This window comes from Massilia genomosp. 1, from assembly GCF_011682185.1.
Classification (GTDB): Bacteria; Pseudomonadota; Gammaproteobacteria; order Burkholderiales; family Burkholderiaceae_D; genus Telluria_A; species Telluria_A rubra.
The window spans coordinates 56,263-113,933 of record NZ_WHJF01000006.1 but is presented as its reverse complement, the minus strand read 5'-3'; the positions used below and the strand labels follow the sequence as shown (position 1 = coordinate 113,933).

Annotated in this window: 50 protein-coding genes (2 of these 50 only partly in view); 28 read left to right on the top strand and 22 right to left on the bottom strand. The window is 65.4% G+C overall.

Features of this window, described 5'->3' with window-relative positions; all coding sequences use genetic code 11:
* Positions 1-3,072, top strand: partial view of a DUF2339 domain-containing protein gene (locus tag F1735_RS03925; protein WP_229505619.1) — the 3' portion only. The gene continues 255 nt to the left of window position 1, outside the view; only the last 3,072 of its 3,327 coding nucleotides appear in the window; the start codon falls outside the window, past its left edge; it ends in the stop codon at positions 3,070-3,072.
* A gap of 17 nt (positions 3,073-3,089) precedes the next feature.
* The gene (locus F1735_RS03920; RefSeq protein ID WP_167235703.1) at positions 3,090-4,514 is read left to right on the top strand and encodes a DUF3999 family protein; all 1,425 of its coding nucleotides are present in this window, start codon (positions 3,090-3,092) and stop codon (positions 4,512-4,514) included.
* An 18-nt stretch (positions 4,515-4,532) separates the two neighbouring features.
* On the opposite strand, the gene F1735_RS03915 is transcribed toward F1735_RS03920, so the two are convergent.
* Together F1735_RS03915 and F1735_RS03910 are read right to left on the bottom strand one after the other, a co-directional pair.
* Positions 4,533-5,732 carry a DUF445 domain-containing protein gene (locus F1735_RS03915; RefSeq protein WP_167235718.1) on the bottom strand — a complete coding sequence of 400 codons (1,200 nt, stop codon included), beginning with the start codon at positions 5,730-5,732 and terminating at the stop codon, positions 4,533-4,535.
* Between the two features lie 50 nt (positions 5,733-5,782).
* On the bottom strand, positions 5,783-6,286 hold the full coding sequence (locus F1735_RS03910; RefSeq protein WP_167235702.1) for a pyridoxamine 5'-phosphate oxidase family protein: 504 nt from the start codon (positions 6,284-6,286) through the stop codon (positions 5,783-5,785).
* A 260-nt stretch (positions 6,287-6,546) separates the two neighbouring features.
* Between F1735_RS03910 and F1735_RS03905 the strand changes: the two genes are divergently transcribed.
* From F1735_RS03905 to F1735_RS03895, 3 genes are read left to right on the top strand one after another with little or no spacing between them, the layout of a single operon-like run.
* Entirely contained in the window at positions 6,547-8,511 is a 1,965-nt protein-coding gene (locus tag F1735_RS03905) for a serine protein kinase (protein ID WP_373888468.1), read from the top strand.
* A gap of 14 nt (positions 8,512-8,525) precedes the next feature.
* A complete protein-coding gene (locus F1735_RS03900; protein WP_373888467.1) occupies positions 8,526-9,692 on the top strand; it encodes a DUF444 family protein in 1,167 nt (388 codons plus the stop codon).
* Positions 9,689-11,068: a SpoVR family protein gene (locus F1735_RS03895; protein ID WP_167235700.1), complete on the top strand. Its 1,380-nt coding sequence runs from the start codon at positions 9,689-9,691 to the stop codon at positions 11,066-11,068. The genes F1735_RS03900 and F1735_RS03895 overlap by 4 nt, the downstream gene beginning before the upstream one ends.
* Positions 11,069-11,107: 39 nt before the next feature.
* On the opposite strand, the gene F1735_RS03890 is transcribed toward F1735_RS03895, so the two are convergent.
* A complete protein-coding gene (locus tag F1735_RS03890; RefSeq protein ID WP_167235699.1) occupies positions 11,108-12,166 on the bottom strand; it encodes an SDR family oxidoreductase in 1,059 nt (352 codons plus the stop codon).
* Positions 12,167-12,515: 349 nt separating this feature from the next.
* Here F1735_RS03890 and prsT point away from each other — a divergent pair, with 349 nt between their 5' ends.
* The gene (gene prsT / locus F1735_RS03885; protein ID WP_167235698.1) at positions 12,516-15,299 is read left to right on the top strand and encodes an XrtA/PEP-CTERM system TPR-repeat protein PrsT; all 2,784 of its coding nucleotides are present in this window, start codon (positions 12,516-12,518) and stop codon (positions 15,297-15,299) included.
* Between the two features lie 56 nt (positions 15,300-15,355).
* Here the strand turns inward: prsT and F1735_RS03880 are convergent, their stop codons facing one another.
* Positions 15,356-17,026, bottom strand: a complete 1,671-nt coding sequence (locus F1735_RS03880) for an FAD-binding oxidoreductase (protein WP_167235697.1) — start codon at positions 17,024-17,026, stop codon at positions 15,356-15,358.
* Positions 17,027-17,038: 12 nt separating this feature from the next.
* Entirely contained in the window at positions 17,039-17,779 is a 741-nt protein-coding gene (locus F1735_RS03875) for an N-acyl amino acid synthase FeeM domain-containing protein (RefSeq protein ID WP_167235696.1), read from the bottom strand.
* A 304-nt stretch (positions 17,780-18,083) separates the two neighbouring features.
* On the opposite strand from F1735_RS03875, the gene F1735_RS03870 reads away from it, so the two are divergent.
* From F1735_RS03870 to F1735_RS03855, 4 genes are all read left to right on the top strand, one after another.
* On the top strand, positions 18,084-19,004 hold the full coding sequence (locus F1735_RS03870) for an EDSAP-1 family PEP-CTERM protein (protein ID WP_167235695.1): 921 nt from the start codon (positions 18,084-18,086) through the stop codon (positions 19,002-19,004).
* A 354-nt stretch (positions 19,005-19,358) separates the two neighbouring features.
* Positions 19,359-20,888: an XrtA system polysaccharide chain length determinant gene (locus F1735_RS03865; protein ID WP_167235694.1), complete on the top strand. Its 1,530-nt coding sequence runs from the start codon at positions 19,359-19,361 to the stop codon at positions 20,886-20,888.
* A 17-nt stretch (positions 20,889-20,905) separates the two neighbouring features.
* Positions 20,906-21,700, top strand: coding sequence for an XrtA-associated tyrosine autokinase (locus F1735_RS03860; protein WP_373888466.1), 795 nt, complete (start codon positions 20,906-20,908; stop codon positions 21,698-21,700).
* A gap of 172 nt (positions 21,701-21,872) precedes the next feature.
* The gene (locus tag F1735_RS03855; RefSeq protein ID WP_167235693.1) at positions 21,873-23,057 is read left to right on the top strand and encodes a TIGR03088 family PEP-CTERM/XrtA system glycosyltransferase; all 1,185 of its coding nucleotides are present in this window, start codon (positions 21,873-21,875) and stop codon (positions 23,055-23,057) included.
* Here F1735_RS03855 and F1735_RS03850 read toward each other — a convergent pair.
* Positions 23,054-24,124 carry a glycosyltransferase gene (locus F1735_RS03850; RefSeq protein ID WP_229505618.1) on the bottom strand — a complete coding sequence of 357 codons (1,071 nt, stop codon included), beginning with the start codon at positions 24,122-24,124 and terminating at the stop codon, positions 23,054-23,056. The two genes, F1735_RS03855 and F1735_RS03850, sit on opposite strands and share 4 nt — an antisense overlap.
* Positions 24,125-24,305: 181 nt before the next feature.
* On the opposite strand from F1735_RS03850, the gene F1735_RS03845 reads away from it, so the two are divergent.
* Positions 24,306-25,199 carry a polysaccharide deacetylase family protein gene (locus F1735_RS03845; protein WP_167235692.1) on the top strand — a complete coding sequence of 298 codons (894 nt, stop codon included), beginning with the start codon at positions 24,306-24,308 and terminating at the stop codon, positions 25,197-25,199.
* A gap of 24 nt (positions 25,200-25,223) precedes the next feature.
* Here the strand turns inward: F1735_RS03845 and F1735_RS03840 are convergent, their stop codons facing one another.
* Complete coding sequence (locus tag F1735_RS03840; protein ID WP_167235691.1) at positions 25,224-26,795, bottom strand: acyl-CoA ligase (AMP-forming), exosortase A system-associated; 1,572 nt, start codon at positions 26,793-26,795, stop codon at positions 25,224-25,226.
* Positions 26,796-27,052: 257 nt separating this feature from the next.
* Here F1735_RS03840 and F1735_RS03835 point away from each other — a divergent pair, with 257 nt between their 5' ends.
* Together F1735_RS03835 and F1735_RS03830 are read left to right on the top strand one after the other, a co-directional pair.
* On the top strand, positions 27,053-27,910 hold the full coding sequence (locus F1735_RS03835; RefSeq protein WP_167235690.1) for a hydrolase 2, exosortase A system-associated: 858 nt from the start codon (positions 27,053-27,055) through the stop codon (positions 27,908-27,910).
* The gene (locus F1735_RS03830; protein ID WP_167235689.1) at positions 27,910-28,581 is read left to right on the top strand and encodes a hydrolase 1, exosortase A system-associated; all 672 of its coding nucleotides are present in this window, start codon (positions 27,910-27,912) and stop codon (positions 28,579-28,581) included. The genes F1735_RS03835 and F1735_RS03830 overlap by 1 nt, the downstream gene beginning before the upstream one ends.
* Before the next feature lie 15 nt (positions 28,582-28,596).
* Here F1735_RS03830 and prsR read toward each other — a convergent pair whose 3' ends face one another.
* Together prsR and F1735_RS03820 are read right to left on the bottom strand one after the other, a co-directional pair.
* Positions 28,597-29,952, bottom strand: coding sequence for a PEP-CTERM-box response regulator transcription factor (prsR, locus tag F1735_RS03825; protein ID WP_167235688.1), 1,356 nt, complete (start codon positions 29,950-29,952; stop codon positions 28,597-28,599).
* 31 nt (positions 29,953-29,983) lie between these two features.
* Positions 29,984-31,375, bottom strand: coding sequence for a TIGR03013 family XrtA/PEP-CTERM system glycosyltransferase (locus F1735_RS03820; RefSeq protein ID WP_167235687.1), 1,392 nt, complete (start codon positions 31,373-31,375; stop codon positions 29,984-29,986).
* A gap of 183 nt (positions 31,376-31,558) precedes the next feature.
* On the opposite strand from F1735_RS03820, the gene nadB reads away from it, so the two are divergent.
* The 12 genes from nadB (at position 31,559) to F1735_RS03765 (ending at position 43,449) form a co-directional block, all read left to right on the top strand.
* The gene (nadB, locus tag F1735_RS03815; protein WP_166893375.1) at positions 31,559-33,175 is read left to right on the top strand and encodes an L-aspartate oxidase; all 1,617 of its coding nucleotides are present in this window, start codon (positions 31,559-31,561) and stop codon (positions 33,173-33,175) included.
* A gap of 25 nt (positions 33,176-33,200) precedes the next feature.
* Complete coding sequence (locus F1735_RS03810) at positions 33,201-34,106, top strand: DMT family transporter (protein WP_167235686.1); 906 nt, start codon at positions 33,201-33,203, stop codon at positions 34,104-34,106.
* A 10-nt stretch (positions 34,107-34,116) separates the two neighbouring features.
* Complete coding sequence (locus tag F1735_RS03805) at positions 34,117-34,518, top strand: PPC domain-containing DNA-binding protein (RefSeq protein WP_167235685.1); 402 nt, start codon at positions 34,117-34,119, stop codon at positions 34,516-34,518.
* The gene (locus tag F1735_RS03800) at positions 34,508-35,332 is read left to right on the top strand and encodes an NAD-dependent protein deacetylase (RefSeq protein ID WP_167235684.1); all 825 of its coding nucleotides are present in this window, start codon (positions 34,508-34,510) and stop codon (positions 35,330-35,332) included. Before F1735_RS03805 ends, F1735_RS03800 begins: the two co-directional genes overlap by 11 nt.
* Positions 35,333-35,443: 111 nt before the next feature.
* Positions 35,444-35,977 (top strand): TonB-dependent receptor plug domain-containing protein, encoded by a 534-nt coding sequence (locus F1735_RS36335; protein ID WP_229505617.1) that lies wholly within the window; start codon positions 35,444-35,446, stop codon positions 35,975-35,977.
* 15 nt (positions 35,978-35,992) lie between these two features.
* The gene (locus tag F1735_RS03795) at positions 35,993-37,639 is read left to right on the top strand and encodes a TonB-dependent siderophore receptor (RefSeq protein ID WP_373888465.1); all 1,647 of its coding nucleotides are present in this window, start codon (positions 35,993-35,995) and stop codon (positions 37,637-37,639) included.
* A gap of 16 nt (positions 37,640-37,655) precedes the next feature.
* Positions 37,656-39,836, top strand: a complete 2,181-nt coding sequence (locus tag F1735_RS03790) for a TonB-dependent siderophore receptor (RefSeq protein ID WP_222852936.1) — start codon at positions 37,656-37,658, stop codon at positions 39,834-39,836.
* An 18-nt stretch (positions 39,837-39,854) separates the two neighbouring features.
* Positions 39,855-40,583 (top strand): DUF4198 domain-containing protein, encoded by a 729-nt coding sequence (locus tag F1735_RS03785; protein WP_167235682.1) that lies wholly within the window; start codon positions 39,855-39,857, stop codon positions 40,581-40,583.
* A 1-nt stretch (position 40,584) separates the two neighbouring features.
* Positions 40,585-40,890 carry a DUF3649 domain-containing protein gene (locus F1735_RS03780; protein WP_167235681.1) on the top strand — a complete coding sequence of 102 codons (306 nt, stop codon included), beginning with the start codon at positions 40,585-40,587 and terminating at the stop codon, positions 40,888-40,890.
* Positions 40,887-42,500, top strand: a complete 1,614-nt coding sequence (locus F1735_RS03775) for a PepSY-associated TM helix domain-containing protein (RefSeq protein WP_167235680.1) — start codon at positions 40,887-40,889, stop codon at positions 42,498-42,500. The genes F1735_RS03780 and F1735_RS03775 overlap by 4 nt, the downstream gene beginning before the upstream one ends.
* Positions 42,497-42,853, top strand: a complete 357-nt coding sequence (locus F1735_RS03770; protein WP_167235679.1) for a DUF3325 domain-containing protein — start codon at positions 42,497-42,499, stop codon at positions 42,851-42,853. The genes F1735_RS03775 and F1735_RS03770 overlap by 4 nt, the downstream gene beginning before the upstream one ends.
* A gap of 71 nt (positions 42,854-42,924) precedes the next feature.
* Complete coding sequence (locus F1735_RS03765; protein ID WP_167235678.1) at positions 42,925-43,449, top strand: lipocalin family protein; 525 nt, start codon at positions 42,925-42,927, stop codon at positions 43,447-43,449.
* Here the strand turns inward: F1735_RS03765 and nadC are convergent, their stop codons facing one another.
* The 4 genes from nadC to F1735_RS03745 form a co-directional block, all read right to left on the bottom strand.
* Positions 43,450-44,316: a carboxylating nicotinate-nucleotide diphosphorylase gene (nadC, locus tag F1735_RS03760; RefSeq protein ID WP_167235677.1), complete on the bottom strand. Its 867-nt coding sequence runs from the start codon at positions 44,314-44,316 to the stop codon at positions 43,450-43,452.
* Positions 44,313-45,446, bottom strand: a complete 1,134-nt coding sequence (nadA, locus tag F1735_RS03755; protein WP_166893398.1) for a quinolinate synthase NadA — start codon at positions 45,444-45,446, stop codon at positions 44,313-44,315. The genes nadC and nadA overlap by 4 nt, the downstream gene beginning before the upstream one ends.
* A gap of 148 nt (positions 45,447-45,594) precedes the next feature.
* Positions 45,595-47,193: an ABC-F family ATPase gene (locus F1735_RS03750; protein WP_167227536.1), complete on the bottom strand. Its 1,599-nt coding sequence runs from the start codon at positions 47,191-47,193 to the stop codon at positions 45,595-45,597.
* Between the two features lie 234 nt (positions 47,194-47,427).
* A complete protein-coding gene (locus tag F1735_RS03745) occupies positions 47,428-47,817 on the bottom strand; it encodes a hypothetical protein (protein WP_167235676.1) in 390 nt (129 codons plus the stop codon).
* A gap of 284 nt (positions 47,818-48,101) precedes the next feature.
* Here F1735_RS03745 and F1735_RS03740 point away from each other — a divergent pair, with 284 nt between their 5' ends.
* Positions 48,102-48,455 (top strand): hypothetical protein, encoded by a 354-nt coding sequence (locus F1735_RS03740; protein ID WP_167235675.1) that lies wholly within the window; start codon positions 48,102-48,104, stop codon positions 48,453-48,455.
* A gap of 223 nt (positions 48,456-48,678) precedes the next feature.
* Here F1735_RS03740 and F1735_RS03735 read toward each other — a convergent pair whose 3' ends face one another.
* Together F1735_RS03735 and F1735_RS03730 are read right to left on the bottom strand one after the other, a co-directional pair.
* Positions 48,679-49,434: a PEP-CTERM sorting domain-containing protein gene (locus F1735_RS03735; protein ID WP_167235674.1), complete on the bottom strand. Its 756-nt coding sequence runs from the start codon at positions 49,432-49,434 to the stop codon at positions 48,679-48,681.
* 291 nt (positions 49,435-49,725) lie between these two features.
* Positions 49,726-50,313 (bottom strand): hypothetical protein, encoded by a 588-nt coding sequence (locus tag F1735_RS03730; RefSeq protein ID WP_167235673.1) that lies wholly within the window; start codon positions 50,311-50,313, stop codon positions 49,726-49,728.
* A 244-nt stretch (positions 50,314-50,557) separates the two neighbouring features.
* Here F1735_RS03730 and F1735_RS03725 point away from each other — a divergent pair, with 244 nt between their 5' ends.
* Positions 50,558-51,073: a porin family protein gene (locus tag F1735_RS03725; protein ID WP_167235672.1), complete on the top strand. Its 516-nt coding sequence runs from the start codon at positions 50,558-50,560 to the stop codon at positions 51,071-51,073.
* 25 nt (positions 51,074-51,098) lie between these two features.
* The gene (locus F1735_RS03720; RefSeq protein ID WP_167235671.1) at positions 51,099-51,470 is read left to right on the top strand and encodes a nuclear transport factor 2 family protein; all 372 of its coding nucleotides are present in this window, start codon (positions 51,099-51,101) and stop codon (positions 51,468-51,470) included.
* 13 nt (positions 51,471-51,483) lie between these two features.
* Here F1735_RS03720 and F1735_RS03715 read toward each other — a convergent pair whose 3' ends face one another.
* From F1735_RS03715 to queE, 7 genes are all read right to left on the bottom strand, one after another.
* Positions 51,484-52,665, bottom strand: coding sequence for a DUF418 domain-containing protein (locus tag F1735_RS03715; RefSeq protein ID WP_167235670.1), 1,182 nt, complete (start codon positions 52,663-52,665; stop codon positions 51,484-51,486).
* Positions 52,662-53,939 (bottom strand): NAD(P)/FAD-dependent oxidoreductase, encoded by a 1,278-nt coding sequence (locus F1735_RS03710; protein ID WP_167235669.1) that lies wholly within the window; start codon positions 53,937-53,939, stop codon positions 52,662-52,664. Before F1735_RS03710 ends, F1735_RS03715 begins: the two co-directional genes overlap by 4 nt.
* On the bottom strand, positions 53,932-54,849 hold the full coding sequence (gene ldcA, locus F1735_RS03705) for a muramoyltetrapeptide carboxypeptidase (RefSeq protein ID WP_167235668.1): 918 nt from the start codon (positions 54,847-54,849) through the stop codon (positions 53,932-53,934). Before ldcA ends, F1735_RS03710 begins: the two co-directional genes overlap by 8 nt.
* Positions 54,846-55,772 carry an alpha/beta fold hydrolase gene (locus tag F1735_RS03700; protein WP_167235667.1) on the bottom strand — a complete coding sequence of 309 codons (927 nt, stop codon included), beginning with the start codon at positions 55,770-55,772 and terminating at the stop codon, positions 54,846-54,848. Before F1735_RS03700 ends, ldcA begins: the two co-directional genes overlap by 4 nt.
* A gap of 346 nt (positions 55,773-56,118) precedes the next feature.
* Positions 56,119-56,613 carry a tRNA adenosine(34) deaminase TadA gene (gene tadA, locus F1735_RS03695; RefSeq protein ID WP_167235666.1) on the bottom strand — a complete coding sequence of 165 codons (495 nt, stop codon included), beginning with the start codon at positions 56,611-56,613 and terminating at the stop codon, positions 56,119-56,121.
* Positions 56,606-57,052 carry a 6-carboxytetrahydropterin synthase QueD gene (queD, locus tag F1735_RS03690; protein WP_166893422.1) on the bottom strand — a complete coding sequence of 149 codons (447 nt, stop codon included), beginning with the start codon at positions 57,050-57,052 and terminating at the stop codon, positions 56,606-56,608. Before queD ends, tadA begins: the two co-directional genes overlap by 8 nt.
* A gap of 8 nt (positions 57,053-57,060) precedes the next feature.
* Positions 57,061-57,671 carry the 3' portion of a 7-carboxy-7-deazaguanine synthase gene (queE, locus tag F1735_RS03685; RefSeq protein ID WP_167235665.1) on the bottom strand. It continues 25 nt past the right edge of the window, so 611 of the gene's 636 nt are visible here — the last part of the coding sequence; the start codon falls outside the window, past its right edge; it ends in the stop codon at positions 57,061-57,063.

Here is a 57,671-nt window from a genome sequence, read left to right as displayed (position 1 = left end):
ATGCAGCCGGATATCGACACTACCGCCACTGCCGCGAGAGCTGTGGACGTTGCGCGCCAGCCAGCACCGCAGGCAAGGCCGCAGCCGATTGCGCCGGCAGCGCCAACGGCGCCGAAGGCGCCACCCGTCCTCCGGGCTGCCGCCCCCGTTCCTGTCGCCCCAGCACCTGCGGCGCCGGCTCCCGTGCCGACCACAGCCGTCGCGCCCGCCCCTGCGCCGCAGCGCGCCGCAGCGTATGCGCCGCGCGGCGATACCACCCCGGCCTGGGTCACGGCGGCAAAACACTGGATGTTTAGCGGTAACCTGGTCGCCAAGCTCGGCCTGCTGATCCTGTTCATCGGCGTCAGCTTCCTGCTCAAGTACGCGGTCGAACGCAACATTGTGCCGATCGAGCTGCGCCTGGCCGGCATCGTCATCGCCGATATCGCCCTGCTGGTCTGGGGCTGGCGCATCCGCGAGAGCCGGCGCGGCATCAGCCTGCCGGTGCAAGGCGCGGCGCTCGGCATCCTGATGCTGGTCACCTTCGGCGCCTTCCGCATGTACCAGCTGATCCCGAGCGGCCTGGCGTTCGGCATGCTGTTCGCGCTGACCTTCTTCACCTGCCTGCTGGCGGTGCTGCAAAACGCCTTCTGGCTGGCCGTGTTCGGCATTACCGGCGGTTTCCTGGCGCCGATCATGACGTCCACCGGCCAAGGCAGCCATATCGGGCTGTTCTCCTACTACGCCTTGTTAAACGCCGGCATCCTCGGCATCGCGCTCAAGCGCGCCTGGCGCACGCTCAACCTGATCGGCTTCGCATTCACCTTCGTCATCGGCACCGCATGGGGCGTGTTGCGCTACGTACCCGAGAACTACCTGTCCACCCAGCTGTTCCTGATCGTCTTCGTGCTGTTCTACGTCGCCATCGCGATTGCTTACGCGAAGCGCCAGGCGCCCGCGCTGAAGAACTATGTCGACGCCACCCTGGTGTTCGGCGTGCCGCTGGTGGCCTTCGGCCTGCAGTACGGTCTGCTCAAGGACACCCGCTTCGGCGTGGCCTTCTCGGCGCTCGGCCTGGGCCTGTTCTACACCACGGTGGCGCTGCTCATGTGGCGGCGCGGCGCGCACAACTTCCGGCTGCTGGTTGAATCGTTCCTGGCCATGGGCCTGGTGTTCGGCACACTGGCCCTGCCGTTCGCGCTGGACGGCCGCTGGACCTCGGCCGCCTGGGCGCTGGAAGGCGCCGGCGTGGTCTGGGTCGGCTTGCGCCAGCGCCAGGCGCTCACCTGCGCCTTCGGCTTGCTGGTGCAAGCCGGCGCGTGGATCTCCTTCCTGGCGGCGATCGCCGGCATCGGCGGCGGCGCCGACGCGGCCAATGCCAACCTGTGGCTCGGCTTCCTGCTGTTGACCGGCACCGCCTTCCTGATGGCCACCAACTTCCGCGCGCGCGAAGCCGAGCTGCCGTCGCCGTTGCCGGGCTGGCTGGGCGGCGCCTTCCTGACGGTGGCGGCGATCTGGCTGGTCGCCGGCGCCTGGACCGAAGCCATCCTGCGCAGCAGTGGCGGGGTCCAGGCCACCCTGATGGCGGCCAGTGCCCTGGTGGCCTCGATGATCCTGGCCTTGATCGCCAGGCGCATGCAGTGGCCGCTGGCGCGCGCGCTGGCCCTGGCCGTGCAGGTGGTGGCCGGCGCGGTCCTCGCGCTGCTGGTCTGCGCCATGCTGCTGTTCGCGTTCGACGCCGACGTCCAGCTGTTCCAGACCCCGTTCCTGGCCGCGCTGCTGATCTTTGCCGGCGCCATCTTCAGTAGCTGGGCCATGCAACGCGGACCGCAGCCGCAACAGCCAACACTGTCGAACATCATGCTGCTCTGGTCGGCTGCGTGGTGGTTCGTTCCGGTCCTGATGCTGTTCTGCGTGTGGCTGACCCGCCACTATCAGTTGGTTGCGGGCGGCTATTCGCACGACTCTGCCTCCTTGTACGCCTATGGCGTGGCGCTGGCGCTGTCGGCGCTCGCGTTCGCGGCGGCGGCAAAGCGCCTGGCCTGGCCGGCGCTGCGCTGGTTCAGCGGCGCGGCCTGGGCCGGCCTGGTGGTGGCCACCGCTTGGACCCTGTCGGTGCTGTACGGCGGCGACACGGTGGCGCTCGAAGCGGGCGTGGCGCTGGCCTGCCTGTGGCTGACCTCGGAGTACATGCTCAAGCGCTGGCCGGCCAACGGCTGGGCCGTGGCCGCGCCCTGGCTGGCGCTGCTGCACACGGTGCGCACCGCCGGTCCGTGGCTGATGATCTGGCCGCTCGCCTCGATCGCGGTATCGCGCTGGCTGTTCGGCGTCGATAACGCCGATGCGGTGCTGCTGAGCCAGGCTGGCTGGCAAACCAGCGGCAGCTGGGCGCGCTTCATCCCGGCCTGGCTGATGATGCTCGCCATCGTCTGGCTGATCGGCCGCGCGCGCGCCGACAAGTGGCCAGCGGCGCCGGTCGCCGGCTGGCACCGCAGCACCCTGATCCCGCTGGCGACCGGCTGGTCGCTGATGCTGGCAGCCGTCTGGAACCTGACCCAGGATGGCGCCATGGCGCCCCTGCCCTACCTGCCGGTTCTCAATCCGCTCGACCTGACCACCGGCTTCGCGGTGGTGCTGGCGGTGGCCTGCTACCGCATGCGCCTGCATGATGCACGCAGCGACGACGATCGCGCGCTGCTGGCGCGCGTGCCCGCGGTGCTGGCCTGGGCCGGCTACGCCTGGTTCAACCTGATGCTGTTGCGCACGGCGGCGCATTATCTGCACATCCCGTACAGCGGAACCCAGTTGTACGACTCGCAGTTCATCCAGGCCATGCTGTCGCTGGTGTGGAGCATTTCGGCCCTGCTGCTGATGTGGCGCGCGGCCAAGCACGCCTCGCGCAAGCAGTGGGTGATCGGCGCGGTGCTGCTTGGCCTGGTAGTCGGCAAGCTGTTCCTGGTCGACCTGTCGAACGTTGGCGGAGTGGCGCGCATCGTCAGCTTTGTCGGGGTCGGCCTGCTGATGGTCATGATCGGCTATATTGCACCGTTCCCAACGCAACAAGAAAGTGCGCCGGAAGCGCCGGCGCCATGAACCAAGGACCCACGTTGATGTCAAATATTCCCAAGGCTTCGCTGGTGCTGGCGGCGCTGGCCGCGGCAAGCTCTCCCCTGGCGCTGGCCGAGGCCCCGCTCAGCGACCTGGCGGGCGACTACCGCCACGCCTTGCCGCTGACCGTCAGCGGCAAGGAATCGGTGGTCCAGCTGCGCCTGCCCAAGGACGTGTACCTGCACGCCCGCACGGCGGACTTGCGCGACCTGCGCCTGTTCGATGCGCAGGGCAACAAGCTGGCGTTCAGCTTGCAGGAACCGATGCCGCGCGCCGAGCGCTCGCGGCGCGACCTGCCGGTGCGCCTGTTCGGCGTGCAAACGGCGCGCCCGGCCGGCTCCCTTGCCGACACCGACATCGAAGTGCAGCGCTCCGGCGACGGCACGGTGCTGTCGGTCAGCGCGCGCACGCGGCCGGCGACGGGCGCGGCCGATGGCGGCATGGACACGCTTGTGCTCGACCTGGGCGCCAGCGCCGCGAGCGCCACCATCGATGCGCTGCGCTTCACCCTGCCCGCCGGCGTGAGCGGCTACAACGCGCGCGTCGTGCTGGAAGTGAGCGACGATCTGAAACACTGGGATACGGCCGGCGAGACCGACCTGTCCTGGCTGGTCAACGAGCGCAACGAAACCCTGGCCAGCGACCGCATGGACTTCGAAGCGCGCGCCTTCCGTTATGCGCGCCTGAGCTGGCGCCAGGGCAAGCCGCTGCGGTTCGCCGGCATTACCGCCGAATCGCCGCTGGACACGGCGCTGGCGCCGCAGGTGGAACGCCTGCTGATCCAGCCCAAGCCGGGGCGCTTTGCCAACGACCATGTGTATCCGGCCTCGGTGGCCATTCCGGTGCAGCGCATCGGGGTCGACCTGGGCGAGCAAAACGTGGTCATGCCGGCCCAGCTCGGCCATTATGTGGAATTGCCCGACCGCGAGGGCGGCAAGACCAGCACCTGGCACTTCGAACCGCTGGCGGCGGCCACCTTCTACCAGTTGACCCAGGGCGGCAAGCGGCGCGCCTCGGGCGACATCGGCATCACGCCGGCGCACCAGACCGAGTGGGTGCTGCGCACGGAAAACGCCGGGGCGACGGCGCCGGCCCTGCGCCTGGCCTGGACTCCATCGACAGTGGTATTTCTCGCCAACGGCAAGCCGCCCTACCGGCTGGCCTTCGGGCGCGCCGACGCCAAACCGGGCGCCAGTGCGCTGGCGCAGGTCGCGCCCGGTTTTACTGCCGCCGAAATTGCCGCCCTCGAAAGCGCGGTGGCCGGGCCGCTGCAAACGTCCACGGCTGCTCTGACCGAAGGTCCCGGCGCGGCCGGCAAGGCGGCCGACGCCGCGCGCATGCGCATGTTCGCCCTGTGGGGCGCGCTGCTGGCGGGCGTGGGCGTACTGAGCTTGATGGCGTGGCGCCTGATCAAGCAGATGAAATAGCCAGTCCGGCGCCGGGCATCAGGTGAACAAGAGCGAGACGCAATGCAGCGCCAGCCCCACCAGCCCGCCGACGATGGTGCCGTTGATGCGGATATATTGCAGGTCGCGCCCCACGTGCAGCTCGAATTTGCGCGCGATGGTGTCGGCATCCCAGCTGCGGATCACGCGCCGCACCAGGGCGATGATCAGTTCGCGCCTGGACACGATGGTCTGGGCCGCGAAGGTGCGCAGCCAGTCGTTGATGCGCTGCTGGATCGCCGGATTGCGCTCGAGCGCGCGGCTGAACGCCTGCAAGGCCGATTGCAGGTGCGCCGACAGTTTCGAGTTATCCGATCCGGCATCGGCCAGCAAGCGGTCGCGCACGTCTTCCCACACCTGGCCCACATAGGTGCGGAACAGTGGATGGTTCAGGCTGCTCTCTAACAGTCCGCGCAATTTTTCTTCGTATTCCGGCGAGTGCGCCAGGTTCTCGATCAGCTCTTCGGTGGCGGCCTGGAAGCGCACCCGCCATTCGCTGTCTTCGCCCTGGATCTCTGCCAGCGTATTTTGCACCCCTTCCATCAGGCGCTCATAGAATTTTTCATCGATGGCGCGCGGCAACCAGCGCGGGCTGTGCTCGTGTACTTTCTGGCGGATGTAGGGGCGATGCGCCTCGAGCGCGCCTGAAACGAGCCCGAGCAGGCGTTCGAGCAGCACATGATGCTGGCGCCCCGCCACCAGCACCGACAACACTTGCGACAGGATCGGCGCCAGCTTGACGTCCTGCAGCGCGCCGGACAGCGCCTCGCGCAGGAAAGCGGCGGCATCCTTGTCGTCGATCATGCGCAGCAACACCGGCACCGCGCTGACGGCCTGGTCGGCCACGGCGCGGCTGTTGGCGCCCTGCGCCAGCCAGTGCGCGGCCGAGCCGGCGAAGTCGATGCGCACCAGTTCGGCATGCACCACATCGTAGCTCATGAAATTTGTTTCGAGAAAATTGCCCAGGTTTTCGCCGATTTTTTCCTTATTCGTGGGAATGATGGCGGTATGCGGGATGGGCAAGCCCAGCGGATGGCGGAACAAGGCGGTCACGGCGAACCAGTCGGCGATCGCGCCGACCATCGCCGCCTCCGCGAACGCGGCCACGAAGGCAAACGCCGCATGGCGCGGCTCGAGCAAGCGCGCGGCCACGAACACCAGCGCCATCGCCACCAGCAAGCCGGTGGCGATCCGACGCATGCGCGTCAGCCCTGCCTGCTGTTCGCTTTCGCGCACGGAGCGAGGCGTAATCAGAGCTTGATCGTGCCGTGTTCGCCCGGATCGACGTCGGGGGTGGTGCCGGTCAGGACGGCCTTGGCCATGTCGAACAGGCCGACCACCTTGCCGCCGGTCGAATCCCAGTACTCGGCGCTGCTCGAGACCACGCGCACCAGCACCACATGCGCATCATCCGGGCCGTGCGGGTACCAGGCCTGGACAGCGGGGTTCCACATGGCCTTGATCCTGGCGCGGTCGACGATGCGCTCGGCGCGGCCGCTGACCGACACATAAGTATGGTCTTCCGGCTCGGCGAAGCTGACGTTCACGTCGGGGTGGGCGACGATGTCTTCCCACAGTTCGCTATCGGTCGAGGTGTAGAACCACAGCTTGCCTTCATTGTCGGTTTCCTGGTTGGTCATTGGACGGCTGACGAGGCGGCCCTGGGCGTTGACGGTCGTGAACATGGCGAAGCGAATCGACTTGATCTTGGACTTCAACTCAGCCACTTGATCGGAATGGTTATATGCTGACATGGGCTTTTCCTTCACACAGTTCTAGGTTATAAAGAAACTGTATCGTAATCGCAATGGTCGAGCGCTTCTGTGCGCAAGCGAACTTATTGCGCAGCATGGCCGGATGAGCCGGGTCGTGCATACCGGTCACCGGGTTTTCAGCCCCCCTTCACTACATCAGCTCGTAAAACTCCCCATTGGTTCAATGGCGCACATTGATGTGTATCAGTTTGCGCATTGAGCCCGCGCTGATACTGAAAGAAGACCAACCAGGAGCCAACGTGAGTATTCCCGGCGACGAGCAAGCGACCATCCTGCACGACCCGCACGCCTCTTTCATCGAGAGCCTGGGGGTGTTCACGCGCCAGCACCGGGCCGGCCACTGGTCGGGCAGCTTCGCGCAGTTCATGGAACAGGTGCTGTCGCGCACGCCGCAGCAGGTCGCGCGCAGTTCGCACCAATATATATGGGACATGATCCGCGCCACCTGCACCGAGGGTGGCGACGGCCACTTCCGCTGCCGCCTGTTCGGGGAAGACCTGTTCGGCATCGACGACGCCATCGACCGCGTGGTCGACTACTTCAAGGCGGCCGCCGCCGGCTCCGAGATCGGGCGGCGCCTGTTGCTGCTGCTCGGGCCGCCCTCGGGCGGCAAGTCGACCCTGGTCATCCTGCTCAAGCGCGGGCTGGAAGAATACAGCTACACCGACGACGGCGCGCTGTATGCCATCGGCGGCTGCCCGGTGCGCGAGTCGCCCCTGCACCTGATTCCGCACACCCTGCGCGCCACTTGCCGCAACACCTATGGCATCGATATCAGCGGCGACATCTGTCCGCATTGCCGCGCCCGTCTTGAAGACCAGTACGCGGGCGACTTCATGCAGATGCCGGTCGAGCGCTTCTTCGTGTCCGAAGCGGGGCGCAGCGCGATCGGCACCTACGCCCCGCACGACCCCGCCACGGCCGACCTGGCCGACCTGGTCGGCTCGGTCGACCTGTCCAAGGTGGCGCAATACGGCGACGAGGGCGATCCGCGCGCGTGGTCGTGGTCGGGCGCGGTGTACGCGGCCAGCCGGGGCGTGCTGGAGATGATCGAAATCCTCAAGGTCAAGCGCGAATTCCTGTACCTGCTGCTCACGCTCACGCAAGAAAAAAACGTCAAGGTGTCGCGCTTTCCACTGATCTACCTGGACGAAACGATCCTGGCCCACACCAACCTGGCCGAGTTCCGCCGCTTCCTGCAAGAAAGCGAGAACGAGGCGCTGCTCGACCGCATGGTGATCATCCAGGTGCCGTACACGCTCAACTACAAGGAGGAGGCGCGCATCTACAAAAAGCTCATTTCGTCGGCCGCGCCGGCGTTTCGCGACGTGCATCTCGACCCGCACGTGCTGCACGCGGCGGCCGTGTTCGCGATCCTGAGCCGCATCCAGGACAGCGACGACAAGGAGGTCGAACTGGTCAAGAAGGTGCGCATTCACGCCAACGAAGAAGTCGACGGCATGAACCGCGCCGACGTGCGGCGCATCAAAGAAAAAGACAAGGCGCCCGACGAAGGCCTGGCTGGCGTGTCGCCACGGTTTGTGATCAATGCCTTGTCGAACGCCATCATCAGCTCCAACCGCAAGAGCCTGTCCACCATGGACGTGCTGCTGGCCCTGAAAGACGGAATCGAGAGCGACGCCCGCATCGACCCCAAGAAAAAGCGCAAATGGGTCGATTACCTGGTGCTGACGCGCAAGGATTTCTACAACCGCTGGGTCAAGGAAGACGTCCACAAGGCCTTGTTCGTGTCTTTCGAACAAGAAGCCCAGGACTTGCTCAACAAATACCTGGACGAGGTCGAAGCCATGCTCGACAACCGCCAGATCAAGGATCCCATCACCAACGAAGAACGGCGGCCCGACGAACGGTTTTTGCGCGCGGTGGAAGAAAAGATCCATGTTTCGGAGTCGGGCAAGCAATCGTTCCGCCAGGAAGTGGTGCGCAAGGCGATGGGCGCCTACAAGCGCGGCGCCAGGTTCGGCCTCGACAGCCATCTCCAGCTCAACGACGCGGTACAGCATTACCTGTTCGAACAGCGGCGCGATGTGCTGCGCCTGGTCAGCTCGGCCAAGCGGCCGGACGACGAAATCCGCACCAAGATTTCCGCCGTCGAGAAACGGCTGGTCGACGAATACGGCTACGACAGCCACAGCGCGCGCGAAGCGCTGAACTATGTCACCACCTTGCTGGCCCAGGAATAGCCCGGAGAAACGGCGTGAGCACTTCCATCGACACGGCATGGTACGAGCTGTTCTCGCGCGGGGCGCGCGACTGGCTGCGCCACAACGACAAGGTGCGCGAGGCCGTGCAACACCACCTGCCCGAGCTCATTGCCGGTCCCGACCTGATCACCGGCCCGCAAGAGCGCACCGTACACGTGCCCGTGCGCATGCTCGAACACGCCCGTTTTCGCCTGGCCGACGCCCGCAGCGCGACCGGCGCCGGCCAGGGCGCCGGTAAACCGGGCGATGTGCTGCTGCCCGGCACGCCGGAGCAAGACAGTGGCGCCCTCCAGGACGGTGGCGGCAACGACGATGGCAACGTGACCTTGCTGCTCGAACTGTCGATCGACGAGGTCATGGACTGGGTGTGGGAAGAACTCAAGCTGCCCGAGCTCACCCCGAAGAACAGCGCCCGCATCGACGAGGTGGAACTGGTGCGCGAAGGCTGGGACAAGCGCGGCGCCCGCTCGCGCCTGGACCGGCGCCGCACGGTCAAGGAGGCGATCAAGCGGCGCGCCGTGCAGGCCGACGCCGTGCCATTCACCAACGACGACCTGCGCTTCCGGCAACTGGTGTCGCGCCCGCGCCCGAGCACCAGCGCGACCATATTGTTCGTGCTCGACGTGTCGGCCAGCATGAGCCGGATCGAACGCAAGCTGGCCAAGTCCTTCTTTTTCTTCGCACTGCAAGGCATCCGGCGCCAGTACGCCAGGGTGGAGACGCGCTTTATCGCCCACACCACCCACGCCTGGGAGTTCTCGGAGCGCGAGTTTTTCCAGGTGTCGGGCATGGGCGGCACCATCGCCTCGAGCGCATTCCGGCTGGTGCTCGACCTGATTCGTACCGAGCTCGACCCTGCGCAACACAATCTGTACATGTTTTACGCGTCGGACGGCGAAAATTTTTCCGAAGACCGCGCCGCCGCCAGCGCGGCGCTGACCGAACTGGGCAAACTGTTGAATTACACCGGCTATATCGAAACCCTGCCCGGCGTGCCGCGCGCGCTGGAGACCGAAACGCGGCGCCTGTGCAACGAGCTGGAGCGGCGTGGCGTCCGCATCGGCAGCACGGTGCTGCGTACGCCGGACGATGTCTGGAGCGCGCTGCGCAAGTTCTTCACCAGCGAAGGCGCCCAGGCGTCGGCGAAGGCGGCCCGATGAACACCTCGGCTGCCGTCCTGGCCGACTACACGGCCCGCCTGGAAGCGCTGGCGCTCGACCTGGGCATGGATTTCTATCCGGTCAACTTCGACCTCGTCCCAAGCAACTTCATGGTCGAGATCGCCGTGTACGGATTGCCGGTGCGCATGCGGCACTGGTCCTTCGGCGTGCGCTACATCCACCAACTGGTGCGCCAGCACATGGGACACTCGAAGATATTCGAAGTCATGTTCCCGGGCGACCCCTGCCACGCCTTCATGCTTGAGAAAAATTCGCTGGCGGAAAACACCCTGGTGACCGCCCACGTGCTCGGCCACGCCGATTTTGCCAAGAACAATCAGTTGTTTTCACGCTTCATGGCCATGGCTGGCAGCCATATCCTGCAACAGAGCGCCGCCCGCGCGCACCGGCTCGAACGCGCGCTGGCCGCGCACGGGCGGGCGCGGGTCGAAGCGGTGCTCGACGCCGCGCTGGCGCTCGAAACGCATATCGACATCAACCAGCCGCTGCACCGGCCACGCTATCCCGCATTCCTGGCGCCGCGCGCCGGCCCCGCCGCCAATCAGTTCCACGACCGTTTCGCGCGCCTGCCCGGCGAGCACGCCGAGCCGCCGCGCGACGATACGCCGCAACGCGCGCCGCTGCCACCCCAGCCCGAATACGACCTGCTGTGGTTCATCGCCCAGTACGCGCCCGACCTGGAAGACTGGGAGCGCGACATCTTCCTGGCCGTGCGCGAAGAAGCCTACTATTTTCATCCCATCCACGCCTGCCAGATCATGAACGAAGGCTGGGCCTCGTACTGGCATGCGCGCCTGCTGCGCGAAGCCACATTTTTGCCGCATGAGCTGTATCTTTCGGCGGTCAAGTCGCATTCCGACGTGGTGCGCCCGTTTGCCAGCGGCCAGCAACTGGCCCTGTCGCTCAACCCCTACCACCTCGGCTTTTCGCTATGGGAACACCTCATCGACAAACACGGGCTGGAGCGGGCACGCCAGATCTGCCGCGAAGAAGACGATTTCGGCTTCGTGCGCAACTACCTGGACCAGGAACTGGCGGACAAACTCGAGCTGTTTGTGTACGAGGCGCGCCAGGACGGCGACGCCAAAATTGCCAGCCGCGACATTCATCAGATCCGCGAAGCGATCCTGGCGCCCAAGTTCAATTTCGGCGCCCCCTGCATCGCCGCCGGACAGGTGGGCGCCGATGGTGCGCTGGCGCTACAGCACGACTACCTGCGCGACGGCCGCGGGCTCGACTTGCCGCAGGCCGAAAAAGTGATGGATTACGTGGGACGGGTGTGGCGCCGCCCGGTGACCTTGCGCACTGCCGACTTTCGCGGCATCGTGCGCGTACTGCCGTCCCGCACACCATGACAGTCAAGCCGCCGCCATGCAGGACACCGCGCACGCCGGCTACGAGCGCGACGTGCCCAGATGCGCCACGTACCAGTCCAGCGCTTCCCGCAAGCCCTGTTCCAGGCGGTGCGTGGGCTGATACCCAAGCAGGCGACCCGCCTTCGAAATATCGGCTTGCGAATGCCGCACATCGCCCGCCCGGAACGCGCCGTATTCCGGCTGGTAATCTTCCAGGTGGGCGAAGCGTGCGGCCAGCAGCGCATGCATCATCGCGTACAGTTCGTTCAGGCTGGTGCGCGCGTTCACCGCCACGTTATAGACCTGGTTGACGGCGGCCGGATCGTCGACCAGGCTCGCCAGCAGATTGGCTTGCACCACATTATCGACAAAGCAAAAGTCACGACTGCTGTCGCCGTCGCCATTGATGCGTAGCGGCCGGTTGTGGATCATGGCGTAAAACCACTGGGGAATCACGGCCGCGTACTCGCCGCGCGGGTCCTGGCGCGGGCCGAACACATTAAAGTAGCGTAAACCAATGGCGTCGGTTGCGTAGCAGCGTGCAAACATGTCGGCATACACTTCATTGACGTGCTTGGTGAGCGCGTACGGCGAGAGCGGCTGCCCGATATGTTCTTCCACCTTGGGCAAGTCGGGGTGGTCGCCGTACGTCGCACTCGAGGCCGCATACACGACGCGCCGCACCCTGGCGTCGCGCGCGGCCACCAGCACGTTCAGGAAGCCGATCAGGTTGACGTCGCTGGTGAGGATGGGGTCGGCGATCGAGCGGCCGACCGAGCCCAGCGCAGCCTGGTGGAGCACGAGATCGACATCCTGGCAGGCGCGCCGGCAACTGTCCAGGCAGCGGATATCGCCCTCGATGAACTTGAAATTTTCCCAGGCCGAGGCCGGCACCACGGCGCGCACTTGCGCCAGGTTGGCGCGATAGCCAGTCATCAGGTTGTCCAGGCCGGTCACGCGCTGACCGAGCCTGAGCAAGGTTTCCAGCAAATTCGACCCAACAAAACCGGCCACGCCGGTGATGAGCCAATGATGCCGCGTCTCGCGCAGGCCTGCCAGGACCTGCTGGTAACGGCTATTTTCGGGGGTGCTCAGCATCAATATCTCCAGGCAGGGTGGACTGCACCAGCGGCGCACCTGCACATACTGCGGCACCGCGCCGGCCGGGACCGACGAAGCGCCAATGATAGGGAAACCGGCGTCCAGCAGGCCGGCAACAGCGGTACCTCACATCGCCGGAGAAGCCGACGCCCCGCCCGGCGACCACACGAGAGCGCCTCAGGAAATTCTACGGAGCAGCGCTTGTTAAATTTTGATTTAAAGCAACTTCATGCAGATCAGGCCGTCATTTGCGCAAATGGAAAATATTGATGCAACGCAATGACTTGCCGCGTCGACTCCCTACCCTAGGCAGGATGCCAGCACCCTGGCGCGTCAGGAGAAGCCCATGTCCCCATCCATTTCCCGCTGGCCGCGTCCGCTGGCCGCCATCGCCATCGCCTGTGCCCTTCTGTTGGCAGCCGTGCTCGGCGGATGCAAGCCGAGCGACCCCGCGGCCTTGGTGGCCGAGGCCAGGCAACATCGCACCAAGGGCGATTTGCAGACGGCGGTGATCGTGCTGAAAAATGCGATCCAAAAAAATGGCGCCGACCGCCATGCCCGCCTTTTGCTCGGCGAGGTGTATCTGGAGCAAGGCGATGCGCCCTCGGCCGAGAAGGAATTGCGGCGCGCACGCGAACTGGGCGCAAGTACGCCCGGTCTGCAACTCTTGCTGGGCCGGGCCATGTTAATGCAGGGCCAGCATGAACGCCTGCTGGCCGAGATCGGCCCCACCGCCGCGCCGGCCGAGCCTCCCGCCCTGCTCGCCTTGCGTGCGAACGCCCTGCTCGGCAGCGGCGACAGCGCCCAGGCCGGCGCGCTGTTTGCGCAAGCGCTCAGCTTGCAACCGGACTTGCCCGACGCCCTGCTCGGCATGGCGCGCATCGCACTGGCAGGCAAGCAAGACGCCGAAGCAGCCACGCTGATCAAGCGCGCACTTGCCGCCCATCCGGACAACGTCGATTGCCTGCGTTTCCATGCTGATTTGCAGCGCGCAGCCGGCAAGCCGGACGAGGCCCTGGCCGCGCACCAGCGCATTCTCGCCTTGCAACCCTATAACGTCCAAGCGCTGCTGGATGTGGCAAACCTGCACCTCGACGCCGGCCATGCCGGTCCGGCGCGTCAATCGATCGCCGCCGCGCGCAAACTGGCCGGTGCGTCGCTGCCGGTGGTGTACGCCGAGGCCATGGCCGACTTCCGCGAGCACAAGCTGCAAGCCTCCCTGGCATCGCTGCAACAAGTGCTGCGCGTTGCGCCCGACTACTATCCCGCCATCTTGCTCGCCGGCGCGGTGCAATCGGGCCTGGGGGCGACCGGACAGGCCGAGGGACATTTGCTGAAATTTCTGACCGCCTTTCCGGGCGATGTGTACGCCACCAAACTGATGATTGACTTGCACGTGCGCGCGAATGCCCCCCAGGCAGCGCTCGACCTGCTCACGCCCTTGCTCGAGAAATACCCCACCGATGTCGAACTGCTGACCCTGGCCGGCGAAGCGAACTTGCGTGCGTACAAGTTCGGACCCGCCAGCGGCTTCTTCGAACAGGCCCTCGCGCTCGATCCGAAAGCCACCTCGCTGCACACCTCCTTGGCATTAAGTCGCCTGGGCAGCGGCGACACCGGGCGTGCAGCGGCCGAACTGGAGCGCGCTTCCGCGCTCGACGGTGGCGCGCCCCACACCGGCGTGCTGCTGGTGATGACCCATCTGCGGGCCAACAACACCGCCAAGGCGCTCGCAGCGGTCCTGGAAATGGAGCGGCGCGGCGACAACCCCCTGCTCCAGAACTTAAAGGGCGGCATTTACCTGGCGCAGCGCGACGCCGGCCTGGCACGCGCCAGTTTCGACAAAGCGCTGGCGCTCGAGCCGCTGTACCTGCCCGCGCTGACCAACCTGGCCCAGCTCGATCTGATCGACGGCAAGCCGGCCGACGCCCGCAAGCGCTACCAAGCGGCGCTGCAAAAGGCGCCGCGCAACGGCGCCCTGCTCGAAGCGCTGGCCGGCCTCGCGCAACGTGAAGGAAAGCCCGGCGACGCCGTCGCGTGGCTGGAACGCGCGCGCGATATCGAACCCGAGGCCCTGCCGCTGGCGCTGCGCCTTGCCGACATGTACGCCCGCGCCGGCAGCAAGGACAAAGCGCTGCGGCTTGCGCGCACGCTCCAGAGCGCCAATCCCGCCAACCCGCAAGCTGCCGAGACGCTCGCCCGGATATACGTGCTCAACAACGACCTGAATGCCGCCATCGAAGCCTACGGGCGCCTGGCGGCCCTGGTCCCGACCTCACCCGCGCCCCTGTTACGGATGGCTAACTTGCACGTGGAGAAACAAGACGACAATGCCGCGCTCGCGCTGCTGCGCCAGTCGCTCGCCATCGAACCGACCTCGTTCGAAGCGCAGATCAGCATGATCAATCTCTTGCTCAGGCAACGAAAATTTGCCGACGCGCGCGCCGTTGCGCTCGACGCGCAGCAACGCAAACCGGATTCCGCAAACGGACACAAGCTCGAAGGCGACGTGCATGCCGCCCAGGGACAGTACGCGGCCGCGCTCGCCGCATGGGAACGCGCCTTCGCCCGCAAGGCCGACGGCGCCTTGCTGATCCAGATGCACGGCGCCCTGAACAAGCTCGGCCGCGCGGCGGACGCCGATGCGCGCATGGTCCAGTGGTTCAAGGAGCATCCGGCCGACGTGCCGGCGCGCCTTTACTATGCCAGCAGCAAGCTGGTCGCGAACGATCACAAGGGCGCCATCGGACAACTGGAAGCCATCCTCAAGGCCGATCCGGACAACATCATCGCGCTCAACGACATCGCCTGGGCCTGCCAGCAGAGCGGCGATGCGCGCGCCCAAGCGTTCGCCGAGCGCGCGCATGCGCTGGCGCCCGGCAATCCGGCCGTGCTCGATACGCTCGGCTGGATCGACGTCGAGCGTGGCAACCTGGCGCGCGCCGTACCCTTGCTGCGCAAAGCCAGTGCCTTGGCGCCGGCGGCTGGCAATATCCACTTCCACCTGGGCACGGCGCTGGCGCGTTCGGGCGACAAGCGGGCCGCGCGCCGCGAGCTCGAACGCTTGCTCGCGCAGCCGCAACGCTCCGCCCATCATGACGAGGCCGCCGCCCTGCTGCGCACCTTGTAGGCTGCCGCCCTGCTGCGCACCTTGCAGGCCGGCGCCCTGGGTCAGCGCGACCGGCCTTACGTCCGCCCCGGCTGATAACGTCCGGGCGCGATGATCCCGGCCGGGTCGAGTGCTTTCTTGATCCGCGCCACTGTCTCCCAATACACATCGCCATGCGGATCGAGCTGCCCCATCGACTGATTGCCGACCCGATAAGGAATATAGCCAGCGTTCATCACGCTGTCGAAGACCGCCTGATAGCACTTTTTCGCACGTATCACTTCATCCGCATCCTCCTTGTCGTAGGCAATTGTCAGCACCGCACCGAGCGCGCGTTCGTTGATCATGCTAAACGTCACAAACAAATCGAAACCGTGCGCGGCGAACAACGGTTCGACCAGCGCATGCAACTCCAGCACGTCGGCGCCGCGCATCGGCAGCACCGGCGAGATCCACAACATGCCGCAGTTGTCCTGCGCCGGATCGGCCCGCAGCGGAAAGCCGGCCGGCAACGCTGCGCGCCGTCGCCAGTAGGCGCCCGCGAGAAAGCGTCCGTTCGGTTTGCCCCGGTTCATCGCGAGCAGCGCTTCGCCCAGCCCAAGCTGCGCGCGCAGGCGCTGTCCGGCGCGCGACGAACCGAGCACACGGGCCAACACGCCTCCCCAGCGTAGCTTGCGCTCGCTCAAGAACGCGGTCTGCGCGCGCGTGCCGCGCAAGGCCTTCTTGACCTCCGCGCGCGCCGCCGCCACCTGCGCGACGCTGCCATACAGCGCGCCCGATACGGTCCAGGCGCCAATCGCCGCCGCCTCGCGCATGACGCCACGTACCGCCGGCGGCAGGCAGGACTGGCCGGGCGCCAGCGAACGCGGAAACACCCGCCCGCCGGAAATCACGCGCAAGTCATTGCCAATATGGACAATGCTGCGCAAGGTACCGTTCATGCGCAACGGCCGCAGCGCATCGACCACCGCCGCGATGTCTGCATGATCAGACACCGTACACAGAAAATGGTTCACGCATGCGGCGGCGGGCACCAGCCAGATGCCGATCCGCGTGACGATGCCGAAGTTCGACTGGGTGAACATGCCATCGATGAACGGCCCCACGCCGTAGGGAAACAGGTGGGTCGCGCGGGCGTGCGGATAGTGGCCGAAGCCGGTGTCGAGCACGTCGCCGCTGGCCAGCACGACGCGCATGCCGGAAACATGCTGCAGCCGGTTGCCGTACGGCGAGTGACCGAAACCTCGTTCCAGGATGTTGCCCATGAAGCTGGTATCGGGACCGGCGCCGGTGCAATCGATCCACCAGTCCAGTTTTTCGGCCAGTAAATAATCCGACAACTGCTGCTGGGTCACGCCCGGCTCGATCACGGCGTAGCCCAGCTCGGCGTCGACGGTGACGATCCGGTTCATCCGGCCCAGGTCGACGATCAGTTGCGCCTCGCCCACCGCGCAGGCGTCGCCATAGCCCCAGTTACGCCCGGTACTGAGCGGATACAGCGGCAAGCCCAGCTCGGCTCCCAGGCGCACCACGGCCACCACCTCGGCCTGGGTGGCGGGCGCCACCACCGCCAGCGGCGTGGTGGCGCGCGCGGCGGTGCTGCAACTGTAGCGCCTGAGCGCGTCGAGCTCGGCGCTCGCATGGTCCGCTCCGACGATCGCGCGCAGCGCCGCCAGCACCCGGTCCTGCCCGACCGTGGCCCCAATCAGCCCCGTTTGTCGGAATTTCTGTTCATCGAAAATGTGCATCGCGCCCCCGTCTCAGTGATGCCCGCCGTTCAGGCGCGCGGTGATGCCCGGCTCGTCCCACACCGGAAAAAAGTAGGGGTAGAAAGAGCGCTCGTCGCCATGCTGCTCCATCAGCCCGCCCCATTTGCGGATCTGCGCGCCCATGTCTTCCAGCGGCAGGCGCAGCAGAACGGCCGGGGCACCGACCCGGCTGCACGGGCGCTCGTCGCCGAAGTCGCTGAAACCGAGCATGCGCTTATAGAACATCACGTGGCGGGGATTGACTTCGATCACGTAATCACTGAATCCGTGCAGCTTGTGCGAATACAAATACGAGATATGGATCAGCGCGGCGAACACGCGCTTGGTGACGCCCTTGTCGATCGCCAGGCGCGACGGCTCGCACAAGCGCCGGTCCTGGCTGCGCAGCGCGTCGAGCTTGTCGCGAAAATTGTCATCGGCCGGCAGCCCGAATGCGCTGTCGAGGCACAGGCTCATGGTGCCGACCAGTACCCCGCCGGTCTCGGCATACAGGGTCACCTTGTTCGGATCGTGCTGCAGGCTGGGCTCGAAGGCATAGCCACGCCAGCCGTACATCTTGCGGATCAGCAGGCTGGCAGCCTCGCGCCGTCCGGCCGAATTGGCCAGGCGGATATGGAAAACCTGTAGCTGCTGCCCGGTATCGGGCGCCGCCGACGGCGCCTCGCTCGGTTCCGGCACGCGTAAGCCCGCCGGCATCTCGAAGGTTGCAATCGGTAGATCGTCTTGAAACATGGCTATCTTCCTTCCACGTGATCGCACGGTCCGCCTGCCGGTCCGCGCGCAAAGTTGTGTAGGTCAGACAGGGCCATCAGTAAGGAAGTTCACGCTGTGCGCCGAGACATTGTTCTGCAACAAACATGGACAGTCGAGAAATTTTGCATCCTGCCGGGAAACAAGAATAACTGCGCAGCCGTATTTCACAAGCCATTGATAACAAAAGAAAAAGTGAGCTGGCACGCTTGCTGCATAGATGGTTGGCACGGCGGCGCCGCAAGCTGTCGACGCTTCCCCACCTGATCCCACCGGAGAGTCAATTATGAAACTAGTCCCGACATCCCTGATGAAACATGCGGCGATTGCCGGTCTCTGCCTGGCCGCAATGAACGGCGCGCGCGCCGATGCATTCGCCCAGTCCGTCCTCCTGATCGACAATTTCCGCCTGCTTCATTCCAGCGGTGACGCCTTTAAATCGACGGATTTCACCACGTTCTTCGACAACGTCAGTGTCACCTCCACCGCTTCTCTCAACGGCGTGAGCTCCACCGCGACGATCGACGGCAGCACGCCCGACCTGGCGCACCAGTTCGTCGGCCTGCCCACGTCGCCGCGCGCCGAAAACGACTTTGCCCACTATTCCGCACTGCCAAGCGTGCCCGGCACCTTCGGCTATGCCGACCAGAACATGACCGGCAACGCCGTGACCATCGGTTCGCGCGCGGCCGGGGCACGCGTCGAGACGCGCGGTGAGGCTTCCCTGGGCAGCGACGGCCACGCCGGCGGCAGGTCCGACGTCGGTACCCAGACCTTATTCCAATTCACTCTCGGCACGAGCGACAGCATGTCCATCTCCTTCGACGCCAAGCCGATGACGCAGGCCTATGCCAGCATCGGCAGCGGGAGTGAGACCAACGCCATCGCCCGCCTGGATTGGAGCATCAATATCAAGAATGCGACAACCGGCGAAATGATGCTCAACTACACACCGGGCCAACTCAACGGCGATGGCTCGACCAGCCGCAATGGCCACGCCTTTGGCACCTCGACCTACGACCCGGGCTGGCTGACATTTTCGGCCAGATCGCTCCAACTCAACGCCAATGAAATGTATCAGCTGACCATCAACCAGTCCACGTATGCCAACGCCATGCAGAAGACGGCGGTGCCGGAACCGGGCAGCCTGGCGCTTTTCGGCCTCGGCCTGCTGGGGATGTCGCTGATGACGCGGCGCCGCAAATAGGCCGGCCATGCAGACAAGAAGAACAAGGCGGCCACGCTGTTGGCGGCCATTCCAGGGCTCGCAGCCGGTGCTGCGCGGTCGGCGCCGGCTGGGGATGCGGGCGTCGGACCGCCCCGCCGGGCCCTGATGCACGGCTCGCTGTCAGCCGGCATTTTTCCGGTCAGGAGCGCGCCTGACCGGGCAATTTTTTTGGCAGGGGCAGGCCGCGGACGCATGCTCTTTTTACGCTTGACGCGAATCAACGCGCCCGTGATCAGCGGAAACTTACAGTTTCCACGGACATATAATCGAACGAGTAGTGAAGCTGGCAGTGTCGCTTCCCATCGCCGCCCGACTTACGGAGACCCACACGATATGGAGGACTTCATCAGCCAGTTGCTGCTGCATGTGCGAGGCATCTGGAAATATCGCTGGCTCGCCCTCGGCACCATGTGGGTCGTGGCATCGCTGGGCTGGGTGGTGGTGCTGCGCCTGCCGAACGACTACCAGAGTTCGGCCCGCGTGTTTGTCGATACCCAGAGCATCCTCAAGCCGCTCATGGCCAGCATGACCAGCATGCCGAACGTGCAGCAACAAGTATCGATCATGAGCCGCACCCTGCTCAGCCGGCCGAACCTGGAGCGCGTGTTGCGCATGGTCGACCTCGATGTGGATGCCACCACGCCGCGCCAGCGCGAGCACCAGATCGACGAACTGGCCACGCGGCTGAAAATTTCCGGCACCACCACCAACGATATCTATTCGATCACCTACGGCGGCGACAATCCCAAGCAGGTGCATGACGTGGTGCAAGCCTTGCTGACCATCTTTTTGGAAGGCAGCTTCAAGGGCAAGAAAGCCGATTCCCAGTACGCCATCCGCTTCATCGACGAGCAGATCAAAAGCTACGAGCAACGCCTGGTGGCGGCCGAAAACACGGTCAAGGAATTCAAGCTGCGCAACAGCGCGCTGTTGCCGCGCCAGGGCGTCGATTACAGCGCCCAACTGGCCATCGCCAGCGACGCCCTCAGCACCGCGCGCATCGACCTGCTCGAAGCCGAACAGGCGCGCATTGCGATCCAGGCGCGCATCAACGGCGACCCGCTGCCGGCCGGAGCCGATCCGCGTCCGCGCGCCATCGTCAATCCCGACATCGACGCCCGCATCGCCGCCATCAACAAGAACCTCGACACCCTGCGCCTGCAATACACCGACCTGCACCCGGACGTGGTCAGCGCGCGCCGCCTGCTGGCCCAGCTCGAAGCGCGCAAGATCGAGGAAAGCAAGCTGGCCCAGCGCGATGGCGACCCCGGCCGTTTTTACAGTCCCATGCTGCAGCAGCTCAAGGTGGCCCTGACCGAGGCCGACGCCAAGGTGGCGGCGATGCGGGTGCGGGTACATGAATACAGCGTGCGCCACGAGCGCCTGCGCGAACAGAGCAATGCCGTGCCGGAAGTCGAATCGCAACTGGCCCAGCTCAACCGCGACTATGAAATCAACAAGGACAACTACGAAAAGCTGATCGCGCGGCGCGAGTCGGCCAGGCTCTCGGGCGACCTGAGTTCCTCGACCGAGATGATGACGTTCCGCATCATCGATCCGCCCACCATGCCGCTCTCGCCGGTCGGCCCCAACCGGCGCCTGTTCCACACCGGCGTGCTCTTGATCGCCCTGTGCGCCGGGCTGGGCGCGGCGCTGCTGATCAGCCAGGTCCGTCCGACATTCGTCAGCCCCAGCGCGCTGCGCGAGATCACCGGACTGAACGTGCTCGGTACGGTATCGATGACCTGGAACGATGCCGAACGCACCAAGCTGCGCCGCGGGCAATACCTGCTCGGCGCGGCCTTCACCGCCTTGCTCGGCCTGTACGGCACGATCATGGCATCCGGATTTCTCACGGGCTAAGCCCCAGGGAGTACAACGTGGACAGTTCCCTCACTCCGGCCGCTGCGCCGCACGGCCCCGACGCGCCCGCCGGCGCCCACAACGCCGAGCAGTTGCGCGAAGTCGACATCAACCTGGCGCGCCTGCAGCAGATGGGCATGGTGACCCACGACGGCGGGCGCACCAGCGTGGCTGAAGATTTTCGCATCATCAAGCGCCCGCTGCTGCGCAATGCGCGCGCGGCGGTGTCCGGCGGGGTCCGGCACGGCAACCTGATCGTCGTCACCAGCGCCCTGCCCGGCGAAGGCAAGACCTACTGTGCGATCAACCTGGCGATGAGCATCGCCATGGAAAAAGACCACACCGTGCTGCTGGTCGACGCCGACGTCGCCCGTCCCTCGGTGCTGCGCACGCTCGGCCTGGCGCCGGGGCTGGGGCTGATGGATATCTTGCTCAATGGCGACCTGAGCCTGTCGGATGTGATCCTCAAGACCAATATCCCGACCCTGAGCCTGTTGCCGGCGGGGCGCAACAACAAGCACGCCACCGAACTGCTGGCCAGCCACGCGATGAGCAAGCTGCTCTCGGAAATTGCCAACCGCTACCCGGACCGGATCGTGATTTTCGACTCGCCGCCCTTGCTGCTGACCACCGAAGCGGCGGTGCTGGCGGCGCAGATGGGCCAGGTGGTGATGGTGGTCGAGTCCGAGACGACGACCCAGCGCGAAGTCAAGGAAGCGCTGCTGCGGCTCGACAACTGCGCCCACGTCGACCTGATCTGCAACAAGGCGCGCGCCTTCAACGGCGGCGATTACCACGGCTACTACGACTAGCCGATGCCAAACAAAAGCTGGTGTCAGGTCTGACATTCGGACACGGGCTCGGCAGCATTGCAGTTGAGCTCGTGTCCGAATGTCAGACCTGACACCGATGTGTAGTTGAGGGCGGCGCTATCCGCGCCACCCTGTTTGTTCCCGTTCGCCCGATGAACCTTTGGAGTCGACCATGACTACTTCCCTTGAACCGCCGCGCCTCGTGGTGCATCTGATCCACCAGCTCGACATCGGCGGCCTCGAAAACGGACTGATCAACCTGATCAAGCACATGCCGCCCGAACGCTATCGTCACGCCATCGTCTGCCTCAAGGATTATTCGGAGTACCACGCGCACATCAGGCAGCGCGGCGTCGAGATCATCAGCCTGAACAAGCGCGAAGGCAAGGATTGGGGCCATTACCTGCGCCTGTTCCGCGCCCTGCGCGCGCTGCAGCCGGACTTGATCCACACGCGCAACCTGTGCGGCATCGAAGGCCAGCTGGTGGCCGCCCTGGCGGGCGTCAAGCTGCGCGTGCATGGCGAACATGGCCGCGATATGAGCGACCTGTACGGCAAGCGCCTGAAATACAAACTGCTGCGCCGCCTGCTGCGTCCGCTGATCGGCCACTTCATCGCCGTCAGCGCCGACCTCGAGCATTGGCTGATCGACAGCGTCGGCGCCGAACCCGAAAAAGTGTCGCAGATTTCCAACGGGGTCGACAGCATCCAGTTCCACCCGCGCCTGGGCCCGCCGGCGGCGATCGGTCCGGCCGGCTTCATGCAGGATAACGCCTTCGTCATCGGCAGCGTCGGGCGCATGGAGGAAATCAAGGATTACGCCACCCTGGTCGAAGCCTTCCTGCGCCTGATCGCCTCGCCCCATCCGGCCCACCAGCGCATGCGCCTCTTGATCGTGGGCGACGGCCCGCAACGCGCCGCCTGTCTCGACACCCTCACGCGCGCCGGCGCCGCCCACCGCGCCTGGCTGCCGGGCGAGCGCACCGACATCGCCCAGCTGCTGCGCGCCATGGACCTGTTCGTGCTGCCGTCGCTGGCCGAAGGCAGTTCCAACACCATCCTCGAAGCCATGGCGACCGGGCTGCCGGTGGTGGCCACCGCCGTCGGCGGCAATCCGGTGCTGGTGCATCCCGGTTTTACCGGGATCCTGGTGCCGCCCCGTGCGCCCGACCTGATGGCCGCCGCCATCGCCGATTACTGCCGTATCCCGGACATGGCGGCGCGCCACGGCATGCGCGCGCGCGGCCAGGTCATCGCCCGGCACAGCCTGCCCGAAATGGCGCGCGGCTATCTGCGCGTGTACGATGCGCTGGCGCACCCGGATGGCGGTTGCCCTGGGCCGGCCGCGCATTCCTAGGACGCCAGTGCGCCCTGGCGCGCCTCGTACAGTTGCGTGTAACAGGCCGCCAGTTGCCGCGCCACCCGCTCCCAGCTGTCGCCGCGCACCAGCGCGCGCACCTGTTCGCGCGGCGGCGGCGACACCAGCAGGCGCAGCACCGCGCGCTGCTGGGCGTCGCTATCGTTCCAGCCCACCCGCGCCAGCGCGAACCCGGCCCCGGCCAGGCTCAAGGGCGAGTCGCGCGCGATCAGCATCGGGCAGCCTGCCGCCAGCGCCTCGCGCAGCGCCAGCGCCGTTCCCTGGCCGTCGCCCGGCGCGATGCACAGCGCCGCCGCCGCGTAGGTACTGGCCAGCATCGCTTCATCCTGGCGCAGCGCGCCCAGGCAAGTCAGGCCGCGCACCGTGCGCAGCGCACGCAGGTAATCCTGGTCGCGTTCGCCGGCCTCGCCCACCAGCACCAGCGGCAGCGACAGGGCCGCCATGGCCTGCGCCATCGCCAGCTGGTTCTGGTAGGGTGAGATCGGGCCGGCCATCAGCGCAAACGGCCCGAGCATGCCGGTGCGTTTGCGAAACAGCTCGCCATCGGCCGCCAGCAAGGCCGGGTTGACCCCGTTCGGCAGCACCCGCACCCGCTCGCTGTCGATCAGGAAACCGGCGCCGATGGCGTGCTGCTCGGCGTCGCCGAGCGCCACGATCAGGCTGGCCTGCTGCAGGGCGCGCCGGGTCTGCGCGTAGCCGGACTGCACATTCCACGAGGTCAGGTTGCCCAGCCGATGGTCGGCGGCGCGCGCGCTGGTGCCGCTGGCGCGGTTCCAGCCCGGCGCGATCAGCGGGGTCAGCACCACCGGCACGCCTTGCTCGACGGCCGCATCCACCAGGCGCTGATTGCCGTGGGTGGCCGAGAACACGTGGATCAGGTCGAACTCCTCAAGCCGGCTGGCGTAGGGATTGACCAGCTCCACCGCGATCCCGGACCCCTCCTGCGCGCCCAGCCGCACCAGCGCGCGGATGGTTTCGCGGACCTGCTGCTGGACGCCGTCTTCGCGTTCGAACAACATGGGATAAGACAATATTCCGATACGCATGCACGCCTCCAGTGTCAACACGGGCCGGTCGCCGGGGACCAGCAAGGCGGGCGACATGAGAATACTCAACAAGTGGCCACCCGCGCTGATTTAGTATTGCCTCAACTTAAGAGTTTCAGTGTACCGACGGGCACAGGCGCATCATTGAGGCAAGTCAAGTAGTTTCACCAAAGAAAATCCCATGCGCGTTCCGCTTTCGATTCTCATTTACCAGCGCGTGCTGGCCACGCCGGACCCCTTGTTTCCCGAGTGCCTGCACGCGCGCCGCTTCGAGCAGCAGCTGCGCCTGTTGCGCCGCTGGTTCCGCCTGATGCCGCTTTCGCGCGCCGTCACCCACCTGGCCGAAGGCACCTTGCCGGCGCGCGCCGCCTGCCTGACCTTCGACAACGGCTACGCCGAACACGCCTCGGTCGCCCTGCCCCTGTTGCAGCGCTATGGCGTGCCGGCCACGTTTTTCGTCGCCGCCGGCTACCTCGACGGCGGCTGCACCTGGAGCGACATCGTGACCGAAGTGGTGCGCAACGCGCCGGGCGAGCGCCTCAATCTCGGGCGCAGCGGCTTTGCCAGTTACGACATCGGCTGCCCGCTGCGGCGGCGCGCCGTGATCGAGATGCTGCTGGCCGCGCTGCGCCTGCTGCCGCCGGCCGAGCGCCTGGCGCGCGTCCTGTCGATGGCGCGCCGCCCGACCCCGACCATGATGAGTTCCGACCAATTGCTGGCCCTGCACCGCGCCGGCATGGACATCGGCGCCCATTCCTTGCACCACACGGTGCTCTCGAGCCTCTCGAACGCCGCCGCGCGCGCCGAAATCGCCGAGGGCCAGCGCCGCATCGAAGAGCTGATCCGGGCGCGCGTGTCGCTGTTCGCCTACCCGAGCGGCAAGCCAGGCGAGGATTTCGAGCAGCGCCACGGCCTGATGCTGCGCGCCCAGGGCTTCCAGGCGGCCGTCGGCAGCGCGCGCGGCGCGGCCCGCAGCGGCAGCGACCTGTTCGCCCTGCCGCGTTTCACGCCCTGCGAGCAGGGCAGTGGCGGCTTTCTGCTGCGCATGGCCGGCAATCTGTTCACGCGCGCATGAAGCGCGCTCCGGCGGCGCCGGGAATCAGGCCGCACCGGCCATCTGCGCGGCCAGCAGGCGCCGGTCGAAGGCGCCGTCGGGATTGCGCGGCAAGGCCGCCGCCCGCACTTGCGCCAGCAGCGGCATCATGTAGAAAGGCAGTTTGGCGCGGCAGGCGGCCAGCAGCGCCGCCGGGTCCAGCAGGCATCCCGAGCGCGCCGTGACCGCCAGCGCGATCGACTGGCCCAGCACCGGATGGTCCAGCCCCAGCGCCGCCGCTTCCTCCACCATCCCGGTCGCATACAGGACCTCCTCGATCTCGCTCGGGCTGACCCGGTAGCCGCCAGTCTTGATGGTCTCGTCGTTGCGCCCGATAAAGTACAAGAACCCCTCCTCATCGGTGCGCACCGTGTCGCCCGACCACAGCGCCAGCTCGGCCAGCGGCAGCCCGTCGCGCGACGGCAGCGGGCGGAAGCGCTCGGCGGTGCGCGCCGGGTCGTTCCAATAGCCGAGCGCCACCAGCGGGCCGCGATGCACCAGCTCGCCCGGCTCGCCCGGCGCGCACGGCTGGCCGTCGGGCCGCAGCACCAGCACTTCGGCATTGGGAATGGCCTTGCCGATCGAGTCCGGGCGCAGCGCGAGTTGTTCCGGCCCCAGGCAGGTCGAGCGGAACGCCTCGGTCATCCCGAACATCTGGTACAGGCGCGCCTGCGGCAAGCCCCGGCCCAGCGCGTCCAGGGTGGCGCGCGGCAGCACCCCGCCCGAACTGGTCAGGTAACGCAAGCTGCACGGCGCGCTCCAGTGCAAGTCGGCCAGCTGGATCCACAGCGGCGGCAGCGCGGCCAGGCCGGTGATGCGTTCGCGCGCCACCAGCTCGGGTATATCGCGCGTCAACAGCGGGTTCATCAGCACGACGGCGGCGCCGGCCGCGAGCGCGCTGGTCAGCTGGCTCACGCCGTAGGCCAGGCTGAGCGGCAAGAGCGCCAGGATGCGGTCTTGCGCCGTGTGCCCGAGCTCGGTGGCCGCGCTGGCCGCGCCCGCCACCAGGTTGCGGTGCGACACCACCACGCCCTTGGGCGCGCCGCTCTCGCCCGAGGTGTACAGCAGCGCCGCGATGTCGGTTTCGATGCGCCGGTGCGCGGGGAGCTCGGGCGCGGCGGCGGCGCGCCGCATCCAGCCGTCCCAGCCGAGCACGCCCAGCCCGGGTAGCATGCCATCCTCGCGCCCGGTCTGCAGCACGCAGCGCAGCGCCGGGCACCGGCCCAGTTCCAGGTCGAGCGCCGCCAGCCGTCCCGGCGAGGTGAGCAGCACGCGGGCGCCGCAGTCGCGCAGCAGATGGCCGACCTGGGCCGGTTTCAGCAAGGGATTGACCGGCACGAACACCAGCCCGGCGGCGGCCGCGCCGAACAGGGCCAGCACCGTCTCCTCGCATTTGTCGAGAAACACGGCGACCCGCTCGCCGCGCGCCAGTCCCAGGCCCAGCAAGCCCTGCGCCGCCACCTCGACGCAGCGCGCCAGTTGGGCGTAGCCGAGGCTGTTGTCGAGATAGCGCAAGGCCAGCGCCTGCGGCGCGCGGCGCGCGGCCTCGGTGATCAGTTCGTGTACAAGCTGGGCCATATAGTTCCCTCATAAATTGTTTCCCAATGGAATCAATGATTGAGAAAAACGGCCACCCTGTCCTTGACGGGGGTCAAACAAGCGCATGGCACTCTTGAGCTTGTGCGCGCTCAAGAGGCGCGCAATTTGCGGGGTGTTTAATGAAACCGGTTCCGCGGACACGACAGGGGCGAGGGAACCGACCATTTCAACCGCAGCGCGCCCGCAATATTCGGTCCCGACCGGCTGCCGGGGACCGTACAGGAGATCAGAACACCATGAATGCGCCCCTGTTGCCGCTACCGCGCGTGTACCCGTTTTTTTTCGATGTCGATCCCGGCACGCGTTTGAGCCTGTATCACGCGCCCGCGCCCCAGGTACGCGCGCGCGGGGCGATCCTGTACGTACACCCCTTCGCGGACGAACTGAACAAGGCGCGCCGCATGGCCACCCTGCAAGCGCGCCGGTTCGCTGCGGCCGGCTACGCGGTGCTGCAGATCGACCTGTTCGGCTGCGGCGACAGTTGCGGCGACCTCAGCCTGGCGCGCTGGGACATCTGGAAACGCGACCTGGCCATCGCGGGGGCCTGGCTGAGCGAGCGCGCCGGCCGCGGCCCGATGCACCTGTGGGGCTTGCGCCTGGGCGCCCTGCTGGCCCTGGACGCGGCCTGCGGCATGGCGGTCGACGGCGTCATCCTGTGGCAGCCGTTCCTCAACGGGCGCACCTGCATCAACCAGTTCTTGCGCCAGGACCTGGCCGCGCGCATGCGCAGCGCCGACCCGGCCGATCCTTCCCTGCTGTGTACCACCGGCAAACTGCGCGCCGAGCTGGGCGCGCGCGGCATGCTCGAAGTGAGCGGCTACGAACTGAGCGCGCCGCTGGCGTGCGCCATCGACGCCTGCGACGCCGCCGCGCTGCCGCTGCCGCCCTGCCAGGTCCACTGGTTCGCCAGCGGCTCGCCGGCGCCGGCGCGCCTGGCCGCCAGCGCCGAGCGCATCGCGCGCCGCTGGAACGCGCGCGGGGCCACCCTGCACTTCCATGCGCTCGAGGGGCTGCCGTTCTGGGGCGCCAACGACATCGCCGAGTGCCCGGCCCTGCTGGCCGCCACCAGTGCCGTCTTTACGGGGGGCGACTAATGTTTGCCGAACAACGCGTAGTGCAGTTCACCTGCCAGGGCAGTTCCCTGATCGGCATCCTCGACCTGCCCGAACGGCCGCTCTCACGCGGTGTGCTGGTCGTCACCAGCGGCCCGCAATACCGGATCGGCCATCACCGCCATTTCACCTTGCTGGCGCGGGTGCTGGCCGGGCGCGGCATCCCGGTGCTGCGCTTCGACCACCGCGGCATGGGCGACAGCGAGGGCGAGGCGCGCACCCTCGACGCCGTGGGCGAGGACATGCATGCCGCCGCCCGCGCCTTCTTCGCCCAGGTGCCCGAGATGCGCGAACTGGTGCTGTGGGGCCTGGGCGAGGCCGCCATGGCCGCCCTGCGCTACGCGCAGGCCGAGCAGCGTGTCTCGGGCGTGGTGCTGCTCAATCCCCGGGTCGCGCCGCGCGAGGGCGAAGCCGACGCCGGGCCGGGCGCGCTGGCGCAGCGCGTGCTGGCCGGACTGGTTGGCTTCGACGGCGCGGCGCTGGTGATCCTCGGCGGCGCGGACCCGGCCGCGCAGCAGTTGCCGGCCCTGGCCGCGCGCCATGAGCTGCGCTGCAAGTGCGTCACCATCGCCGGCGCCGACCGCACCTTCGCCAGCCGTGCGTGGCGTGACGAAGTGGCGGAGGTCAGCGCGAACTGGATCGCGTCGTGGTGAGATCGATGCTGGAGATCACTGCGAGATCCGGATGCCGTGATGGTGCATCAGGTCGTACAGGGTCGGGCGGCTCACGCCGAGCAGCTCGGCCGCCTTGACGATCGAGCCGTTGGTGCGCGCCAGCGCCGTGACCATCACCTTGTATTCGGCGGCGTCGCGCACCTGGCGCAGGTTGACCGGGGCGTCCGGCTGCGGCACGCCACCCAGGCCCAGGTCGCGCGCGCTGATCTGCGGCCCTTCGGCCATGATCACCGCGCGCCGGATGCAGTTTTCCAGCTCGCGCACGTTACCCGGCCAGCCATACTGCTCGATCGCCAGCACCGCGTCTTCGGTCAACGCCGGCACGCTGCGCCGCTCCATCAGGCTGGCCTGGTGCTTGAAATGGTGCGCCAGCAGCACGGCGTCGCCGACCCGTTCGCGCAATGGCGGAATGGCCAGCACCACTTCGCTCAGGCGGTAGTACAGATCCTCGCGAAAGCGTCCCTCGCGCACCAGTTTGGGCAAGTCCTGGTGGGTGGCGCAGACGATGCGCGCGTCGATCGCGATTTCGCTGCGCCCGCCGATGCGCTCGATCACGCGTTCCTGCACGAAGCGCAGCAGCTTCGCTTGCAGCGCCATCGCCATGTCGCCGATTTCGTCCAGAAAAAACGTGCCGCCCTGCGCCATTTCGATCTTGCCCAGGGTTTGCTGGCCGGCCCCGGTAAACGCACCCTTTTCGTGGCCGAACAATTCGCTCTCCAACAGCTCGGCGGGAATGGCGGCGCAGTTGATCGCGACAAACCGCTTGTCGTGGCGCGCCGACAGGTCGTGCAGGCCGCGCGCGAACAGCTCCTTGCCGCTGCCGGAGTCCCCCAGCAGCATCACCGTGGCCGACGACGGCGCCAGCTTTTCGACGCTGCGGCACAGGCGCAGCATGCCCGGGTCGCGCGTGACGATGCGCGCCAGCGGCGAATCGGACCCGATCTGCAGCATGCGCTGGTTCTCTTGCTGCATCGCGTGCAGGTAGTAGGCCCGCTCCACCACCAGCTTGAGGGTGTCGGGGTCGAACGGCTTCTGGTGAAAATCGTAGGCGCCCATCCCGATCGCCTTGAGCGCGTGGGCGCGCTCCTGGTTACCCGACAAGACGATCACCTTGGTGTCGGGCGCCTCGGCCAGCAGCGCCTGCAAGGTGGCCAGGCCCTCGGTGGCGCCGTCCGGATCGGGCGGCAGGCCCAGGTCGAGCGTGACGACAGCGGGCCGGTGCCGGCGCAACTGCGCCAGGGCGCTCTCGCGGTCCTCGGCGATCAAGACATCGTAGCCATCGAAGCTCCAGCGCAGCTGCTTTTGCAGGCCCTTGTCATCCTCGACTACCAACAGCTTCTTTTTGCCCATGATGCAGCTCCTTGTAAGAGATGGGTCGCCTTCAGCGGCTTCCCTTGCCCAGCAAAACCACCTGCACCGTATCGATCAGGATCAGCAGATCGAGGAACAGGCTATTGTTCTTGACGTAATAGAGGTCGTATTGCAGTTTCTGGATCGCGTCTTCGACCGAGGCGCCGTACTGATAGCGCACCTGGGCCAGGCCGGTCACGCCCGGCTTGATGCTGTGGCGCACGTTGTAGTAAGGGATATCGCGCGCCAGCTGGTCGACGAAGAACGCGCGTTCCGGGCGCGGGCCGACGAAACTCATCTCGCCCTTGAAGACATTGAGCATTTGCGGCAGCTCGTCGATGCGCAGCATGCGCAGGTAATGGCCGACCCGGGTCACGCGCGGATCGTTGGCGGCAGCCCAGGTAGGCACGCCAGGGGCCTCGGCGTTCTTGCGCATGCTGCGAAACTTGAGCACATTGAAGATCGCGCCATCCTTGCCGACCCGCTCCTGCTGGTAGAACACCGGCCCGCCGTCTTCCACAACGATGGCGGCGGCGGCGGCCAGCATGAGCGGCAGCGAGACCAGGGTGATCAAGCCGCTGGCGACCAGGTCGAAGCTGCGCTTGACGCTGGCGCGCCAGAAGCTCTGGTCGAAACCGCCGCCGAAAATGAGGTAGCTCGGTTGCAGCGAATCGAGCCGGATCTGGCACGCTTCGCGCTCGAAAAACGTGGCCGCGTCGGTCACGCGCACGCCGCCGAGCGCGCAGGCCAGCAGGTCGCGCACGGGGAACTCCTTGCTGCGCCGGTTAGTCACCGTCACCACCAGTTCGCGCGCTTCGTAGCGGCGCGCCATCGACAGCAGCGACTCGCCCACCGGCAGCAGCTGCGAGGCCGGCACGCAACTGTCTTCGCCGGCGATCGGCACGCAGCCGACCACGCTGAACTGGTGAAAGCCGATCTTGCTGTGCGCCAGGTCCATGCATTCGCGCGCCAGCGGGCCGCTGCCGACAAAGATCAGGCGCGCTTCGAGCAGCGCCGATTCGGCCGACTTGAACACCACCAGGCGCGTGAGCACCACTGCGGTGGCGCCGATGGCGAAGATCACACTGCTGATGCCGCGCCCGAAATAGAACTCCGGGCGCACCGCGATCAGGGCCGAAAGCAGCCCGAAGCCCAATGCAAACGAGGGCATGATGCGGATCAAGGTGGTGCGGATGCCCTCGCGCGAACTGTGCTGGTACATCCCGAGCGCGCTCATGCTGAAAATGATCACCAGCGCGAAAGTGAGCGACGACAGGTACAGGTTATCGGCCCTGAAATTGCCATGCTGGTCCGAAAACCACAGCACCGAGGCCACGCTGGCCGATGCGAGCAACATCAACAGTTCGAGCAACAACAGCACGAACGCCATTTTGGATACATAGTGACTGAAAATCCGGATCACGCTTCCTCCACGCCAGCGATGCTTGTTGCCTCCATGCCAGGCGGCACGGCGTGGTAAATAATCGCTTACGGACACACAATAGGTATTGACTAGCAACAAGCATTTCCGGGCATTTCTTGAAGGCCAGACACGGTCCAGCCAAATAGACTATAGTGATGCTTCGATACCTATAACTCGCTCAACATGAAATTTGACGTCGCTATTGTCGGCAGCGGACTGGCCGGTCTGTCGGTTGCCCTGCATCTTGCGCAAACGCGCACCGTGGCCATCATCTCCAAGCGGGCGCTGCTCGACGGAGCCAGCAACTGGGCCCAGGGCGGCATCGCCGCGGTGCTCGACTCGGGCGACAGCCACGCCCAGCACATCGACGACACCCTGGTGGCCGGCGGTGGCTTGTGCGACGAGGCGGCCACCCGCTTTATCGTCGAACACGGGCGCGAAGCGATCGAATGGCTGATCGACCAGGGCGTGCCGTTCACGCGCGATGCGACCGCCGAAATGGGCTTTCACCTGACCCGCGAAGGTGGCCACAGCCAGCGCCGCATCATTCACGCGGCCGACGCCACCGGCCACGCGGTCCAGGTCACGCTCGAGCAAAAGGTGCGCGCGCATCCGAATATCAGCCTGTTCGAGCAGCACTGCGCGATCGACGTGATCACCTCCGACAAACTGGGGCCGAAGCCGGCCGCCGCCAGCGCCGGCCAGCCGCATTGTTACGGCCTGTACGTGCAGGATGAAAAAACCGGCCAGGTGCTGACCTTCGAAGCCGAGCACACGGTGCTGGCCACCGGCGGCGCCGGCAAGGTGTATTTGTATACGACCAATCCCGACACCGCGACCGGCGACGGCATCGCCATGGCCTGGCGCGCCGGCTGCCGCGTCTCGAACATGGAATTCATCCAGTTCCACCCGACCTGCCTGTATCACCCGTACGCCAAGTCCTTCCTGATCACCGAAGCGATCCGCGGCGAAGGGGGTTTACTCAAGCTGCCGCCGGAAGCCGGCGCCGCAGCCGGCACGCGCTTCATGCCGATGTACGACGAGCGTGGCGAACTGGCCCCGCGCGACGTGGTGGCGCGCGCCATCGACTTCGAGATGAAAAAGCGCGGCCTCGATTACGTCAATCTCGATATCAGCCACCAGTCGCCGGAATTCCTCAAGGAGCACTTCCCGACCATTTACGCGCGCTGCCTGGAGCTGGGCATCGACATCACCAAGGAACCGATTCCGGTGGTGCCCGCGGTACACTTCACCTGCGGCGGCATCGTCACCGACCTGGCCGGGCGCACCGACGTGCCGGGCCTGTACGCGGTCGGCGAAACCGCCTGCACCGGGCTGCACGGCGCCAACCGCCTGGCCAGCAATTCGCTGCTCGAATGCCTGGTGGTCGGACGCGCCTGCGCGCACGAAATCGCCGCCATGCCGAAAGGCGAAACGCGCGACCTGCCTGCCTGGGATGAAAGCCGCGTCACCAACGCCGACGAGGAAGTCGTGATCGCCCACAACTGGGACGAACTGCGCCGCTTCATGTGGAATTACGTCGGCATCGTGCGCACCACCAAGCGCCTGGAACGCGCACAGCACCGCATTGCGCTGCTCAAGGAAGAAATCGACGAGTACTACCGCAACTTCCGCATCACGCACGATTTGCTGGAACTGCGCAACCTGGTCGATGTGGCCTCGCTGATCGTCAACAGCGCGCTGACAAGGCGCGAGAGCCGTGGCCTGCATTTCAGCCGCGACTATCCGAACACCTTGCCGAAGGCCTTGCCAAGCGTGCTCACCCCGCCACGCCGCTAACGTCGTTCCCGCGAACGGCGCGGCCATGAACCAAAAACTGTCCCCTTCCACCATTGGTTTGCTGACCCTGCCCCCGCTTCTGTGGGCAGGCAACGCCATCGTCGGGCGCCTGGTGCGCGAGGCGGTGCCGCCGATGACGCTCAACCTGCTGCGCTGGTCGATCGCCATGCTGATCCTGCTGCCGCTGGGCCGGCGCCTGTTCGCCGGCGATGCCCTGCGCGGCAACTGGCGCCGCTTCGCCCTCCTCGGCCTGCTCGGCATCGGCCTGTATAACTCGCTCCAGTACCTGGCCCTGCAAAGCTCCACGCCGATCAACGTCACCCTGGTCGCCGCCGGCATGCCGGTCTGGATGCTGGCCATCGGCGCGCTGTTCTTCGGCGTCAAGGTCGGGCGCCAGCAAGTCATCGGCGCGGCCATGTCGATCGTCGGCGTGCTGGTGGTGCTGTGCCGGGGCGACTGGCAGCAGCTGGCCGCCATGCGCCTCGTGGCCGGCGACCTGTACATGATCCTGGCGACCATCGCCTGGTCCTTCTACAGCTGGCTGCTGACGCAGCAAAAGGATCCGCCCGCCGTGCGCGCCGACTGGGCCGCCTTTTTGCTGGCCCAGGTCATCTACGGCGTCATGTGGTCGGGCCTGTTCGCCGGCGTCGAATGGGCCGGCGGCGCGGTGGCCATCCACTGGAGCTGGACCGTTTGCGCGGCCCTGATGTACGTCGCCATCGGCCCGGCCATCATCGCCTTCCGCTGCTGGGGCGCGGGCGTGCAGCGCGCCGGACCGAGCGTGGGCGCTTTCTTCACCAATCTGACCCCGCTGTTCGCGGCCATGATGTCGTCGGCGTTCCTGGGCGAGCTGCCGCACCTGTACCACGGTGTCGCGTTTGCGCTGATCGTGGGCGGGATCGTGTTCTCGTCGCGCCGCAAGGCCGGGTAGAATCTGGTTCATGAAGACACTTCCTCTCAGACTCACGCCCGGACAGGACTTGCGCGCGGCCCTGGCCGGCGTGCTGGCCGAACAAGGCGCGCAGGCCGGCTTCGTTTTGCAGGGCATCGGCAGCCTGCGCGGCGCGCGCCTGCGCCTGGCCGGGGCGCTTGAGGCGACAGATCTGCAAGGCGACATCGAAATCCTCACCCTGGCCGGCTCGCTCTCGCCGGACGGCCCGCACCTGCACATGGCGCTGGCCGACGCCGCCGGCCGCGTGCTGGGCGGCCACGTGCTGGCCGGCTGCACCATCCGCACCACGGCCGAAATCTTGATCGCCCTGCTGCCCGGCCACCGCTTTGCGCGCGCGCCCGACGCCGAATCCGGCTTCGATGAACTGGTGGTGCATTCGCATGACTGCTGACGGCGACGCCCTTGCCGGTTTCGTCGAGCGCCACCGGCGTATCCTGGTCTTGAGCGGCGCCGGCATGAGCACTGCCTCGGGCATTCCCGACTACCGCGACCGCGATGGCGTGCGGCGCGGTAAAGCGCCGGTCCAGGGGCCGGAGTTCCGCAAGATGGAGGCGGTGCGCAAGCGCTACTGGGCGCGCAGCATGGTCGGCTATCCGGCCTTGTCCGCCGCCGCGCCGAACGCCGGTCACCTCGCGCTGGCGGGCCTGCAAGCGGCCGGGCGGCTGGGCCCTTTGATGACCCAGAACGTCGACGGCCTGCACCAGCGCGCCGGCAGCGCCGATGTCCTTGAACTGCACGGCAATATCCACAAGGTGGTGTGCCTGGACTGCCACGCCGGTTTTTCGCGCGCCTTCGTGCAGGAGCAGCTGGTCGAGGCCAATCCGGGGCTGGCCGGGGCCGTGGCCACGCCCGCGCCGGACGGCGACGCCCACCTCGAACCGGACGCGCTGGCCGAATTCCACCTGCCGTACTGCGTCCACTGCAGCGGCACCCTGAAACCCGACGTGGTGTTTTTCGGCGACGGCGTGCCGGCCGAGGTGACGCGCGAAGCGCTTGCACGGATGACGCAGGCCGACGCCCTGCTGGTCATCGGTTCCTCGCTGGTGGTCTATTCGGGCTTTCGATTCTGTCGCATGGCGTTCGAGACCGGCAAGCCGATTGCCGCCGTCAACCTCGGTAAAACCCGCGCCGACGATATGATGTCGCTCAAAATCGACGCCGGCGCAGAAATGAGCTTGCCCATCTTGTTCAGCCGTTTAGCATAAAGCACCATTGCCTGAATGAAATCAAACCGTTATAATTGAGAATAATTCTCATTCAACAGCCAGCCGCCGGATCGTTCAGCCAGCCATTGCACTCTTCTCAAGGATGGCTCCATGGCGCACAACGCACCTGTCGGCCCGGCGTACGCCGGCGCATCGTACAGTAATCCCCTTCCCCTGGCCGTAGCGGTCCGCTCGGCCCTGATGTTCGCGGCCTTGGCCGCTCCCGGCTCGCTGGCGTTCGCCAACGACGTCCCCGACGATGCCGCCGCCGCCGTCGCCATGCCGGTCATCACGGTCGACGGCAAGAAGGAAGACAACGGCTACGTCGCCCGCCGCAGCGGCGCCGGCACCAAGACCGATACGCCGCTGATCGAAACCCCGCAGTCGATCAGCGTGATCCCGCGCGAACGCTTCGAGGAACAAGGCGCGCAAACCCTGCGCCAGACCCTGAACTACAGCGCCGGCCTGGTATCGAGCTACTTCGACAGCCGGGTCGATTCGGTCACCTCGCGCGGCGGCAATCCGGCCATGCTGCAGGATGGCGTGCAATCGAACTTCGGCAGCTACAACACCACCCGTCCCGACCCGTACACCCTGGAGCGGGTCGAAGTGCTGCGCGGGCCGTCGTCGGTCCTGTACGGCTAGGGCGGCATCGGCGGCGTGGTCAACCTGGTCTCCAAGCGGCCAATGGCAAGCTCGCAGCGCGAAGTGCAGGTACAAGTCGGCAGCAACAGCCGCAAGCAGGTTTCGCTCGACCTCAACCAGGTGCTGGACAACGACGGCCACTGGCTGGCGCGCCTGGTCGCCGTGGGCCGCAACAGCGGCACGCAGTTAAACATGGTGGACGACGATCGCAAATTGATCGCCCCCTCGCTGACCTGGGCGCCCAATGCGGACACCTCGCTCACCTTGCTGGCCCTGCGCCAGGAAGACCAGAGCGGCTCGATGATCGGCTTCTTCCCTTGGCAAGGCACGCTGCTGCCGACCACATTCGGCCAGATCCCGACCAGCCTTTTCACCGGCGAACCAGGCTACGACGCCTACGACACCGAGCAGACCGCGCTCGGCTACCTGTTCAGCCACCGCTTCAACGATGCCCTGAGCGTGCGCCAGACCCTGCGCAAAACCAAAAGCGAAGTCGATTACCGCAGCGCCTACACCAGCTTCACCGCCGTTGCGGCGACCGGCCGGCCGGCGCGGCCGGTATTCAACGCCGACCAGCGCACCATCAACCGCGACCTGACACAGAACCTGAATAATCTGGAAACGCTAATGGTCGACACCCAGTTCGAAGCCAAGCTGGCCACTGGTCCGCTGCAGCACACGATCCTGTTCGGGGCCGACGTGCAGCGCGTCGAAACACGCCAGGCCAGCGGCCGTGGCGTGGCCGCGCCGCTCGACGTGTACGCGCCGGTGTACGGCAACTACACCGCGCCGGCATCGCTGGCCCACCTGCCGGACACCAATCTGCGCCAGAACGGTTACTACGTGCAAGACCAGGTCAAGTACGGCCCGACATGGGTAGCGGTGCTCGGCCTGCGCCATGACGGCGTGACCAACGATGTTGAAGGGCGCGCCAGCGCGCGCACCGACGACAGCGCCAACACCAAACGCGTCGGCCTGCTGTACCTGGCAGACGGCGGCTGGTCGCCGTACGTCAGCTACGCCGAATCGTTTTTGCCGTTGGGCGGCGTGGACCTGGCTGGCAAAGCTTTCCAGCCGCAGCGCGGCGAGCAGTGGGAAGCGGGCCTGAAATGGCAGCCGTCCGGGCGCAAGCTGATGACCACCCTGGCCGTGTACGACCTGCGCGACACCAACCGCAAGACCAGCGACCCGGCCAACCCGCAAAACAGCATCCAGATCGGCGAAGTACACGTGCGCGGGCTGGAACTGGAAAGCGCCGGCAAGCTGGGCCGCGACTGGGACTGGACCGCCGGCTACGCCTACACCGACGCCACCGTCTCGCGCAGCAACGGCGCCGACAAGGGCAAGCGCCTGAGCGGTATCCCCACGCACAACGTGTCGGCCTGGCTCACGCACCGCTTCACCGTGGCGCAGCAGGATGGCTTCAGCGCAGGCGCCGGCGTGCGCTACCTCGGCTCCTCGATGGACGGCCTCGATCAACTCGAAACGCCCGCCATCACCCTGCTCGACGCCATGCTCTCGTACAGCAGCGGAGCGCTGCGGGTGGCGTTCAACGTCACCAACCTGACCGACAAGGTCCAGATTTCGACCTGCCTCGCCCGCGGCGACTGCTTCTACGGCCAACGCCGCGCCGTCGCCTTGAACGCCCGCTACACTTTTTGAGCTTCCCTGAATGAACATGACTTTACATCCCCTCGCGCTGGCCATCCGCTCGGCGCTGCTGTTTTCCCTGGTCGGCGCCGCGCATGGCGCCGCACCTGAAGCCGCGCTCGATGACGCGCCTGTCAGCGTCGTCGAAATCCGTGGCGACAAGGACGACGGCAGCTCGTACGGCGCGCGCGCCGCCAGCACCGCCACGCGCTTCAATTTGTCGCTGCGCGAAACGCCGCAGTCGGTCACCGTCATCACGCGCCAGCGCATGGACGACATGAAGCTGACCAGCATCGCCGACGTGCTGGTGCAAACGCCCGGCATCACCGTGCAGGAGAACGACACCGAGCGCACCGGCTTTTCCTCGCGCGGTTTTTCGATCAGTAACTTCCAGGTCGACGGCGTGGCCGCCAACTACAGCTCGGGCAACAGCGCCCTGTTCGATACCGCCCTGTACGACCGCATCGAAGTGGTGCGCGGCGCGACGGGGCTGGTGACCGGCGCGGGCGATCCGTCGGCCACCATCAACATGGTACACAAGCGCCCGACGCGCCAATTGAGCGGCTCGGCCTCGGTCAATGTCGGCTCGTGGGACATGCGGCGCGTGCAGGCCGACATATCGGCGCCCTTGAATGAAGCAGGGACGGTGCGCGCAAGCTTGATTGGCGTGGTGCAGAACCGCCATTCGCACCTGGACCTGTACAAGGAGCGCAAAATCGTCGCCGGCCTGCTTGTCGAGGCCGACCTGGGGACGGGCAGCCTGTTGACCGTCGGCGCCGACTACCAGCACAACACGCCGAAAGGCACGACCTGGGGCACCACCCCGCTGTTCTTCAGCGACGGCACGCCGGCCAGGCTGCCGCGCTCCTTCAACGTGGCGGCCGAGTGGAGCAGCTGGGAGCGCACCTACCGCAATGTGTACGCCAACCTCGAACACCGCATCAACGACGACTGGAAGGTGAAGGTATCTTACAACCGGCTCGATTCGACCTCCGACGGTGCCCTGTTCTACGGCGGCAGCGGCTATCCGAACCGCGACGGCAGCGGCCTGACCGCGTGGATCGGCGTTTTCCCGTATGAAGAAACGCAGGATAACCTGGACCTGTACGCCACCGGCGGCTTTACCCTGTTCGGCCGCAAGCACGAACTGGTGGCAGGCTGGAACGGCTGGCGCCGCGAGGGCGTGAGCCCTGCGGTCGCCACCGAAGATCCGCTGCCGTTTTCGCTGGCGATTCCAGACTTCCGCAACTGGACCGGCAAGGTGCCGCAACCGACAACTTGGCGCACCGGCGCGCGCAGTGCAGCGGTGACCGAGCAGTCGGGCGCCTACCTGGCGGCGCGCCTGCGCCTGGCCGATCCGCTGCAGGTGATCGCCGGCGCGCGCCTGAGCACCTGGAAGACCCGCACCGACAACGTCAACACCAGCGGCGGGTTTGTCAACGCCACCGGGCGCTACGCATCGAAGGACGTGCTCACGCCGTACGCCGGCGTGCTGTTCGACCTGGCCCCGAACACCTCGCTGTACGCCAGCTACAGCGACTTGTTCAAGCCGCAGAACTACAAGGACAAGGATAACAACTTCCTCGACCCGGTCACCGGCAGCAACGTGGAAGCGGGCGTGAAGGCCGAATTTTTCGGCGGCCGCCTGAACGCCGCCGTCGCCGTGTTCGAAGCGGAGCAGGACAACCTGGGCGAAGAGGATGCCTCGGTGCCGCAGGGCGTGTTCCTGGCCGATGGCAGCCGTCCCTACATCTCGACCGGCAAGGGCACCAAAAGCCGTGGCATCGAAGCAGAGGTATCGGGCTCGCCGATGACGGGTTGGCAGCTTGCGGCCGGCGCCACGCGCAGTACCTCGCGCAACGCCAAGGATGTCCTGGTCAACACGATCCAGCCGCGCGACATGCTGCGCCTGACCAGCACCTGGCGCCTGCCGGGCGAATGGCGCGATGTGACGATCGGCGGCGGCGTGAACTGGCAGAGCGAGATCTACGTCACGGCCACCAGCCCGGCCGGCAAGGTGCGCACCAGCCAGGCCGCTTACACGCTGCTCAACCTGATGGGCCGCTACCAGATCACGCGCCAGCTCTCGGCCGGCGTGAATATCAATAACCTGCTCGACAAAACCTACTACCGCAAGGTGGGCTTCTACAACGGCGGCTATTACGGCGAGCCGCGTTCGGTGTCGGCCAACCTGCGCTATCAATACTGATCATAACAAGGACACACCATGAACAAGCTTGCACGCTCCCTCCTCGCCACCTTGCTGTGCGGCGCTTTTGCCAGCGCCAACGCGCACCAGATCTGGATCGAACAGGATGGCAAGACCGCTTCCGTGTATTTTGGTGAATTCGGCGAGAACCTGCGCGAAGCCTCGCCCGGTCTGCTCGACAAATTCGTCGCGCCCAGCGCCACCCTGGTCGGCGCCGGCGCCGACCGCGCACTGAAACTCGACAAGACCGCCGGCGCCTTCGTGCTGTCGGCCCGCGCGGCCGTTGGCCAGAGCATCATCGCCGAAGAAGCGAACTACCCGGCCTTTGAAAAGAAAACCGGCGACACGGTCGTGCGCTCGATCTGGACCCCGGCCGCGCGCCTGGTCAACGGCAGCGCCGCGCAGCAGGCGCGCCTGACGCTCGACATCGTCCCGACTGGGAAAGCAGGCCAGTTCCAGCTGAGCTACCAGGGCAAGCCGCTGGCCAAGACCAAGGTCGGCGTGGTGGCGCAATCGGGGTGGGCCAGGGAAGCGCAAAGCGACGAGCAGGGCATGGTCAACTTCGCCATGCCGTGGAAAGGCACCTACGTGCTCGAAGCGCACCACACCGACAAAACCGCCGGCCAGCGCGACGGCAAACCGTACGACGTGGCCACCTACGTCACCACCATGAGCATGGTGCAGACAGTGGGCGCCGCCGCCATCGCCGCGCCGCCGGCGGCCAAGCCGAACGTCAATACGCCGTAACATGCGCCTGTCCGCCCCTCTCGCTTACCGGCTCGGCGTCGGCTCGCGCGCGCTCGCCGCCATCCTCGGCGGCTACCTGCTGGCGGCGGCCGCCAGCGCCCTGCTTGCGCTGCTGCTGCCGCGCGTGACCGGTACCGGGCGCGCCGACGCCGTCATCGCCGCCACCCTGGCCTCGTTCGCCATCTACACCGGCGCCGTGATCTGGGTGTTCGCCGCCCGCAGCGCCACGCGCGCCTGGCTTGGCCTGCTGCTGCCCGCGGCCGGCATGGCCGCCATTGTCTATCTTCTGTACCGGAACGTCCCATGAAAGAAAATCTTCGCCAGTCGATGGCCTGGCTGCACACCTGGTCCGGCCTGTTGACGTGCTGGGTCCTGCTGGTGATCTTCGCCGGCGGCACCGCCAGCTACTACCAGGAAGAAGTCACCTTGTGGATGGAACCGGAACTGCACGGGGTGGCCGCCAACAAAGCCAGCAGCGTCGACGCCGCCGGGATGGCCGTCAAGGCGCTGCAGGAACGCGCACCGGACGCGCCGCGCTGGTTCATCAACCTGCCAACCGCGCGCAACGGGGCCGTGCGCATCGCATGGACCGCGCCGCCACCGCCCGAGGGCGCGCCGCGCAAACGCCAGCGCCTCAAGTCGGCCCTGATCGATCCTGTCAGCGGCGCCGCGCTGGCCGAACCGCGCGCCACCCGTGGCGGCGAGTTCCTGTACCGCCTGCACTTCGACCTGCACTACATGTCACCCCTGTGGGCGCGCTGGATCGTGGGCTTTTGCGCGATGTTCATGCTGGTGTCGATCATCAGCGGCGTGATCACGCACAAGCGCATCTTCAAGGACTTTTTCACCTTCCGGCCGAACAAGGGCCAGCGTTCCTGGCTCGACGCGCACAACGCCACGGCGGTGCTGGCACTGCCGTTCCACCTGATGATCACCTACACCGGCCTGGTGACCCTGATGTTCATGTACATGCCGGGCGCCGCCCAGGTGGCATACAAGGGCGACCGCGACAAATTTACCGAAGAAGTATTTCCGAGCGCCGGCAAGCCGGCCAAGGCGCCGGGCGAGGCGGCCGCGCTGGCGCCGCTGCGGCCGATGCTGGAGCAAGCCGAGGCCCATTGGGGCGGCGGCGGCCGCGCCGGGCAGATCACGGTCAATCATCCGAACCACGCCAACGCCAGCATCTCGATCACGCGCGCGGGCGGGCGCGACCTGTCGTACAAGCAGCCGGCGATGCAGTTCGACGGCGTCACCGGCGCCAGGCTGGCCAGCGCGGGCGAGCAACTGGCGCCGCCGGCGGCGACCCACGGCGTGATGTATGGCCTGCACGTGGCGCGCTTTGCGGAGCCGCTGCTGCGCGCGCTGTTCTTCATTTCCGGCCTGGCCGGGTATGCGATGGTGGCGACCGGCGCCATCCTGTGGGCGGTCAAGAGCCGCCAGGCGCAGGCCAAGGCGCTCAAGGCCGGTGCGCGCATCGGCTTCGGCACGCGTTTGGTGGAGGCGTTGAACATCGGCGCGATTGCCGGCCTGCCGATTGCGCTGGCCTGCTACTTCTGGGCCAACCGCCTGCTGCCGCTCGGGATGGATCAACGGCCGGAGAACGAAATCGCCGTCTTCTTCGCGGCCTGGGGCGCCGCCGCGCTGCTGGCGCAGATCAAGCCGGATCGCGCAATGTGGCGCTTGCAGCTGGCCGCCGGTGCGCTGCTGTTCGGCGCGATCCCGCTGCTCAATGTGTTGACGACCTCGTCGCACCTTGGCGTGACCCTGGTCGACGGACCGAGCGCCGTGGCGTGGTTCGACATCACGGTGCTTGCACTGGGCCTGCTGCTCGCTTATGGCGCGCTGCGGCTTGGGCGCGGCGGGGTCAAGCAAGCAAAGACGGCGGCGGCCAATGCAGCAGTCGAGGTGGCGTCATGAGCGGCGTATCGTATATGGTGGCGGTGTTCGCGCTCTGTCATGCCGGTTTCGGTGCGCTGAGCGTGGCGATGCAGCGGCACTACGCCGACATGCACGGTCGCGGGCGGGAAGCGCCGCCGGCGTTGCGGCGGCGCTTGCAGGCCGCCGGCGCGAGTGCGCTGGCGCTGGCACTGGCGGCCGCAGTACACAAGGGTGGCGCCGGGCACGGCATCTTGACATGGCTGGGCGCGATGACGACGGCGGCGCTTGCGCTGATGATGTTGCTGACCTACGCCCCGCAGCGGGTGGCGCGGCTGGCGCGGGCGGCCGGCGTTATCGGGATGATCGCGTTCTTGCTGGGCGGGCTCGTTTAGCAATCGCACAAGGCGCCTGGCAAGCGCTGGGCTACAATCGAAGCCGACATTCTCAACGTGCGGAGCTCGTGATGAAAACATTGTTTGTGGTGATGGCGTTCCTGCTCGCCGGCTGCGTTTCCAAGCCGCAGGGAATCGAACCGGTGGCCAATTTCGATTCGGCCAGATATCTCGGTAAATGGTACGAAATCGCGCGACTCGATCATTCCTTCGAGCGCGGATTGAGCCGGGTCACGGCCGATTACAGCATGCGCGATGACGGCGGCATCAAGGTGATCAATCGCGGCTATAACGCCGAAAAGAAGGAATGGAAGCAGTCCGAAGGCAAGGCGTATTTTGTCGAGCAACCGGATGTCGGCTACCTGAAGGTGTCGTTCTTCGGTCCCTTTTACGGTTCCTATATCGTGTTCGACCTGGAACGCGACAATTACGGCTATTCGATGATCAGCGGCCCGGATAAATCGTATTTCTGGCTGCTGTCACGCACCCCGATAATGGATGAGGCAACAAAAAAGCGCGTGGTCGGTCAAGCCCAGGCGCTCGGCTTCGATACCTCGACACTGATTTATGTCGATCAGTCCGCAGTCAGTCAATAGTCAGTCAACAATCCGCAGCGAGAAATCGGTGGCCTTGATGTCTTTGGTCAGGCTGCCGATGGAAATACGATCCACGCCCGTTTCGGCAATTGCCCGCACACTGTCCATATTCACCCCGCCCGAGGCTTCCAGCAGCGCGCGGCCGGCATTGAGTTCGACTGCGTGGCGCATTGTCGCCAATTCAAAATTATCGAGCAGGACCGAGGTGGCGCCGGCGTCCAGCGCTTCGCCCAATTGGGCTAAAGTTTCCACTTCAATTTGAATCGATACGCCGGCATCCAACGCCTGGGCGGCGGCCAGCGCCTTGCCCACGCCGCCGGCAGCCGCGATATGATTTTCCTTGATCAGGATGCCGTCATAGAGCGCCATGCGCTGGTTCTTGCCGCCGCCCACCCGCACCGCGTATTTTTGCGCCTGGCGCAGGCCCGGCAGGGTTTTGCGGGTGTCGAGGATGGCCGCCTTGGTGCCTTCGACGACCTCGACGTAACTGCGCGTCACGGTCGCCACGCCCGACAGCAATTGCATGAAGTTCAGCGCGGCGCGCTCGGCCGTCAGCAAGGCGCGCGGCGGCGCTTCGATGGTACAGACCACGCTGCCGGCGTTCATCAGGTCGCCTTCGGCATATTGCCAGTCCACATCGATACTCGGATCGAGGGCCAGCATCACGCCTTCGAACCACGGGCCGCCGCAGAGCACGGCTTCTTCGCGCACGATGACGCGGGCGCGCACGCGGGTGTCGTCCGGCACCAGTTTGCCGGTCAGGTCGCCGCTGCCGACGTCTTCCAGCAAGGCGGCCAGCAGGTTCGATTCGAACGCGGTTTGCAACGCCGCATCAAAGACGGCGTAGGGATTTCGTAAATTGCTCATGCTGGGCCTACTCCGGAAAACAGGGTTGCTTCATTGGCCAACGGGCTGGTCGGCAAGGCTTTGGCTTTTTTCGCTGCGGCGAAGTCGAGCATGCGGTCGATGGCGCGCACGGCTTCCTTGCCCACTTGCGGGTCGACATGGATTTCATTGCTGCCGCTTTCCAGCACATCGGCCAGGTTTTGCAGGCCGTTCATGGCCATCCACGGGCAATGCGCGCAGCTCTTGCAGGTGGCGCTGTTGCCGGCCGTTGGTGCTTCGATGAAATGCTTGCCCGGTGCGGCGGCGCGCATCTTGTGCAGGATGCCGTTATCGGTGGCAACGATGAAGGTAGTGGCGTCCATTGTTTGCGCGGCGTTGATCAGCTGCGTCGTGGAGCCGACCACATCGGCCAGGGCCACCACATTGGCCGGCGATTCGGGATGGACCAGCACGCGCGCCTCGGGATGCTCGGCCTTGAGCAGGTCGAGTTCGATGCCCTTGAATTCGTCATGCACCAGACAGGAACCCTGCCACAGCAACATGTCGGCGCCGGTTTGCTTTTGAATGTAGGAACCAAGGTGCTTGTCCGGCGCCCACAGGATTTTCTTGCCTTGCGCGTGCAGGTGGGCCACGATGTCCAGTCCGATGGACGAGGTCACCATCCAGTCGGCGCGGGCCTTGACGGCGGCGCTGGTGTTGGCGTACACCACCACCGTGCGGTCGGGATGGGCGTCGCAAAAGGCCGAGAATTCGTCAGCCGGGCAACCGAGATCGAGCGAACAGGTGGCGTCCAGGTCGGGCATCAGGATGCGTTTTTCGGGACTGAGGATCTTGGCGGTCTCGCCCATGAAGCGCACGCCGGCGACGACCAGCGTTTTGGCCGGATGATCGCGGCCGAAGCGCGCCATTTCGAGCGAATCGGAGACGCAGCCGCCGGTTTCCTCGGCCAGGTCTTGCAAGTCGCCATCGACGTAATAGTGGGCGACGAGCACCGCTTCGCGCTCTTTCAAGAGGCGCTTGATGCGCTCCTTGAGTGCCGTTTTTTCGGCGGCGGACGGCGTGGCCGGGGCACGTGCCCAGGCTTGCGCGGTGCAGCTCAGGCCGGCTTGGGGATGCTCGTATTCAATGGACTTGATAGGGAGAATATTCATATCGGTACTATCTCACAAGAGAAGATTCATTGCAGGGAGTACCCGCAGAATGCCGCGCGGGCACCTTGGTGCCCCACCTTGGTGCGCCACCTTGGTGCGCCACCTTGGTGCCCGGGATCAACGGGGCGCCAGGGCCCCGCTTTCACTCTTAGTCGATACCCTGGCTGGTCAGGTAATCTTCGTAGTTGCCGCGGTAGTCGACGATTTCGTTTTCCTTGATTTCGAGGATGCGGTTGGCCAGCGACGAGACGAATTCGCGGTCGTGCGAGACGAAAATCAGGGTGCCGGTGTATTTTTCGAGCGCAATATTAAGCGACTCGATCGATTCCATGTCCATGTGGTTGGTCGGTTCGTCGAGCAGCATGACGTTGTGGCGGCCGAGCATCAGCTTGCCGTACATCATGCGGCCTTTTTCACCGCCGGACAGCACGCGTACCGATTTCTTCACATCGTCGCCGCCGAACAGCAGGCGGCCAAGGATCGAGCGCACGGCCTGGTCGTCGTCGCCTTCCTTGGTCCACTGGCCGATCCAGTCGGTGAGGACGGCGTCGGTGGCGAATTCTTCGGTCGGATCTTGCGGCATGTAGCCGACATTGGCGTTCTCGGCCCACTTGACACGGCCGGTGTCCGGCTGCAAACCGGTCAGTTCGGCGCCGATCGAGCGCAGCAAGGTGGTTTTGCCGGCGCCGTTGGCGCCGATGATGGCGATGCGCTCGCCGGCCTCAACCATGATGCTGAAATTCTTGAACAGCTGGCGGTCGTACTTTTTGGAAATGCCTTCGACTTCCACCGCCAGGCGGTGCAATTTCTTCTCGGCTTCAAAGCGCACGAAGGGATAGGCGCGCGACGACGGTTTGATGTCGTCGACCTTGATCTTGTCGATCTGCTTGGCGCGCGATGTGGCCTGGCGCGCCTTGGACTTGTTGGCGGCGAAGCGGCGCACGAAGTCTTGCAGCTCGGCGACTTTTTCCTTGGCCTTGGCGTTGTTGGCCAGTTGCTGGTTGCGCGCCTGGGTCGAGGCAAACATGTACTCGTCGTAATTGCCCGGATACACCTTCAAGGTGCCGTAATCCATGTCGGCCACGTGGGTACACACCTGGTTCAGGAAGTGGCGATCGTGGGAAATGATGACCATGGTCGAATTGCGGTCGTTGAGCACGTCTTCGAGCCAGCGAATCGTGTTGATGTCCAGATTGTTGGTTGGCTCGTCGAGCAGCAGGATGTCGGGATTCGAGAACAGGGCCTGCGCCAGCAGCACGCGCAGCTTCCAGCCCGGCGCCACGGCGCTCATCGGCCCCTGGTGCTGGTCAATCGAGACGCCGGCGCCGAGCAGCAGTTCGCCGGCGCGCGCTTCGGCCGAGTAGCCGTCGTATTCGGCAACCTTGCTTTCGAGCTCGGCCGCGTGCATGTAGTCGTCGTCGGTCGCTTCCGGGTTGGCGTAGATGGCGTCGCGCTCGGAGATGGCGTTCCACAGCTCGGTGTGGCCCATCATCACCACGTCGAGCACGCGCATGTCTTCGAACGCGAACTGGTCCTGGCGCAGTTTGCCGAGGCGCTCGTTGGTGTCGAGCATGACGTTGCCGCCCGATGGTTCAAGGTCGCCACCGAGGATCTTCATGAAGGTCGACTTGCCGCAGCCGTTCGCGCCGATCAGGCCGTAACGGTTGCCGTCACCGAATTTGACGGAGATGTTCTCAAACAGCGGCTTGGCGCCGAACTGCATGGTGATATTTGCTGTGGATAACATGCGTGATGGGTCTCTTGCGAATGGAAACAGGCGCTGGGCGCGAATCGGCCATTATACAATATGCGCCGCCGGCCACTGCCAGCAGCAGCGAAAAACGCGGCCGGAGGGCACAGTCTTCGCCGACACGCTTGACCGCGAGGAAAACACGGCGCCGACTTTGCGCTGGACAAGGCTGCGCATCGGACGGGACGCTGCGGCTGGCGCCTGCCCGGTCGGCGACCGTGCCCGATGGCGCTAGTATTGATGTATGTCGATGTCGATGAGCTTGCCCGCCGCATCATAATAGAGATCGAGATAATCGACATCCGCCCCAATACCGCTGCAATAGCCGAGCGGATATTGCTCTTTGTTGCCGTGACCGTCAGGTGCCTTGCCGAGAAGTTCAAGCACGCGTTCGCGCGGCATGCCAACCCTGATGACCTTATTGACGATATCGTCAGCCATGCCGCCCCGCATGCAATTGGACAGATCGTCATCGGTCATCGGCGATTTCCATATCGTCGGATCGAATTTGTCGCCGTTAAAAGGCGACAATATCGCGCCCAGCACTTTGAAAATTCCGATGAGCAGGACGATGCACAACACCGGGATGATGATTTTCCTTGCCTTGCTTGAAATGTGCATTCATTGACCGATCTGGCGTTGTCTTCAATATGTGCGGTTTGTGGTGCTTGAGGCGGCCGACTGTCCGCTTGGTGCGTGCCAGCATCAGCGCAATGTTGCGATTAGACTATTTCGCATCAAACTTCGTCAACGCTTGATTTGTAAGTTCTATCGTCACTGCATCGTGCTCCGCCGTGCATGCAGTGGCGGGCAAATTTTCCTGCATCCGGTCGAGCCGGGGCGTGAAATGGCTGTCAAAAAACAGATCGGACGGCCTTATCACTCAACGCGAAGGAGAATGCGACATGCCGACATTATTTGCGCTCCTCTTCTCACCCCTTGCCATCGTCATGTCGTCGCCGGCGATGGCTTCGAGCAATGTCAATCTTGACGAACCTGGCGCCCTGGCGCGGCTTGAACGCGACAATCCCGCGCACGCCCGTTCCATTGGGCAGATTTTGCGGGCAGCGCCCAAGTTCACACCGCGCCATCTCGCGCAATGGATGAGAACCAGCTTCGATGCAGACATGGTGTCGACGCAGCTGATGAAGACATGCGACCCACCCCAGTCCAGGCTGTCATTCAAGCTCGGCAATACGCAATACAAGGCGACCGTCACGCTCGATGCGGTCGGCGCCCTGCGCGTGCCGGCGGGTTGAGGTGACTTTGAAGGGCTGAAACCGTCAAGCCGGCGCGGACGGCGCGCGCTTGATACCGAAGTCGCTCGCCTTGATTTTTGCCATCCGCCCCACCACTGGATCGAACATGTCGCTATTAAGTGACGACAGGATCGCGCTGATCACATTAACGATGCCAACGAGCAGATGAGCAATAGCACCGGGCTAAAAATGCTTCTGGATTTGCTTGAGCAAATTACACGTACTAGCCCGCAGTCGCTTGAACGCAGCTATTGGATTTCGTTTTATGGAGGTTGACTGCGCAGATCATGAACACGCCCAGGAGCAGCATGGCATAGCTTGATGGCTCAGGAACCGGCGACGCCGTGCGAACCGAAAGCGACGTGAGGACCGCATTTGTGCGAAACACGTCGGTGGAATTGGGCCCGCGGTAGCTGTACACGAGGGTCGCCATGTCCGCACGACTCAGATCAAGTGACGATGGCAAGCGCGTACTCGTGAGCAGACTACCGTTGGCCTGCCAAAGAGCGAAAGTCAACGATTCGCTTCTGCCAGTATTCGGGTCCAAATTGTAGTTATTGAACACAAAAGAATCCGCACGGCCGACTGCGCCATCGGTAATTTCAATTCTCATGCCGCCGGCCTGAGGTTTCGGGGTAAAGCCATAACCGGACTGATCAACCTTGATCGTGGCGAGGTTCCTGGTAGCGCCATTGGTCGGATTACCGTATTCGGTATAGACTGAATTCGGGCTCTGGTAAGGCAGGTGGAGGGATGCGGGCGTGTCCAAGTCGATCGTGAAAGAGCCGCGCATTGTGTAACCGACCTCAATCGTAGTGTTATTGAACGAGATTGACTGCAACGAATCCACATGGGCGCCATGGTTCGTGAAATGCAGTGCTTCATCGATCTTAGCGGTGTAGTCGAAAGTGACCATCTCGGCACTGGCATTAGACGCTGCCAGCAAACCTAATGTAAATGCTGCAATGTATGATTTCACCTGATCTCGTTTATTAGTTAGCAAGCTTGTCATTAGACTACTCAACATGGATTCCGTCAACGCATCATTTGTAAGTTTCTTATCCGCTGGCACCGGCATTGGCACGAGCGCTGATCGAACCACGTTGGTGGAAAATGTTGAACACCGATCAGCGCTGAAGCGTTGTGTTCGACAGAGAGAGTGTGTGGAACGGTTTACGGTTAGCGACAACCAGTACCTCGGGCACCAAGAGGCTCGATTCTATCAGCGCCCATGCATAATGAAGGTGACGCTTGCTGGCTGACATACGGATCAAGCCGGGGCGCGCTTGATACCGAAGTCGCTCGTCTTGATTTTTGCCATCCGTCCATCTGGATGGTGCCAGACGATGCCTTCGATAAGATGCTCGTTCAGGTACTCGCGCAGGGCGCCGAAGCTGCGCGGGCAGTCCGGCAATTCATCTTTGCCGTGCGGAACGAGGATATGCTCCGTCAGCCGTTCCGGATTAGCGCCATGGCGGGTGCCGATTTTCGGGCCGCAGATTTCATATGTTCCGTCAGGCACCGCCCCGCCGGCAAACAGTTCGCGCATGCCCCATGCAATACCCTCGTTGATGCGCGCTGAATCCGGCCCCACCGCAGGCAACCAGCCCGGCCAGTGACCGGTGGCGTCGTCCGCCGCCGGCTGGGCCGGCATGAAGTCAGCTGGCGGCGTGCGTCCGGCCTTGGCGTCGTAACGTTTGTAGACAAGGCCCTCGGCGACCATGACTGCCATGCCATCCCACTTGCGGGTCGCCATGCCTTCGCCAGCGGCGACCCACGCGGCGGCCGGAACGATCTCGTCGCGCACCTGGCGGTCGCCATCGTAGTTACGTTGAAACAGAGAGACGATTTTCTTCACACGGTCCTATTCTGGCGCGATAATCCGCTCGCGCCTGCCCTGGTTAACGGATCGGATAGCCGTGTTTATACATATATAGATTCGATTAATGCGCCAGAAACGCACTATATTGCCCGCATTATGTTACATGGATACAAAGATTACCACTTTTATCATTCTCCCGGCTATAATTTCGCGCAGCAATAGCCCAATTACGCGTCAGGCTATCGCACCAACCTACTCGGGATATTTTATGCGAATGATATTGAGCAGCGCACTTGTCGCACTGGCCGCCGGCGTCTCCATGCCGGCTTCAGCGGTGGAAAACGGACCTGGCGTCTACGCCGGCGTTCAGCTCGGCCAGGCATCCTCGTCGAATGACCGGATTGAACGCGACGATTTGTCGATCGGCCTGCGCACTGGCTACCAGATCAACAAGCACATCGGCGTCGAGCTATTCAGAAATTCGCTCAGTTTTATCGAAATCGGCTATGGCTTCAACCGCAACGAGCCCGCCCACCCGGAAGAGCATTACGGCATCGCTGTCACGGGCGCCTTTCCTTTGAGCGAACGCTTCGACCTGACCGGCCGCGCCGGCATCGGCCGCACCAGGATGCATGCGGTCGTGGTCGGCAAGGACGACTATAACGAAACCGATCCGAGTATTGGCGGCGGCGTGCGTTTCAATTTCAATCCGCACTGGTCGATGAATGCCGAAGCGATGCGCCTGACCAAAACCAAGGTAACGGTCATCTCGACCGGATTTCGCTATCAGTTCTGAGCGATTTACTACACAAGGAAGTGTGATGAACGAAGCACAAGAACACATTATCGGTTTGGAAGAACAATTGCGGCTCGCCATGCTCGGCGCCGACGTCGACGCGCTCGATCGCCTGATTGCGCCAGACTTGCTGTTTACCACGCACATGGGCCAGGTCATCGGCAAGCAGCAAGACCTCGACATGCACCGTTCCGGCCTGCTGAAGTTCAGCGCGATCGAAGCGGGCGAGCGCATTGTTGCGGCGCACGGCCCGGTGGGCGTGATCTCGGCGCGCATGAACCTGGTTGGCAGTTTCGGCGAGTCGCCGTTCAAGCTGGACCTGCGCTGCACACGCACGTGGCGCCAGGCCGATGACGGCCAGTGGCAAATCCTCGCGGGCCACATGAGCATCGCCTGAGCGGCCACGCGGTTCAGCCGCGCGCGGCGAAGCGGCGCCACACCGCCTCCATCGGTCCCTGTGTGTGGCGGCGCAGCCACCAGCGGCTGAACACGGCCTGCACCACCATCAGCAGCAGGCACACGCCGAACAGTCCCGCGTGCGACAGCAGCGCGCCCAGGCGCAGCCCGGTCCCTTGCAGCAGAAGGCCGAACAGCACGGACTGCGCCAGGTAATTGGTCAGCGCCATGCGCCCGACCGGCGCCAGCCAGCGCGCCAGGCCCGCCAGCACCGGTTCCGGCGCGCGCATCACCAGGGCCACGTAGCCGGCCGCCAGCAAGGGGCCGGCTACTTCGACGAGAAACGATACAAATGCCGCCATCGAGCCGGCCGTGTGCGGATCGATGGCGTCGCGCAGCGCGGCCCAACCCCACCACAGGTTCACCGGCACGCCCACCCACAGCGCGGCCAGCAGCACCCTGCCCCACACCGCGCGATGGCGCCCGGGCCGCGTGAGCCAGCCCAGGCGCACACTGACCACGCCCATGAGGAACAGTAGCGCCACCTTGGGCAGGAAGTACAGCGAATTCGTCAGGTTGCCCCAGAAGTCGGACAGCCGCTCGCGCGCGATCGCGACGAACGTTCCCTCGCTGTACACCGCATGCGTGCGCGCGATTTCGTCCACGCCCCAGGTAACCGCTTCCGGCGGCATGCTCATCAACTGGTACGTCAGGTAGGCCATGAACACCAGTACCGCGACGTTGAGCGCGACCATCCGGCGCAGCGAGGCGACGATGCCCGACAAGCTGCGGCCCGCCTGCGTAAGGAGCCAGAAGCCGCAGATCGCGTACACGGTGAGAATATCGCCGAACCACAGAAAGGAGCCATGCAGCACGCCGCACCCGAGCAACCAGGTGACGCGCCGGCGATAGGTGGTCTTGATGCGATCGAGCCGCGGCCCCGGAAAATGCCGTCCTCCCGTCTGCAGCGCGAAGCCCGCGCCGAACAGGAATGCAAAGATCGGATAGAACTTCTGCTCCGCAAACGCGGCCACCACGAAGACCACCAACTGGTCGAGCAACGGCGCCTGCTGGCCGATGACGCCGTAGCGCGAGAAGTTATTCCCGATCGCGAAGCCCCACACGTTCACCAGCATGATGCCGAAGACGGCGATGCCGCGCAGCGTGTCGATGCGCACCGAGCGCACTGCCTTCATTGGCGCATCCAGTCGCGCAGTTCGTAGTACCAGTAGGTCATCTGGGCGGCCGCCAGGCCGGCACGGCCGCCAGCCGCCGGCAGGCCCCACGCGGCAAAGCGCGCCAGCGCAGCGCCGTCGCCGGCGATGGCGGCGGCGAGCACCTCGCCGGCCAGGGTGGTCGGCGCCACGCCATGGCCGCCGAAGCCCATGCCGTACCACAGGCCATCGGGCAGACGCCCGATCTGCGGCATCTGGTGGCGCGCGTAGCTCATCATGCCGCTCCACGCATGCGTCACGCGCACGCCGGCCAGTTGCGGGTAGACCTTGAGCATATCCTGGTGCAGCAGGCGCGCGACGTCTGCGCCGCCGCGCTCGCGTACCGCGATGCGCCCGCCCCACAACAGGCGAGAGTCGGGCAACGGGCGGTAGTAATCGAAGGCGAAACGGGTGTCGTAGACGGCCGCGCCGGTGCGCATTGCCGTTTGCAGGCGCTCGCCCAGCGGCTCGGTCACCATCACGTAGGTGGCGATCGGCAGCGCCGCGCGCGCCAGGCGCGGATGCAGTTTTTCGATGTAGCCGCCGCAGCACACGACCACGTCGCGCGCGCGCACGCTGCCGGCGGCCGTGCTCACGAGCCAGCCCTCGCCGTCGGCGGCGATGCTGGCGGCCTTGCTGTGTTCATGCACGCGCACCCCGTTTTGCGCCAGCACGCGAGCCAGCCCCTGCGCATATTTGAGAGGATGGAAATGAAACGCGGCCGGCTCGAACAGGCCGCCGAAATAGCGCGTCGAATCGAGTTTGTCGGCCAACTGCGCGCGCGAGACGCGCTGCCATTGAACGCCCATCTTCTCCATCATGAAGCGCTGCTGCGCGTCGAGCAGGCGCGCATCGTCGAACCAGTTGGCCAGGTACACGCCTTCATGGCGGGCGTCGCAATCGATGGCGTAGTCGTCGAGGCGGCGGCGAATGCGTTCGGCCGCGTCGAGCGTCATCTGGTACAGGCCGCGCGCAGCATCGACGCCGACCTTGGCAACGATGCCGCGCGCGCCGAGCGAAAAACCGCCGAAGACAAAGCCGCCGTTGCGTCCAGAGGCGCCGTGGCCGACGCGCTGCGCGTCGAGCAGCACGATATCGCGCACGCCGCGCTCCATCAGGCCGATCGCGGTCGCCAGGCCCGCAAAGCCGGCGCCGATGATGCATACCGCCGCATCATGCGGGCCGGCCAGCGCGGGATACGCCTGGCCGGGCGACGTGGCCCGGTAGTAGTCGTGCGCCGCCAGGGCCTCAAGCATGCGCGATGGTCGGATAGTCGCTCATGGTCAGCGTGAAGCCGGCGGCGTCGGAAACGAGCTGCGCGCGCGCGCCGAACGGAATCGTCACGCGCTGCGGCGTGTGCCCGAACTGCAGGCCGGTGAGCACGGGAATCGGCAGGTTGGCGCGCAGGTAGGCCAGCATGGCGTCAAAGTCGTAGCCATTGTCGGCGGGCGAGAGGCGGTAGCCCGAAAAATCGCCCAGTACCAGCGCCTTCTGGCGCGCCAGCACGCCGGACTGCAGCAGTTGCAGCAGCATGCGCTCGATGCGGTAGGGATGCTCGTTGATGTCTTCGACGAAAACGATGCCGTCGTCGATGCGCGCGAACCACTCGGTGCCCAGCAGCGAGATGAGCATGGCCAGGTTGCCGCCCCAGATCGTGCCCTCGACGTCGAGCTGTGGATTGCCGCACACGCAGGCGCGCACGACATGGCGCGGGCCTTGCAGGCAGTGCCAGAAGTCGTGCTGCGTGAACGCCACCGGTTCGGCAGCCCCGAAGTCGCTGTAGAACATCGGCCCGGCGTAGCTTTGCGCACCGGTTTGCGCCATCAGGCCCATATGGAAGGCGGTGAAGTCGCTGTAGCCGACAAAGATCTTGCCGCTGTCGGCCATGCGCGCGAAATCGATGCGCGGCAGCAGGCGCGTGAGGCCGTACTGGCCGCGCAGCGCCATGACCACCTGCACCTGCGGGTCGCTGGCGGCGGCGTTGAGCTGCTCCAGGCGCGCCTCGTCGGTGCCGCCGAAGCGCTGGAAGACCTTGTCGGCCTCGAAGTAATTGTGGACGGTGTGGCCCTGCGCGATGAGGGAGGCGATGCCGCGTTCGATGACGTCATTGTCGCGGCCGAAGCCGCTCGGGGCGACGATGGCGATGCCGATGGGGGGTAGGTTCACTGTTTTTCGAAAAGCCGCGCTGTGGAGTCGGGGCTTATCTTACCGTGCGCGTGCTCATCGATCAAGGCGAGCAGCCGTTCGATCAGTTGCGGCGGCAGGTCGTGGCCCATGCCCTCGATGACGTGCAGGCGCGCGCCGGGCACCAGGCGCGCCGTGTCTTCGCCGCCGGCCAGCGGCACCAGCGGATCGGCCGCGCCGTGGATGACCAGCGTGCGCACGCGGATCGACTTGAGCAGTTCGCTGCGGTCGCCCGTGGCCACGATGGCGATCAGCTGGCGCGCCAGCCCACCGGGACACAGGTTGCGCCCGATCGCGCGCGCGATGCGCTCGCGCAGCAGGCGTTCGGGGGTGGGATAGGCCGGGCTGCCGATGACGCGCATGGTGTGTACCATGTGCTTGATCAGGCTGTCGAGGTCGCGCGTATTACGGGGTGGACGCATCAGCAGCGCGCGCGCTTCTTTGCGCGGGCCGGGCAAGCCGCGGCGCCCGCTGTCGGACATGATGGACGTGAGGCTGATGACGCGCTCGGGATGGCGGGCCGCCATGACTTGCGCGATCATGCCGCCCATGGAGGCGCCGACCACGTGGGCGCGCGCGATACCGAGGGCGTTGAGCACGCCGAGCGCGTCGGCGGCCATGTCGGACAAGGTGTAGGCGCTGCGCTGGGGCCAGCGCAGCAGGCGCTTGAGCCAGGCCAGCGACAGGCTCGGCGTGCCGGCATGGTCGAATTTGGTGGACAAGCCGCTGTCGCGGTTATCGAAGCGGATCACGTGGAAGCCGAGGTCGACCAGGCCGTCGACGAAATCGTCGGGCCAGGCGGTCAGTTGCATGCCCAAGCCCATAATCAGCAGCAACGGCGTGTCCTTGGGGTCGCCTGCTGTTTCGTAGGCGATCCGGATCCCGTTGGCGGTAAGAATAGGCATGCTCAGCTTGAAGACGAGTGATTGGTTAAGCCGCGTGACACGCGCCATGCATGCGGCGGAACAAGACTGCGTGCATGGACGCGATTGAGCATACCATCTTTGCGCGGTGGCTGGCATACCGTGCGTGTGGGCATGCCGGGGCTGACCGGAAAGCGCCGATCAACATCGATACAATGAGAACCGTCGTTCCCGCGCAGGCGGGAACCCAAGTTCGTTGCGCAGCAGTTGGCGGCTCGAGAAAATTGGGTTCCCGCCTGCGCGGGAACGACGGTGTTGAGATGATTGGCGCGCGGCGCCTGCCAGAACCCCCATCTCGCTGCCCGTTCCGGCCAAGCTCCCGCCCCCGCTATTGCGGCTCCGCCGCCTGCGCCGCCAGCCGCGCGGCCTGGGCCGCCTTGCGCCGCTCCGCAAAAAATGCACGCAGCATGCCGCTGGCCTCCTCGGCCATCACACCGCCAACGAGCTCGGTGTGATGATTCAACTGTTCCTGCTCGAACAAATTGAGCACCGAACCGCACGCCCCGGTTTTTGGATCGGGCGCACCGAACACCACGCGCGCCAGGCGCGCATGCATCATCGCCCCCGAACACATCACGCACGGCTCCAAGGTCACATACAGTTCGCATCCGGGCAAGCGATAGTTGCCCAGTTTTTCCGCGGCGGCGCGCAGCGCCACGATTTCGGCGTGCGCGGTCGGATCGTGGCGGCCGATCGGCTGGTTAAAGCCGGTCGCGATCACCTCGCCATCCTTGACCACCACGGCGCCGACCGGCACTTCGCCCAGGCTCCATGCATGTTGCGCCTGTTGCAGCGCCAGTTGCATGAAGGCTGGATCAGGCATCGGTAATCTCCGCCCAGCAATTCGGGGTTTCGTGCAGCACCAGCTTGTGCAGGTGCAAACCGGTACCAAAGCGGTCGGTATAGGCCGCCTTGAGAATATCGAAAGCGATCTGCGCCAGGTTCTCGACGGTCGGAATGCGGTCGATCACCACCGTCTTGTGGCCCGGCAGCGAGGCCAGGAACTCGCGCACCTTGTCGTCTTTTTCGTAGACCAGGAAGGCATGGTCCCAGACATCGACCAGGTGCTCCTTGGCCAGCGCCTTGATGTCCGAAAAATCCATGATCATGCCATTGTCGGAGTTGCCTTCGGCCTGGATGACGGCGCCCGTGAGCGTGATGTCGAGCGTGTAACGATGCCCGTGCAGGTTGCGGCACTGGCTTTTGTGGTCGGGAATGCGGTGTCCCGCGTCGAATTCGAGCTTGCGTGTAATCGTGAGCATGAAGTGCTTTAAGGTATCTGTAAAAGTTTATGGGTTTGCAAGCTCAGCTTCCACTTGGGATTGCGCTTGCAGGTCTCGATGGCGAGACGGGTGTTGTGTTCGCCCAGCGGGCCGTCCATCGGCTGCACGAAAAAGTTCTCGAAATCGAGATGTTCGTAGGCGCCCAGGTCCTGCTTGGCCTGGGGAATGACCACTTTGAGCTCATTGCCCTTTTCCACGACCAGCTTGGACCCCATCTTGGGGCTGACGCAGATCCAGTCGACGCCGGGCGGCACCGGCAAGGTGCCGTTGGTTTCGATGGCGATCTCGAAGCCGGCCGCGTGCATGGCGTCGATCAGCGGCGCATCCAGTTGCAACAAGGGCTCGCCGCCGGTGAAGACCACGTATTTGCTGTGCGGGTAGGAGGCCGGCCACAGGCTGTCGATCAGCGCCGCCAGGGCGTCGCCGTTGGCAAACTTGCCACCACGTTCGCCATCGGTGCCGACAAAATCGGTGTCGCAAAAGGTGCAGACGGCGCTGGCGCGGTCGCTTTCGCGCCCGGTCCACAGGTTGCAGCCCGAGAAACGACAAAAGACGGCGGGACGACCCGCGTGCGCGCCCTCTCCCTGCAGGGTGTAAA

Excerpts from the sequence above, each read along its gene's own strand:
- F1735_RS03920 (WP_167235703.1), top strand. The coding sequence starts at position 3,090 with ATGTCAAATATTCCCAAGGCTTCGCTGGTGCTGGCGGCGCTGGCCGCG.
- F1735_RS03915 (WP_167235718.1), bottom strand. The coding sequence starts at position 5,732 with ATGCGTCGGATCGCCACCGGCTTGCTGGTGGCGATGGCGCTGGTGTTC.
- F1735_RS03910 (WP_167235702.1), bottom strand. The coding sequence starts at position 6,286 with ATGTCAGCATATAACCATTCCGATCAAGTGGCTGAGTTGAAGTCCAAG.
- F1735_RS03895 (WP_167235700.1), top strand. The coding sequence starts at position 9,689 with ATGAACACCTCGGCTGCCGTCCTGGCCGACTACACGGCCCGCCTGGAA.
- F1735_RS03890 (WP_167235699.1), bottom strand. The coding sequence starts at position 12,166 with ATGCTGAGCACCCCCGAAAATAGCCGTTACCAGCAGGTCCTGGCAGGC.
- prsT (WP_167235698.1), top strand. The coding sequence starts at position 12,516 with ATGTCCCCATCCATTTCCCGCTGGCCGCGTCCGCTGGCCGCCATCGCC.
- F1735_RS03880 (WP_167235697.1), bottom strand. The coding sequence starts at position 17,026 with ATGCACATTTTCGATGAACAGAAATTCCGACAAACGGGGCTGATTGGG.
- F1735_RS03875 (WP_167235696.1), bottom strand. The coding sequence starts at position 17,779 with ATGTTTCAAGACGATCTACCGATTGCAACCTTCGAGATGCCGGCGGGC.
- F1735_RS03870 (WP_167235695.1), top strand. The coding sequence starts at position 18,084 with ATGAAACTAGTCCCGACATCCCTGATGAAACATGCGGCGATTGCCGGT.
- F1735_RS03865 (WP_167235694.1), top strand. The coding sequence starts at position 19,359 with ATGGAGGACTTCATCAGCCAGTTGCTGCTGCATGTGCGAGGCATCTGG.
- F1735_RS03855 (WP_167235693.1), top strand. The coding sequence starts at position 21,873 with ATGACTACTTCCCTTGAACCGCCGCGCCTCGTGGTGCATCTGATCCAC.
- F1735_RS03850 (WP_229505618.1), bottom strand. The coding sequence starts at position 24,124 with ATGCGTATCGGAATATTGTCTTATCCCATGTTGTTCGAACGCGAAGAC.
- F1735_RS03845 (WP_167235692.1), top strand. The coding sequence starts at position 24,306 with ATGCGCGTTCCGCTTTCGATTCTCATTTACCAGCGCGTGCTGGCCACG.
- F1735_RS03840 (WP_167235691.1), bottom strand. The coding sequence starts at position 26,795 with ATGGCCCAGCTTGTACACGAACTGATCACCGAGGCCGCGCGCCGCGCG.
- F1735_RS03835 (WP_167235690.1), top strand. The coding sequence starts at position 27,053 with ATGAATGCGCCCCTGTTGCCGCTACCGCGCGTGTACCCGTTTTTTTTC.
- F1735_RS03830 (WP_167235689.1), top strand. The coding sequence starts at position 27,910 with ATGTTTGCCGAACAACGCGTAGTGCAGTTCACCTGCCAGGGCAGTTCC.
- prsR (WP_167235688.1), bottom strand. The coding sequence starts at position 29,952 with ATGGGCAAAAAGAAGCTGTTGGTAGTCGAGGATGACAAGGGCCTGCAA.
- nadB (WP_166893375.1), top strand. The coding sequence starts at position 31,559 with ATGAAATTTGACGTCGCTATTGTCGGCAGCGGACTGGCCGGTCTGTCG.
- F1735_RS03810 (WP_167235686.1), top strand. The coding sequence starts at position 33,201 with ATGAACCAAAAACTGTCCCCTTCCACCATTGGTTTGCTGACCCTGCCC.
- F1735_RS03805 (WP_167235685.1), top strand. The coding sequence starts at position 34,117 with ATGAAGACACTTCCTCTCAGACTCACGCCCGGACAGGACTTGCGCGCG.
- F1735_RS03800 (WP_167235684.1), top strand. The coding sequence starts at position 34,508 with ATGACTGCTGACGGCGACGCCCTTGCCGGTTTCGTCGAGCGCCACCGG.
- F1735_RS36335 (WP_229505617.1), top strand. The coding sequence starts at position 35,444 with ATGGCGCACAACGCACCTGTCGGCCCGGCGTACGCCGGCGCATCGTAC.
- F1735_RS03790 (WP_222852936.1), top strand. The coding sequence starts at position 37,656 with ATGACTTTACATCCCCTCGCGCTGGCCATCCGCTCGGCGCTGCTGTTT.
- F1735_RS03785 (WP_167235682.1), top strand. The coding sequence starts at position 39,855 with ATGAACAAGCTTGCACGCTCCCTCCTCGCCACCTTGCTGTGCGGCGCT.
- F1735_RS03780 (WP_167235681.1), top strand. The coding sequence starts at position 40,585 with ATGCGCCTGTCCGCCCCTCTCGCTTACCGGCTCGGCGTCGGCTCGCGC.
- F1735_RS03775 (WP_167235680.1), top strand. The coding sequence starts at position 40,887 with ATGAAAGAAAATCTTCGCCAGTCGATGGCCTGGCTGCACACCTGGTCC.
- F1735_RS03770 (WP_167235679.1), top strand. The coding sequence starts at position 42,497 with ATGAGCGGCGTATCGTATATGGTGGCGGTGTTCGCGCTCTGTCATGCC.
- F1735_RS03765 (WP_167235678.1), top strand. The coding sequence starts at position 42,925 with ATGAAAACATTGTTTGTGGTGATGGCGTTCCTGCTCGCCGGCTGCGTT.
- nadC (WP_167235677.1), bottom strand. The coding sequence starts at position 44,316 with ATGAGCAATTTACGAAATCCCTACGCCGTCTTTGATGCGGCGTTGCAA.
- nadA (WP_166893398.1), bottom strand. The coding sequence starts at position 45,446 with ATGAATATTCTCCCTATCAAGTCCATTGAATACGAGCATCCCCAAGCC.
- F1735_RS03750 (WP_167227536.1), bottom strand. The coding sequence starts at position 47,193 with ATGTTATCCACAGCAAATATCACCATGCAGTTCGGCGCCAAGCCGCTG.
- F1735_RS03745 (WP_167235676.1), bottom strand. The coding sequence starts at position 47,817 with ATGCACATTTCAAGCAAGGCAAGGAAAATCATCATCCCGGTGTTGTGC.
- F1735_RS03740 (WP_167235675.1), top strand. The coding sequence starts at position 48,102 with ATGCCGACATTATTTGCGCTCCTCTTCTCACCCCTTGCCATCGTCATG.
- F1735_RS03720 (WP_167235671.1), top strand. The coding sequence starts at position 51,099 with ATGAACGAAGCACAAGAACACATTATCGGTTTGGAAGAACAATTGCGG.
- F1735_RS03715 (WP_167235670.1), bottom strand. The coding sequence starts at position 52,665 with ATGAAGGCAGTGCGCTCGGTGCGCATCGACACGCTGCGCGGCATCGCC.
- F1735_RS03710 (WP_167235669.1), bottom strand. The coding sequence starts at position 53,939 with ATGCTTGAGGCCCTGGCGGCGCACGACTACTACCGGGCCACGTCGCCC.
- F1735_RS03700 (WP_167235667.1), bottom strand. The coding sequence starts at position 55,772 with ATGCCTATTCTTACCGCCAACGGGATCCGGATCGCCTACGAAACAGCA.
- tadA (WP_167235666.1), bottom strand. The coding sequence starts at position 56,613 with ATGCCTGATCCAGCCTTCATGCAACTGGCGCTGCAACAGGCGCAACAT.
- queD (WP_166893422.1), bottom strand. The coding sequence starts at position 57,052 with ATGCTCACGATTACACGCAAGCTCGAATTCGACGCGGGACACCGCATT.